At 42.0% G+C, this 47285-nt stretch carries 37 protein-coding genes and 1 riboswitch (1 of these 38 only partly in view); of the genes, 20 read left to right on the forward strand and 17 right to left on the reverse strand.

Going from position 1 to position 47285, the window contains the following annotated elements; translation table 11 throughout:
• Together H1A14_RS20225 and H1A14_RS20230 are read left to right on the forward strand one after the other, a co-directional pair.
• A protein-coding gene (locus H1A14_RS20225) for a CPBP family intramembrane glutamic endopeptidase (RefSeq protein ID WP_194778117.1) crosses the window boundary here: on the forward strand, positions 1-596 show its 3' portion. Its footprint begins 148 nt before the window's first position; only the last 596 of its 744 coding nucleotides appear in the window; its start codon lies beyond the left edge, outside the window; its stop codon occupies positions 594-596.
• 489 nt (positions 597-1085) lie between these two features.
• A complete protein-coding gene (locus H1A14_RS20230) occupies positions 1086-2168 on the forward strand; it encodes a Gfo/Idh/MocA family oxidoreductase (protein WP_194778118.1) in 1083 nt (360 codons plus the stop codon).
• Positions 2169-2728: 560 nt separating this feature from the next.
• On the opposite strand, the gene H1A14_RS20235 is transcribed toward H1A14_RS20230, so the two are convergent.
• The 5 genes from H1A14_RS20235 to H1A14_RS20255 form a co-directional block, all read right to left on the reverse strand.
• On the reverse strand, positions 2729-5713 hold the full coding sequence (locus H1A14_RS20235) for a M56 family metallopeptidase (RefSeq protein WP_194778119.1): 2985 nt from the start codon (positions 5711-5713) through the stop codon (positions 2729-2731).
• A gap of 5 nt (positions 5714-5718) precedes the next feature.
• Positions 5719-6087: a BlaI/MecI/CopY family transcriptional regulator gene (locus H1A14_RS20240; RefSeq protein WP_194778120.1), complete on the reverse strand. Its 369-nt coding sequence runs from the start codon at positions 6085-6087 to the stop codon at positions 5719-5721.
• A 338-nt stretch (positions 6088-6425) separates the two neighbouring features.
• On the reverse strand, positions 6426-7175 hold the full coding sequence (locus H1A14_RS20245) for an acyl-CoA desaturase (RefSeq protein WP_194778121.1): 750 nt from the start codon (positions 7173-7175) through the stop codon (positions 6426-6428).
• A gap of 163 nt (positions 7176-7338) precedes the next feature.
• On the reverse strand, positions 7339-8973 hold the full coding sequence (locus tag H1A14_RS20250) for an N-acyl-D-amino-acid deacylase family protein (protein WP_194778122.1): 1635 nt from the start codon (positions 8971-8973) through the stop codon (positions 7339-7341).
• Between the two features lie 115 nt (positions 8974-9088).
• Complete coding sequence (locus tag H1A14_RS20255) at positions 9089-10096, reverse strand: helix-turn-helix domain-containing protein (RefSeq protein WP_194778123.1); 1008 nt, start codon at positions 10094-10096, stop codon at positions 9089-9091.
• Positions 10097-10583: 487 nt separating this feature from the next.
• Positions 10584-10647, forward strand: a riboswitch (Fluoride riboswitch).
• A 128-nt stretch (positions 10648-10775) separates the two neighbouring features.
• On the opposite strand from H1A14_RS20255, the gene crcB reads away from it, so the two are divergent.
• Positions 10776-11147 carry a fluoride efflux transporter CrcB gene (crcB, locus tag H1A14_RS20260; protein ID WP_194778124.1) on the forward strand — a complete coding sequence of 124 codons (372 nt, stop codon included), beginning with the start codon at positions 10776-10778 and terminating at the stop codon, positions 11145-11147.
• 38 nt (positions 11148-11185) lie between these two features.
• Positions 11186-12205: a hypothetical protein gene (locus H1A14_RS20265; RefSeq protein WP_194778125.1), complete on the forward strand. Its 1020-nt coding sequence runs from the start codon at positions 11186-11188 to the stop codon at positions 12203-12205.
• A 219-nt stretch (positions 12206-12424) separates the two neighbouring features.
• On the opposite strand, the gene H1A14_RS23375 is transcribed toward H1A14_RS20265, so the two are convergent.
• The 7 genes from H1A14_RS23375 to H1A14_RS20300 form a co-directional block, all read right to left on the reverse strand.
• Positions 12425-12937 carry a YdeI/OmpD-associated family protein gene (locus H1A14_RS23375; RefSeq protein WP_194778126.1) on the reverse strand — a complete coding sequence of 171 codons (513 nt, stop codon included), beginning with the start codon at positions 12935-12937 and terminating at the stop codon, positions 12425-12427.
• A gap of 22 nt (positions 12938-12959) precedes the next feature.
• A complete protein-coding gene (locus H1A14_RS20275; protein WP_194778127.1) occupies positions 12960-14030 on the reverse strand; it encodes a glycoside hydrolase family 10 protein in 1071 nt (356 codons plus the stop codon).
• Positions 14031-14420: 390 nt separating this feature from the next.
• A complete protein-coding gene (locus H1A14_RS20280) occupies positions 14421-14879 on the reverse strand; it encodes an SRPBCC domain-containing protein (protein WP_194778128.1) in 459 nt (152 codons plus the stop codon).
• An 80-nt stretch (positions 14880-14959) separates the two neighbouring features.
• Positions 14960-15538: a Crp/Fnr family transcriptional regulator gene (locus H1A14_RS20285; protein WP_194778129.1), complete on the reverse strand. Its 579-nt coding sequence runs from the start codon at positions 15536-15538 to the stop codon at positions 14960-14962.
• 97 nt (positions 15539-15635) lie between these two features.
• A complete protein-coding gene (locus H1A14_RS20290) occupies positions 15636-16073 on the reverse strand; it encodes an Hsp20/alpha crystallin family protein (protein ID WP_194778130.1) in 438 nt (145 codons plus the stop codon).
• Positions 16074-17339: 1266 nt separating this feature from the next.
• Positions 17340-18419 carry a globin family protein gene (locus H1A14_RS20295; RefSeq protein ID WP_194778131.1) on the reverse strand — a complete coding sequence of 360 codons (1080 nt, stop codon included), beginning with the start codon at positions 18417-18419 and terminating at the stop codon, positions 17340-17342.
• Positions 18420-18447: 28 nt separating this feature from the next.
• Complete coding sequence (locus H1A14_RS20300) at positions 18448-18876, reverse strand: heavy-metal-associated domain-containing protein (protein WP_194778132.1); 429 nt, start codon at positions 18874-18876, stop codon at positions 18448-18450.
• A 277-nt stretch (positions 18877-19153) separates the two neighbouring features.
• Here H1A14_RS20300 and H1A14_RS20305 point away from each other — a divergent pair, with 277 nt between their 5' ends.
• Entirely contained in the window at positions 19154-19390 is a 237-nt protein-coding gene (locus H1A14_RS20305) for a hypothetical protein (protein ID WP_194778133.1), read from the forward strand.
• Positions 19391-19423: 33 nt separating this feature from the next.
• Here the strand turns inward: H1A14_RS20305 and H1A14_RS20310 are convergent, their stop codons facing one another.
• Complete coding sequence (locus tag H1A14_RS20310) at positions 19424-20269, reverse strand: SDR family oxidoreductase (protein WP_194778134.1); 846 nt, start codon at positions 20267-20269, stop codon at positions 19424-19426.
• 557 nt (positions 20270-20826) lie between these two features.
• Between H1A14_RS20310 and H1A14_RS20315 the strand changes: the two genes are divergently transcribed.
• Complete coding sequence (locus H1A14_RS20315) at positions 20827-21273, forward strand: PRC-barrel domain-containing protein (RefSeq protein WP_194778135.1); 447 nt, start codon at positions 20827-20829, stop codon at positions 21271-21273.
• A 258-nt stretch (positions 21274-21531) separates the two neighbouring features.
• Entirely contained in the window at positions 21532-21981 is a 450-nt protein-coding gene (locus H1A14_RS20320; RefSeq protein WP_194778136.1) for a hypothetical protein, read from the forward strand.
• Positions 21982-22490: 509 nt separating this feature from the next.
• Here the strand turns inward: H1A14_RS20320 and H1A14_RS20325 are convergent.
• The gene (locus H1A14_RS20325; protein WP_194778137.1) at positions 22491-23927 is read right to left on the reverse strand and encodes a fasciclin domain-containing protein; all 1437 of its coding nucleotides are present in this window, start codon (positions 23925-23927) and stop codon (positions 22491-22493) included.
• 282 nt (positions 23928-24209) lie between these two features.
• On the opposite strand from H1A14_RS20325, the gene H1A14_RS20330 reads away from it, so the two are divergent.
• The 7 genes from H1A14_RS20330 (at position 24210) to H1A14_RS20360 (ending at position 36556) form a co-directional block, all read left to right on the forward strand.
• Positions 24210-24770 carry an RNA polymerase sigma factor gene (locus tag H1A14_RS20330; protein WP_194778138.1) on the forward strand — a complete coding sequence of 187 codons (561 nt, stop codon included), beginning with the start codon at positions 24210-24212 and terminating at the stop codon, positions 24768-24770.
• 111 nt (positions 24771-24881) lie between these two features.
• The gene (locus H1A14_RS20335; RefSeq protein ID WP_194778139.1) at positions 24882-25856 is read left to right on the forward strand and encodes a FecR family protein; all 975 of its coding nucleotides are present in this window, start codon (positions 24882-24884) and stop codon (positions 25854-25856) included.
• Positions 25857-25946: 90 nt separating this feature from the next.
• On the forward strand, positions 25947-29411 hold the full coding sequence (locus tag H1A14_RS20340; RefSeq protein WP_228527898.1) for a SusC/RagA family TonB-linked outer membrane protein: 3465 nt from the start codon (positions 25947-25949) through the stop codon (positions 29409-29411).
• Between the two features lie 11 nt (positions 29412-29422).
• Complete coding sequence (locus tag H1A14_RS20345) at positions 29423-30895, forward strand: SusD/RagB family nutrient-binding outer membrane lipoprotein (RefSeq protein WP_194778140.1); 1473 nt, start codon at positions 29423-29425, stop codon at positions 30893-30895.
• A 17-nt stretch (positions 30896-30912) separates the two neighbouring features.
• Entirely contained in the window at positions 30913-32466 is a 1554-nt protein-coding gene (locus H1A14_RS20350) for an alkaline phosphatase family protein (protein WP_194778141.1), read from the forward strand.
• Positions 32467-32587: 121 nt separating this feature from the next.
• Entirely contained in the window at positions 32588-33550 is a 963-nt protein-coding gene (locus H1A14_RS20355; RefSeq protein WP_194778142.1) for a threonine ammonia-lyase, read from the forward strand.
• 306 nt (positions 33551-33856) lie between these two features.
• The gene (locus H1A14_RS20360) at positions 33857-36556 is read left to right on the forward strand and encodes a phosphoenolpyruvate carboxylase (RefSeq protein ID WP_194778143.1); all 2700 of its coding nucleotides are present in this window, start codon (positions 33857-33859) and stop codon (positions 36554-36556) included.
• Between the two features lie 32 nt (positions 36557-36588).
• Here the strand turns inward: H1A14_RS20360 and H1A14_RS20365 are convergent, their stop codons facing one another.
• Positions 36589-37551 carry a sodium-dependent bicarbonate transport family permease gene (locus tag H1A14_RS20365; protein ID WP_194778144.1) on the reverse strand — a complete coding sequence of 321 codons (963 nt, stop codon included), beginning with the start codon at positions 37549-37551 and terminating at the stop codon, positions 36589-36591.
• A gap of 188 nt (positions 37552-37739) precedes the next feature.
• Positions 37740-38069 carry a hypothetical protein gene (locus H1A14_RS20370; protein ID WP_194778145.1) on the reverse strand — a complete coding sequence of 110 codons (330 nt, stop codon included), beginning with the start codon at positions 38067-38069 and terminating at the stop codon, positions 37740-37742.
• Positions 38070-38162: 93 nt separating this feature from the next.
• Between H1A14_RS20370 and H1A14_RS20375 the strand changes: the two genes are divergently transcribed.
• Both H1A14_RS20375 and H1A14_RS20380 read left to right on the forward strand, forming a co-directional pair.
• Positions 38163-39071 carry a LysR family transcriptional regulator gene (locus H1A14_RS20375; protein WP_194778146.1) on the forward strand — a complete coding sequence of 303 codons (909 nt, stop codon included), beginning with the start codon at positions 38163-38165 and terminating at the stop codon, positions 39069-39071.
• 43 nt (positions 39072-39114) lie between these two features.
• Positions 39115-39414 carry a hypothetical protein gene (locus H1A14_RS20380; protein WP_194778147.1) on the forward strand — a complete coding sequence of 100 codons (300 nt, stop codon included), beginning with the start codon at positions 39115-39117 and terminating at the stop codon, positions 39412-39414.
• A gap of 400 nt (positions 39415-39814) precedes the next feature.
• On the opposite strand, the gene H1A14_RS20385 is transcribed toward H1A14_RS20380, so the two are convergent.
• Positions 39815-42568, reverse strand: coding sequence for an outer membrane beta-barrel protein (locus H1A14_RS20385; RefSeq protein ID WP_194778148.1), 2754 nt, complete (start codon positions 42566-42568; stop codon positions 39815-39817).
• A gap of 404 nt (positions 42569-42972) precedes the next feature.
• Here H1A14_RS20385 and H1A14_RS20390 point away from each other — a divergent pair, with 404 nt between their 5' ends.
• The 4 genes from H1A14_RS20390 (at position 42973) to H1A14_RS20405 (ending at position 46983) form a co-directional block, all read left to right on the forward strand.
• A complete protein-coding gene (locus tag H1A14_RS20390; protein WP_194778149.1) occupies positions 42973-44187 on the forward strand; it encodes a hypothetical protein in 1215 nt (404 codons plus the stop codon).
• A 155-nt stretch (positions 44188-44342) separates the two neighbouring features.
• Complete coding sequence (locus H1A14_RS20395) at positions 44343-44543, forward strand: apurinic/apyrimidinic endonuclease family protein (RefSeq protein ID WP_194778150.1); 201 nt, start codon at positions 44343-44345, stop codon at positions 44541-44543.
• Between the two features lie 186 nt (positions 44544-44729).
• Positions 44730-45122 (forward strand): hypothetical protein, encoded by a 393-nt coding sequence (locus tag H1A14_RS20400; RefSeq protein ID WP_194778151.1) that lies wholly within the window; start codon positions 44730-44732, stop codon positions 45120-45122.
• Positions 45103-46983, forward strand: a complete 1881-nt coding sequence (locus H1A14_RS20405; RefSeq protein ID WP_194778152.1) for a hypothetical protein — start codon at positions 45103-45105, stop codon at positions 46981-46983. Before H1A14_RS20400 ends, H1A14_RS20405 begins: the two co-directional genes overlap by 20 nt.
• The last annotated feature ends 302 nt before the right edge of the window (positions 46984-47285 follow it).

Below are 47285 nucleotides of genomic sequence, written 5' to 3' on the forward strand. Positions count from 1 at the left end.
TTGTGTTAATGGCGGTTTTGCCTTTTGTGCTATTGAATCGGACAGGTAGAAAAACCATAGGAATTGTCCGACCTAAGAATGGGTTTAGACTCATTGAAGCATTTATGGCTGGGCTAGCATTCGGCTTATTGGTTTATTGCTTAGGGCAGCTTTTGTTTGGACAAACCCTTCAAAATTGGTATTGCTACATTTCGCAATCTTATCAGTTTCCGACAGAAGAGTGGCGGGAAAACAGACTGATGTACTTCAGTATTTTTGCTTTGGTTGGAATGACCTTTAGCCCAATAGGAGAGGAATTCTTTTACAGGGGATTGGTCCACGAAAGCATAGCTGTGGACTTGGGCCAAAAAAACGCATCATTTTGGGATAGTTTGGCCTTTTCGCTGACCCATTTAGCTCATTTTGGAATTGTTTGGACAGGATTGGGTTGGACGGTGTTTTGGATCCCTGCTTTGATTTGGATGGCAATGATTTTTCTTCTGGGAAAGGTATTTTACTGGTACAGAGTCAAATCACAATCCATCTGGGGAGCTGTGCTTTCACATGCCGGATTTAACTTGGCCATGACATGGACCATCTTTTATCTTATTCTTTGAAATGGTTATCCGCTTCTTTGCCACTAACCCAATATTCTTCTTCAAACGGGTAGGAAGCAGGAAGTCCGAAGTCGGACCCTTTCGGCAGGCAGGGATCTATCAGACATTTCAGTTTACCGGCGAGAATCATAAAGAATTACTATTTTACTGGCATCATTGCGGGCATACATGTTCTTTAACAATTGGTTCTTAGGGATCAAATGCAATGGCTTAATCACCAGATCTCTGTTTCACTCTTTTTTTATATAAGTTTCTCTAATTAATTAATTTTTTTAAATATTTAAATTAGGGTTTCTCAGGTAAAACGAGCAAATCTTATTAAATTGAACCCTTCTTATAAGCGAGTAATCAGACACCCAAAAGTGTTTAAATTTAGGTAACGATTGGAATAGGTTAAGTTAATTGCCAAATATCCAGTTAATATCAACCATAAGCAGGATCCATAGTTATGGAGCGTAATGCCGTAGCGCCAGATTAAACTAACTCAAAATGAACCAAACCAAAAATGCCATCAAAGTCCTCGTAGTAGGCTGTGGGAATATGGGAGCCTCCCATGCCCAAGCTTACCATAAGATGGAGGGATTTGAAATCGTGGGAATCGTTTCCAGAGGAAAAAGCAAAGAAGTTTTAAACGATCAATTGGGTGGAGGATATCCATTGTTTGATGATTATGAAACAGCATTGGCCCACAGTAATGCGGATGCTGTCTGCATTTCCACTTACCCTGACACCCATGAAGCCTTTGCCTTGAAGGCGCTTCAGCACGGCTGTCACGTGTTTATTGAAAAACCCTTGGCAGATACCGTGGAAGGCTCCGAAAAGGTGGTGGCGGCTGCTGTAAAGGCCAATAAAAAATTGGTGGTGGGCTATATCCTAAGGCATCACCCATCTTGGGAGAAGTTTGTAGAAATTGCCCATACTTTGGGCAAACCGCTTGTCATGCGCATGAACCTCAATCAGCAAAGCCATGGTGCGATGTGGGATACCCATCGAAACCTGATGAAAAGCCTGAGTCCCATTGTGGACTGTGGGGTGCATTACATTGATGTAATGTGTCAGATGACCCGGTCAAAGCCACTGCGCGTAAGTGCGATAGGGGCAAGGCTAACCAATGACATCCCCGCAGACAATTACAATTATGGCCAGCTTCAGTTGACTTTTGAGGATGGATCGGTAGGTTGGTACGAGGCAGGATGGGGACCTATGATCAGTGAAACGGCTTTTTTCATCAAGGATGTTTTTGGTCCTAAAGGCGCTGTTTCCATTCTGGCCAAAGATGCCGGAGCCGCTGGAAAATCAGCTTCCGTGGATGACCATACCAAAACAGAATCCATCAAAGTCCACCACGCCAAAATCAACGACAAAAATGAATTTATCCATCAGGATGAATGGATTGATATGAAGGATGAACCCGGGCATCAGGAGTTATGTGATCGGGAACAAGCCTTCTTTCTCAAAGCCATACAGGAAGAAATGGATCTGACAGACCACCATCAGGATGCAGTGAACAGCCTGAGAATTGCTTTTGCCTGTGATGAGGCGGTGAGAACTGGAAAGACGGTGGAGTTGTAAAAGGTAAGAGCCAGAAGCTGAAAGTAGGGATAAAACAGAAGAACAGAGAACAGAACTATAGAGCAATGGAAGAAAAGCTGGAAGCTCAAAGCTGAAAGTGGAGAAAAAGAATAAAAGAAAACAGGATATCAGAAAAAAAGCATCGAGCTCAAAGCTAAAAGTTTAGAATCAAGCACTCACTTGCCCATAGACTCTAAATCCCTATGAATACCTGATTAAAAGTCCCCCAAGTGGGGGATTTAGGGGGAAGAAAACCTGAAAGCTGAAAGTGGAGAAACCAGAATAACAGAAAACAGGATATCAGAAAAAAGCATCGAGCTCAAAGCTCAAAGTTTAGAATCAAGCACGCTGAACATGCTACCCCATTATTTCATAATCCCGGAGGGATTAAATACCGAAGGTTTTTAGCCCCGGGTGACAACCCGGGTAGAAGGATAGGTCAGTTAGAAATAAAACCCTGATAGGGTTTAACAGATATTGATAATCGGGGAAGCGTCAATTCAGGACAAATAAAAACCGATGGTGATTGCCATCGGTTTTTATTTTTGATCAGGATGCTTTTATTTTTTTAAGGTGATTTCCACCACGCCATTACTGCCCTTTTTACCATAGGCTTTAGTTGCGTTTTCTCCCTTTAAGACATTAATCGACTCAATGGTATCGGGAGAAATGGATTTCAGCTCAGCTTCTTTGATGATCTTTCCATCGACGACATAAAGTGGTTTTACGAAGCTCCCGTCCTTGTTGCTGATTTTAACCTCACCCTTTTGCAAATCGTCCGGAGTAATACTCTTTTCCGCATCGATGATTTGCACATAATGGTCAGAAGGTTTGAATGATTTCACCGAACCATCTAAATCATACCCCTCTTTTAACTCTATAAGGATGACTCCGTCTTTTGCAGCATTTCCGTATAGGCTTAGGGCTCTACCTCCTTTGATGACCTCTATATGGTCAATATTATTTGGATCTATTTTCCCCAAATAATCCTCAGAAACCACCTGCCCGTCAATAACAAACAAAGGTTTTGGTTTCACACTATCCAATCCGGCCCAATTTCCCTCTGAAAATCCAGCATTCACTGGCTTCCCTATTTTATAGTTAGAACTTTGAAGCTCTAGATTGTTGGCAAATCCATAATACGTGGTGGCCGGTTGCACCTTTTCTTTTTGTATTTTATCTCCAAGTGTAGGGGGATCTCTATCTTTTTCAGCATTGCCATATCCAACCACCTTTACCTCATGCTGAGCCACGTTATGAATTTCCTGAAAGGCATGGCCATCAAGTTTAAAAGTAACCGCCAAAAGATCTGAAACCGGTTTGTTACCTTTTGGGGCATTCCAATTGGGCGCATTGGCCAGTTTGTCGAGCACCTCTTGATCCAAAATTTTTGAAACACCTGAAACGATTTGGTAATTTTCTATTTTACCATCTTTGCCCAAATCAAGCTGAACCAGGACCGTCCCAGTTTCTATTTTTTCTCGTGCTTCTTGAGGATACTTCAGGCTCTTTCTGAGGTGATCGAAAAACTCCGGTGTGGGTTGAATCTGACCTGATGCCCGGTCAGCGATCTGCATCCATTCCGCAAATTTTTCAGTTGTGTTTTCTTTCTGAGGCAATTGAAACCGGACAGGTAAACGAATTCTCACAGCCACATCTCTGCCTCTCTGAGAACCTGGAGTCCATTTTGGGGAGCTTTGTACCACCCGCATGGCTTCTTCATCAGCGCCTCCGCCAATGCCTCTCAAAACACCCAAATCACCGATTTCTCCTGATTTCTCTACGACAAAAGTCAAGTAAACGGTTCCTTCTATGCCCATTTCTTTGGCTTTTTCAGGATACCTGAGATTTTCTTTGATAAATGCATTCCAGCCCTCCATACCTCCGGGAGGATTGGGCATATTTTCTACCACATCATAGATTTCAACTGGCCTTCCACTTTGATCTACGGCGATCAGTTGTTTGCTGCCAGGCAATAGGGGATAGATGTTGCGGAAGGCACCCGCCATTTGGCTTTGTTCTGTAAATTCAAGTCTCATGCCAGCTAAGCCCCGTACTGCAACTCCATTTTTTTCCCCAGGTTTCCATTTAGGGGCTTCGGGATTCATGATCGCCGCTATGACTGCTTCATCCAATCCGCCTCCAAAACTTTTACGGATCATGGGGTCCAGGATATGGCCTTTCTCATCTACAATAAACTCAATTTCCACACGTCCACCGATGCCCAGCGCATTTTCAAGATCTGGCTTTTGTACATTATTCGCAAAAAAGGTAAACCAAGCTTCTTCTCCTTCAAGCGGGGTGGGAAGCACTTCTAGATTTTCTTCAAAATCCCGTTTTCTATAACTTATTTCAGTAGAGGAATCCTTTCGAAGGGTTTCTATAAGTTCCCTTAATTTGAGGTATTCCTGTTCTGAATCAATATTGCCGAATTCATATTCCAATTCCCCAAGCTGAGCGATCAGTTTCCCTTCCTTTAACGGGCCGATGTGTTCATAATGGGTTGGGTTTTTTAATTTGCGGACTTTCATGCTCACATCAATGGAATCTTGAGCCATGATCAGCCTTTCTTTGAGCTCCATGGTTTGCTTTTCGGTATGATGGCCGAAAAGGTCTATTGGATCTATTGTTTTCATAGAAACCAACACCAGCAGCATACCGGTCAGGGGGAGGACCATCAATAGTTTTCCCCAATTAATTTGGGCACGTTTTTTCATCATCATGATTCTTTTTAAAGTAGTAGATCGGATAAAATAATTGCCAATAGGAAGATCTAGTCCTTTAAATGCTATTTTGATGATCAACTTTGGGTAACTTTCTTTGTTGTCTGTATGCCTTAAGACACTTTCATCAGCCATATACTCGTGCAGGTCCACCAAAGCGGCCCGCATCAGATGGATGGCGGGATTAAACCAAAAAATGATGCTTAAACCTTGGTAATATAGGATATCCCATGAATGTCTTTGTTTGATGTGTTCCAACTCATGTTGTAGGATGTGTTTTTGTTCAATGTCGCTTAGGGGCTCCGTATCGTCCCAAAAAAGCTTATCGAAATAAGTGAAAATCGGGGCCATCCCGTAAGTGGGGATGAGAAAATAATTTCCTTCCAACTTGAATACTGCCTGGTACCAACCCTTTTGTACCAGCATCCTCAACTGAAACAGCTGCCATATAAGCTGACTTAGGAGCAACAGCACCACAATACTGTATCCAAGCAGTAGATAATCCTTAAATTCCCAAAGTGTGGGCAGCTTTGTACTGCTTACTGTAACTTCCGGCAAGCCGAAAGTACCTACAATTTCCTCTACCTCTGTAGGTTCCAGAAAATTTTGATAAAAAGCAGTGTTTTCCAAAGAGATGGTAGGCTTATCAAAGCCTACCGGAATCTCTATCAATGGAAAACACAAAGCCAACAATGGAGTGATCAATAAATAAAATCTGGTAAAGTGAAAGGCTTTTTCACCTCTCAAAAACACCCAATATATTCCAAAAAAGAATAAAAGGCAGAATGTACTCTCCCAGATATAATTTATTAATCCCCCCATCTATGCTAACTTTTTTTCACTTCCTCTTTTACCTCAGCCATTAATTTGTCCAGCTCTTTGATATTAAGGTTTTTGTCTTTCGCAAAGAAAGAGGTCAGCCTTGTAAAGGAGCCACCGAAATATCCTGTAAGGAGGTTTTTGATTGAAAAGCTTCTGTATTCGTCCTTGCTTACGATCGGATAATACTCATGGGACTTGCCATAAGCAGTATGTTTGACGAAGCCTTTCCGCTCTAGAATCCGGATGATGGTGGAGACGGTGTTATAAGCCGGTTTGGGCTCATTCATTTTCGCTAGGATATCTTTGACAAAACCTTTCTCGATATCCCACAGGATTTGCATTACTTGCTCTTCCGCACGTGTGAGTTCTCTCATAAATTAATAATTTAGATAAAATGTAAGTGTAAAATTTACCTGAACTTAACCATTTAGTTTTTTAATTTCAAGCTTTAGGCTAAATCTTTCTATTGACAAAAGTAAATTTATAAATAAAAATATAGTTGAACAAATTATTCCTTAGTTTATTTTAATTTATTAGGTGAAGGAACAGCTTAAAAATGTAGTATTAGTCTATTTTTTTTTTGAACAAAAGTTAGTTTAAATTATTTTTATTGATGGATTTGATGTTATTTTTTATTGGACCCTATTGGAGCTTAAGCAGCTGAGTGAAAAAAAGGCAAAAAAAAACCACCCGGTGGGTGGAAAAAAAAATTTCAGGCAGTCCTCAATTTTATGATGCGTGAGGCATGCAAAAGCTTTATAATGGGGTAGGTGGGATCAAACTCATACCATTTGACTGCAAAGTTCGGACGGTTAGGGAGTCTGTGGTGGTTGTTCTGAAAGAGCTCTCCGAGCATCAACACATCAAGCAGAAGACTGTTTTTAGATTTGTCATTGTTGTCAAAATTGGCATAACCATATTTATGTCCACTCCAATTGACTATGGCACCGTGGATGGGTCCCATGAGGAAATGTAAGGGCAAGAGGAAATACATCCACCAATGGGTTCCTGCCAACTCAAATACAGAGATGCTCAACACGTAGATCAACACATAAAACAAACCCCAGCCCACTCTGACCATCATGGAATCTGCAAATAGATCAAATTTTTTCCAATCGGGAATGTCTTTCGAAAATCTTTCCTCAGGTTTTAACCTGAAGCTGAAATAATCATTGTAAATGTTTTTCGTCTTCCACATCATGGTGAAAAGGTTCTCCGTATGGTGTGGACTGTGTGGATCCTTAGGTGTATCGCTGTAGGCATGGTGCATACGGTGCAGCACCGCATAAGCCCTCGGAGACAAATAGGAGCTCCCCTGACAAAGCCAAGTGAACAAATAAAAGAACTTTTCCCAGAATTTGTTCATGACAAACATCTGATGGGCCGCATAGCGGTGCAAGAAGAAACTTTGGCAAAACAGCGAGAAGTACCAATGAAGGAGAAGAATGACAATTAAAATCACTGATAATTAAATTAGATGAATAATGCTTACAAATATACCCCCAATATCCCATATTTGTAACGTAAAGGCAGTTTTTTTGAGGAAACTGACAAAAATCAGCTTGTTTGACAGTTTTATACCCAATTACATCCCGTTCCTTATTTTATAGACCCAATTGCAAGAATTATTGCGTCCCTGGACCTTTTACAAACCTGCCCGGAAAGTTTCCGGTGTGTTCTCCATTATTGAGCACCTGTTGGCCATTAACAAAAACATGAATGATGCCCTCTGCATATTGATGGGGTTGCTCAAAAGTGGCCTTATCCCTGACTTTTTCAGGATCGAAAACCACCAAATCTGCAAAGTAACCTGCTTTTAACAGCCCCCTTTTTTTGATTTTGAGGGTTTGGGCCGGAAAAGAAGATAGCCTTCTTACAGCCTCCTCAAGTGAAAGCAACTTTTTTTCCCTGCTGTACAAACCCAGAACCCTTGCAAAAGAACCGTAGGCGCGTGGATGAGTGCTTTGGTTCAAAAACACGCCTTCATTCGTGTAACTGCCCGCATCCGAGCAAAAACTCACCCATGGTTGCTGGATGATTTTCTCCACGTTTTCTTCTGACATAGAAAAATAGACTACCTGAATCCTGCTCTGATCTTCCAGCATCAAATCTATCATGGTTTGGGCTGGGGATTTAGCTTGAGTTTCAGCAACCTCCGCCAAGTTCTTCCCTATGTATTTGCGCAGGTCAGGGTTTTTGAACCCTACAAAATGAATTTTATCCGGACCATGACCGAATTTGATCTCTTCTAAAATTTTAGATTGTTCCTCGGGATCGGCAAGACGTCCTAACAAAGCTTCCACTCCTCCCTCCCTTGCCCATTCGGGCATTTGGGTATGCAAACCTGTCGAACTGGCCGGGTAGGTGTACATGTCGGCAGTGATGGGAAGTCCTGCTTCCCTTGCCGCATTGACCATGGCAATGGCGGAGTCCATCTTACCCCAGTTTTCTTCTCCCGATGCCTTAAGGTGGTAGATTTGAGCCGGAATCTTTGCTGTCTGACCAATGGTAATCAGTTCAGCAATTGATTCGAGAAGTTTGGAGCCTTCATTTCTGATATGGGAAATGTACATTCCGCCGTGTTGGGCAGCTACTTTGGACAGTTCGATCAATTCCTCCGTGTCGGCATAGCGGCTGGGTTCATAGAGAAGAGAGGAGGAGAGTCCCACTGCGCCTGCCTTCATTTCAGCTTCCAGCAGTTTTTTCATTTGTGCCATTTCTTCCGGGGTGGCCTTTCTGTTTTCCATCCCTATGACATGCCTCCTCAAGGTGCCATTTCCAACAAATGAGGCCACGTTGGTAGAGACCCCTTTATTTTCAAGATGCTGCAGGTATTCACCCAATGTGGTCCAGGTGATGTCATATTGAATGTCCCCTTGCCCCTCCAGCATTTCTTTTTTCATGTCTTCACTCAAAGGGCCCATTGAGGTACCTTCACCCAAAACTTCCAAGGTAACACCCTGTCTCAGGTCACTTTGGGATCTGCCGTCCTCCAAAAGGCTCACATTGGCCCAACTGAGCATGTTGATGAACCCTGGCGTCAAAACCAAGCCGTTCAAGTCAAGGTCGACTTTGCCTTTTTTACCTTTCAAATTTCCCACAAAAGCAATGGTATCCGCATTAACCGCCAAATCACCACGGAATGAAGGTTCTCCGGTTCCATCAATGATGGTGGCATTTCTCAAAACCAAGTCGTAAGATTCGGTAGACTGGCATCCTGCTGCCAGCAGGAGCAGAAAAACAAGCTTCAATGTTTTCATGTGGCGGTTGTTCTATTGAAAGGTAACCCTAAGATATTCAAGCAAACCCAACAAATAAAAATTTATGTCCTTTAACTTGTCGGAAAGCAGGGCTTACGTTTTTGGAGAGGCTTTTTTATGCGGGTATTAACAAGCTCATTTTCGCTTGAATTTTCGCCTTAAGTTTATTAAAAAACTGGCTGCGGTCTTTTTCGCCTACAGAACTGATCATGGTGGATTTCTTCATCAGGTTGTCCAAGCTGTTGAACATGGCATCGTTGAATCTGCTGTCGGTAGAGCCTATAAAATACATCACACTATGGTTGAGATAGGTGATCCTAATGTTATCTATTTCAGCCATGAATGTATTGTCTCCCATGATAAATTCATTGACAAATAAGCGGTAACTTTCATGATCAGGTTCAATCGGTTTATTGGGAACAAACTTCTTCCCTGTCTCAGCCTGTTTTTCCAGATGATTGACCAATTCGAGCATTTGGGAATACAGCAGCCTGACGTCCTCAGGATTACTCATCAGCCCCATTTTGTGGTAAAGGTCTATTTGTGTGATGGTGGTATTGATACTTTCCTCATTCCAAATTTCTGTAGATGGAATCCGGTTGTACAGGTAAAGGATTTTTCTCAGCAAATCGTTGAATTCGTCAAACCGGTTGATCCTCGAATCAAAACTTTGTCCTTTAAGATTTTCATAATGAAGGATGGATTTCATCCAAAAGAAAAACTTGAAACTCGTCAGTTCCTTGAAGTAGAAATGATAAAATGGAGGAATATCCTTCATCAAAAAGTAGATGTGCTTGTGTTTATGGCTGTAGACCAATTCCAATTGCTTGTGGACATCTTCCAACCATGCCCCGAACCGATTATCCGAATAGTCATTCAATTTGCCGTGAAAGACAATGGCATCGGTTTGCAGGTTCAACAACTGATCCAAAGAGATTCTAAAATGCTGACTGATTTTTTTGATCTCATCCAGGTTGATGACCTTTTCGCCTCGGATTCTTCTGTAAGCACTATCCGTACTGATTTCCAGCAAATCAGAAATCTCGTCAACCAGCGATTTATAGGATGGAAGCAAGGATTTAAGGTGTTGGAAAAAGCGATGTTGAAAGTCATGGGAATTCATAGGCCTAAGTCGAAATGGTGGATAACAATTTCTTATGATCTCCTAATGGGAATTCGTTTGCCCTTTGCTCAAAAGACTCAACCACCTTATCCCATACCTGTATCTTTATCGAATTCCATAGGTTGGATGTATCTCCATAAAATTTATAAAAGTCTTATATTTACAAATAAAACTCCGAAAATTTTCTTTGTACATAATAATATTAGGAATTTTGGCCGAATTTTCCAAATTTCTTTGATATGATTTTTCTTTTGACAGATAGTAATTTTTTACCAAGATTTGTTTGCACAAATTATGGATAAAATGCATTATGGTGGCTTTAACCAAGAAGCAAAATCCTGCCATTAAAAGCGTTAATAAATCTGTTGAGAATTGAATTTGACTGAAGAAAGAAAGACATAAAATGTTCTGGTTCGAAATCATGCAAGGCTTGTTATTCTCCTAGGTTTATTTCTTGATTATTTATGGATTAATAGTAATTTTAGGCCAATCAAGGGGAAATGGTGCCTTCCTCTCCCAACCGCTTTATTGCTGATGGCGCCTACAAATAGCCAAATGAATGAATCACTTTATGCTTTTCTATTTGTAGGATGAAAGGATTTACTGCTAATTCGACTAAAAGAACATTAAAAATTTTCCCTATGCCGGACATTGAGATTTGCACCAACTCGACCAAGCCATGAAGTCTGCTTTATTGTTGGTAGGATTAGGAGGAATGATAGGAAGTGTTTTACGGTACCTGTCTTTTTATTTTTTGACAAAATGGATTCCATCAAGTTTTCCTTGGGGAACTTTCACCGCCAATGTCCTTGGTTGTCTTCTGATTGGATTGGTGTTTGGGCTTTCAGACAGGGTTTCTTGGATTACCCCTGAGTGGCGGCTTTTCCTGGCCACAGGCATTTGTGGCGGTTATACTACTTTTTCTACCTTTTCAATGGAAAATTTAAGATTTTTGCAAACAGGTCAATACGGACTTTTTATAGGATATAGCCTAGGCAGTTTTTTATTGGGACTGTTGGCAGTACTGTCAGGCTTGTGGTTGGGTAAATAAACTCTTAAAATTCCAATTGGACTTTAAGCTTGGAAATTATGAATCCGGATTTCAAAATCAAATTCAGTCCCAATAGAAATGTATCCTTGAACGGCTTCATCGGCATTTTTCTGATTTTCATTTTTTTGATTTCATGCAAAGGTGCCAAAGAAGCAAGATTTAGGGGCAGTTTGGAAAGCAACAATTGCCAGCAGGAATTCCGGTACCTCAACGATAATTTCTTGAGTCAAGATGATTTTGATCTTGCTTATTGGAGATCCATATTTGGTGACGATTTCTCCGACAACAGCATCATGGTGGCCCATACCATAAATTTGAAAGATCTGCTGCTGGCATACAGGGATAACCTGGACAATTTCCAGAATGACCCTTCCCTCGAAAACAAAGTAGCGGTGATGGATAATCTCCAAAGTCTCAACCATAGAATTAACCTGGTCTCTTTGGAAATTTCTGCAGTCATCGCAGAATTGGATTGTGAAGAAGAAAAGGCTGTTCAGATCGGTAATTTTATGAGAAAAAAGGAAGGGGATACCAACACCAAATTGACTGTAGGATCCATTGTGGTCGGCGCACTCGGAGCAGTGATGACAAGCGTTTTGGTTCTGAACGATAGGGAGGTCAGGGGAGAACGGGTCGCCATTGGCACTGCGGTAATTGGTGCTGCTTTTGGTTTTGCCATTTTGGCCAATAAAAGAAAAGTCGATTTTTACCATGAAAGAAATCCTTTAAAGGACTTTTGGGAAGGAGGAGAAACATCAGAAATCTATCCTCCTGCAATCTGGTTTTATCTGAATTATGAAAAAAACATCCATAGAAATGCCTCTTCATCCAGGAAAGAATTAAAACAAGGCTGGATCGAGGCGGAGGAGTTCGCCGACATGATGGCGGAGAAAAGGGAAGCACTGATCAATTTGCTTTTTGGGAAAGGAGGAGAGTATAGTGCCGATATGCTTTTCCAGAGAGCGGATATGCTGGACCAAGTAGAGGCACAAATCAACTGGATGAAAGAAGACCTTAGAAACCTTTCTATGGAAATATTAAGCTTACAGACTCCCTGATTGAATGCTAAGATCTTTCTCACAAATGAAAACCAGGAATTGATCAATTGATCCAACCGTTTTTTAAATTCAACTGGTTTAACTGAAATAAAAAGTTTGATTTACCGCTAAATTATCCTGAGGAAAACTAGGAAAATGTCAACTGATACCTTAAAATATACATTTGATTTATAATTATTGACAGTTCGGTTTGATAAATAGTAAATAGAGATTTTTCTTTCAATAATTCTGGTTGAAATATTTAATGGTTGCCATCAACCTTTTGAAATCCAGTTCCCCTTGGACTTCTTTGAGGTGATGGAGGATGGCCAGAGATTTTTTAAGGCGGCTGTCGGGGTTTTTGACTTGGGTAACAAGGTAAATTAGGCTTCTCTGTTTCCCCATGGTCAGTGCCCTGAAGAAGTCATTGCCTTCTTCGTCCTGATCAAGAAGTACCTGGAATTCTTCAGGCATTTCCAAGCCAAATTCGGTATGGTCTTTTTCCAAGACTACCTTGATTTTATCCCCCTCATTAAGGCGGAGTTTTTCCTTTACTTTCTTGTTGACAAGGATAAACCAATATGGTTCAGCTTTCATCAAGGCCGCCTGAATTTTTATTTGGTCTTGGAGGGTCACATACACCCGGCGATTGTCGCCTTCAATAAATGACAGGGCAATGCTTTCCGGCACCGGCACATGGAACTGCCAAAGCCTGTTGTTGAAATTTTCTAAGGTGCTTATAAATGATTCCACTTGGCAAAATGGTTTTTGGAGCTCAATCCCGCTGGTACCAGGACTGCATGATCTCTAATTTGTGGGGAGTAGTGATCAAGGCTTCTTCAGAGAACATCATGATCCCTGTAGCGGGTTTTTGGGAACCTCGCATCAGCACCTGACGGAAAGCTTCTGCGGTAACCATTCCTGGTTGGTCATGGGCCTGCACGATGGGCCAAATCCTCGGCCCTGTCCCTGATTCATTTTGGATGTAGGGTCCAAGCCACTTGGTATATTCATCTACCCAGGTGATTTCTCTACCCATCATCAAGTGAAAAAGCATAGGCGAAAATACATCCACCTCTTCAGAAAGGGCTTTCAAATCAATCCCCAGGTTCTTGGTTAGTGCCCCACCAAATTCATCCGGGTACCAGGCACAATAAAAAATGCCTAACAAAGCATCTGGTTTGGTGGTTTTGACCACCTGCTTCAGTTCTTTTACCCAATCGGTCAGTACCTGACTGCGCCATTGTCTCCATTCTTTGTTATATTTGGAAAGGATCCATTGGGATTTCAATCTGGAATTACCCTTGGGAAGTTTGACTTGACTGGATTTTTCAAAAGAATGCACGCATCGGTCACAAAAGCAGGTTTCCGGAAGGATAGGTTCCGGTGTCTCAAATTGGCCATGCCAGTGCAGATAATCCAGCCAAATCCCATCCACCGGATACCTGCCCAATAAGGTCCTCAGTTGATCTTTGCGGTAGGCCTTGAATTCGGGATCGGTAGGGCAGATGCCCATAAACCAGTCCGCTGGTTCTGCTTTTTCACCCAACTCATTGATGGGCCATGCCTCTGGGTATTTTTCGAGGTATTCTTTTCCGTTCAATGTTGGGAATTCCACATACACTTTGACCCCTTCGGATTGGGCGGTTTGAAACAGCTGATCATTCAGGGAAATGCTTCTGGGAAAAATGGCATTGACTCCAAGCGATTTAAAGCTATGGCCTCTGTCGAGCAGGGCGCCGGGATTGCCGTAAATGCCTTTGATAAAGGGCAGGGCTTCATTCGTTTGGGCATAGGTTGGAAGAACACAAAACAGGACAAATAAACAAATCCAGGTGAATTTCATAGATGGACTTTTGAGAAAATGATTCAACGGTAATCTGGAGCTACCTCATAAAAGCAATCTGACCTAAACATGAAATAGGAAACATTCACTTTCACCCTCCAACCTCTCACTTATCCTATCTTTCCCAATGAAACTTTTAAAATCAGTCCGTTTAAATCGGTTAAACTCCAAATGCAGGTTAATTTAATAAAAGTTTGTTATTATCCACTGGTTTTATGTGTTTCGGCTCTGGAATTACGGGATTTAGGTTTGATAAATTAAGGGAGGAAAGAAAAGAGACGAAGCCGCTTTCCTTTCCTCCCCCTTCCCAACCGCCAAGAGCAGGAGACCTAGCCTGCCGAGGCCAAATTATTGCTAAGGGCAACATTCCGAATAATCAGTAGCTTCCAATCAGGATTTCTGTTTGGAAGAGGCGCTAACCTGTTTGGATTCTGCCATGACTTTTACAGCCTGGTTCATTTTTACAAAGTTTTCCCGGGTCTGCTCTCCGATTTTTTTGAGAATCATACTGCTTAGGATGCCGGAAAAATTCTCACCATGGACCAGCTTTACCTGTTCGGGCCCGAGGGGTTCAATTTTGAAGTAATGGTGACCATCAAACAATCCTTTGACCCAAAGTCTACCCATCCAATCAAAATAGTGTAAGGGTTCTACTTTTAGGATTTTAGGTTTAAAGGTGATCGTTCCTTCTCCGTTTTTCATGGTGTTGACCACAATGTTTCCCGGAGCCACCTTTCCGGAACTTTTCACAATAAAAGGGTTCCAATTTTGGTATTGTTCCAGATCGGTCAATAAGTCCCAAACTTTCTCTTTTGAGGCATTGATGATGATTTCGGTTTTGATTTTCATGATTTCTAGTTGTTTGAATCAAAATTAAATCCAAAGCCCCAAAGGGTTCATTAACAAAAGATAATAAGTGCTGGCAGACCCTACTTTTTTTCCATCAGTCTTTTTCTGATCCGGCTAAGACTGACCGGGGTGATGCCCAAAAAAGAAGCGATGTAATGCTGGGGTACCCGCTGAAGCAGGTCTCTGTTGTGGCGTTCAAATTTCTGGTATCGTTCTTCGGGACTGTCCAGAATAAAGGACGAAAGGATCCTCTGGGCATTGATAAACCGCTGTTCGGCCATTTTTCGGGTGAAAATATGCATGGAAGGCATTTTTTTATAAAGCTCGTCCAAGTCATTGTTGCTGATGACCAGAAGCTCACAATCCTCCAGACATTCCAAAGTCTGTTGACTTGGGGTTCCGGTAAGAAAACTGTCATAACTGCTGGAAAAGAGATTTTCTCTGAAAATATACCCCGTGATTTCTTCCACGTCCTTGGTGTAATAAAGCCGGATCAGTCCCTGATTGATAAAATAAATTTCAGTGGCAACCTGTCCTTCTTCCACCAACTTGAATTTTTTGGGAACCTGTCGGAACACGAAGGCTTCTTCCAACAAGGCCTTTTCTTTCTGGGAAGGCTGTAAAAACTGGGCTATGGATTGGTGGAGCTGTTGGTACATCTTGAGTAATCAAGATACAAATAAAAAGCAAATGGACTGAGGGGGAGAAAGAATAAGGTAAAAAAATAGGGCTTCCTCCTTGAAGCCCTTGGTGCATTTAGGAAATGGTAATGGTTCTGGCAGGTTTTCTTTTGGCCTCTTCTTTTTTGGGAATCAACAGGCTTAGAATTCCATCCTTGTATGTGGCTTGGATTTTATCCGCCTCCACGGTATTGGGTAGGTAAAATGAGCGCTTAAAAGATTGGAAGCTGAATTCCCTTCTTTGGTAGGCGGCATTTTCATCTTGGTTTTCATGGCTGAACTCAGATTGTATGGTCAATACATCGTGGTCAAGTTCTACCTGAAAATCTTCTTTTTTCATACCCGGGGCAGCCATTTCCACCCTAAATTCCTCGTTGGTTTCCACAATATTGACTTTTGGCAGGGAGCTTCCCTCACTGGACCAGTTGTTCCACCCAAAGAGATCTCTCGGCATCCATTCATCAAACAAAGCGTTGGAAGGTAAGAATCCGTTTCTTTTCATGATCGTTGTCATAGCTTTTAAATTTTAATAGTGAAACATGTTAACATTGCTGTCAATGACCTTGCAGGGCAAGTCTATCAAATTTATCATTCCAGAGATTCGAATCGCGATCCGGTAACATCCGAGCAAGTAAAATGCCAATGGGTTCAAATGAAATTTTGACAGTTTTGGGACTGAAAAAATGTCTTTGCGTCCCATTTTTTCTGTCATTTTTTAGGATGATTTCAATGGATTTGCGATTTGGGATTTACGATTTACTGATCTCTTAAAAATGACCGCACAATTGCGTCATGTTGAGCCTGCCGAAACATCTCTTAGAGAATACGGAGACCTTTCGCTCCGAAATAACGAAGACACCCTCCTTTGGCGGGCAGGCTTTGCTCCGCTCAGAGTGACGGAAAAGTAAAGGGTCGTATTGCTTATAAATGGCCGCACAATTGCGTCATGTTGAGCCTGCCGAAACATCTCTCCGGGAATACGGAGACCTTTCGCTCCGAAATAACGAAGACACCCTCCTTTGGCGGGCAGGCTTTGCTCCGCTCAGAGTGACGGAAAAGTAAAGGGTCGTATTGCTTATAAATGGCCGCACAATTGCGTCATGTTGAGCCTGCCGAAACATCTCTCCGGGAATACGGAGACCTTTCGCTCCGAAATAACGAAGACACCCTCCTTTGGCGGGCAGGCTTTGCTCCGCTCAGAGTGACGGTAAAGTAAAGGGTCGTTTTGCTTATAAATGACCGCACAATTGCGTCATGTTGAGCCTGCCGAAACATCTCTCCGGGAATACGGAGACCTTTCGCTCCGAAATAACGAAGACACCCTCCATTGGCGGGCAGGCTTCACTCCGCTCAGAGTGACGTTAAAGGAAGGGTCGTATTGCTTATAAATGACCGCACAATTGCGTCATGTTGAGCCTGCCGAAACATCTCTCCGGGAATACGGAGACCTTTCGCTCCGAAATAACGAAGACACCCTCCTTTGGCAGGCAGGCTTTGCTCCGCTCAGAGTGACGTTAAAGGAAGGGTCGTATTGCTTATAAATGACCGCACAATTGCGTCATGTTGAGCCTGCCGAAACATCTCTCCGAGAATACGGAGACCTTTCGCTCCGAACAAAGTGACGGAAAAATATTTCGACGTAGGCATATTTCAGCAGTTAAGCTTATTTAGTTAAAAACGATTCCACACTCACTAAAAACCTCATTTACAAACAAAAAACCCGAAAACAGAAGTCTCCGGGTTTTTCCACTTTTTCCGAACCACAATAAACTATATTTTTCTAGGCCTGAATAATGGCGTTTCTTAAGCCCTCGCTATTTAAAATGGCCCCAAATTCCTCTATGATGGACATGGGCACCTCATTTTCCAAAGCGCCTTCTACTACCGCTTCTATAAAAAGGTCATAATCCTCAGCCGTAATCAAACCGGTCATACGGGAATTTATGTCCGGATTATGTGCATCTGCCATATTGAGGCCATCATACTGTATATTTACCGAACCGATATTGGCAGCCAGGAAATCACTGAAGGAAGCCACCAAAGTGGTAAAGCCTGAGGTATTGCCTGCACCAACTTCGTTCAACAATACCGTGAAATAAGGTTGCAAATCATCGTATTTTCCACCCTCATTGGTTGCAATGACCAAAACGGTACTTGTTACCACACTTCTCAAGGGCAAATACCCAGCTTCTACCAAGTTGCCCTCACTGTCAGGATCATCAACCAATCCTGATCCTCCCAGGCGGGTGTACAAACTCAAGGCCGTATTGTTATCCCGCTGTACGATCGGGTTTCTGACGGATTCCAAAAGATCAGCAACAGGACCCAGAATTTCGTTGTCTGTGATACCTGCTTCTGCTGCACCTGCCACTACGGCTTGAACAAAAAGATCATAATCCGCATTGTTGATCAGACCATTCATTCTACCGTTTCTGACAGGATCATGGGCAGCAGCCATGTCAAGTCCTTCGTAGGTGAAATTTTTGGCCCCAGTGGCCTCTGCCAGGAAATCGGTAAAATCACTGACCAACATGGTAAATCCAGAGGTGACCCCTCTACCTACTTCGTTCAGTAAAACACTAAAATAGGGTTGCAAGTCGTCATAAGTCCCGCCATCATTTTCTGCAATTTCCAACACCGTATTGGTGACTACTGTTCTGAGGTTAAGGTAACCCTGCTCGATCATTTGATTGGGATTATTGGGGTCAGTGACCATGGTTTCGCCTCCCAGTTGAGTGGCATAAAAGGATTCATCCATTTCTGGAGGCATCATCCCCGGACTGTCGTCGGAATTACAGGCTGAGAAACTGAACACAGCGCCAATCAGCAACAAACAGCACAATCGATTTAGATTTTTCATTTTTGTAAAGATTTAAGTTTGAAGTAAATTATAATTTGGTAAAAAGTTTTTCGAAGAAACTGCCGAGTTTGTAGGTCATGGAATTTTTATCTATTGCAGGACAGCTTGCGGCCAATTCCTCTTGGGAAGGTTGATAAAGTGAGCTGTTTAAGGTAAAGGCTTTGTTGGTTTCATCGACCAATTCCTGAGGAGCCCAGACATTGCGGTCATACAAACAAATGATATGGCCTGAGCGCACATTGATGCGGGTATCTTTCACCCCCTCTTTTCCCAAAATAAATTGTTTGATTTCAATGGCCTCCAGAGAATCCAACTCCTGGTTTAGCATGATTTTGCTCATGGCAAAGGCGGGTCCCTGATTTCTTTTTTCACTGGTCACCTGGTAGATGTGGATGGCCAACACCATTACTAAAGCCATAAAAACCCCGATAACGCCTATAATAAGTTTTTTGATCATGATTGTTTTTTTTAATACACATCTGATATACGAAATGGCTGGAGATATTGGATTTCAGGGATTTTGAATAAAGACAGAAAAATATCCTAGCCAAACAGGTGCTTGTGGTAGGAAAAAAAAATTTCTATTTGATTCTCATAGAAAGAGGATCGAGTTTACCCGACTTTTCAGAAGCTTACCTGCAGATTTACCCCGACCTAAACAAATACAGAAAGCATTCAGTCTTAATAGTTATGTTAAATTTTTTATTGGTATATTTATAAAAAAATAAATCATTATGCGAACAATTGCTTATCAAAACCTCAATATAGAGGCACCTTTCCTGTTTAGAAATGGGAAAGATGGTGTAGACAAAGGCACAACCAGAAAAACCCCGGGAACAGGAGAAGGGGCGAGGCCACCCAGGGAAGATGAATATCCTGATGATGATGAGGAAGAAAATAAGGAAGTAGATAATCAGGAAAAAAGCAGAAACAAAGAAAGGGCAAGACAAGAAAGAAAAAAGAAAGACTAAAAACTGTTCATTCAATGTATTTTCTCTATTTCCTTAGTCAAATCGCTTTTCAAAAGTGTTTTTGACCTTAGAACCTGACCCTTTAGAAATTGAGGGGCAGAAAAATTCTCCCGTCATGGGTGAAGGATGGTCTGATGTTAAATACACGTAAGCCGTAGCCATGATTTGGTTGTTGTCGGACGCATTGCCGGGTTGTTCAATGGAGTCACTATCATGTTCAAAAGGAGAGGAAAATGAAAAATGTTGCCAATTTTGTCCTACGCCGTAAACCCGAATGCCTTTGTTTTCCAGTAACTTGGCCTGTGAATGGGTAAATGCGACCAAGCAACCTTGGAATCCCGCATAGTCCAATAACCTAGCAGGCAAATGAGGTGGATCAATAGAACAGGAGTGGATGATAGTGGCCCCCTCTTTTAGGTGTGGTAAGGCAGCCCTGGTCAAGAAATATTGCGTGTTGAGGGCCTGTCCAAAGTTTACATTTTTTGAAGAATCAGGTTGTCCACTGAGACTCATTGCGGCACCATTTTGAAATACATGGTTGGTAATGATGTCAATTTTCCCATGCTCCTGAAGGGTGAAATCCACCATTTTTTCGCAGTCTGATGGAAGATTAAGGTTACCTTGAAACAGTTTTGGTTTCAATCCTGATATTTTTTGGGCAATTTCTTGCGTTTCTAAGGCCTTTTCATGATCATGGCTGAAAGCAATCACCAACTTTATTCCTTCTTTTGCAAGTGCCAAAACAATTGATCGTCCAACCATACTCTCACCCGGCGCAACCATTGCCACTTTTTCATTTGGTTTATTTCCTAAGTCTTTCCTTTTGATGGAACCGCTTATCCTTTTGGTTGTTTTTTGGATATTTTCTGTGAAAATCATTTTGGTAAGGTTTAGTTGGTTGGTTAACCTGCATTTCAACAGAAATCCTAGGCTAGTATGATAAAATTTAAATCTGAAGAATAGCGCAACAAGCACTAAGGATAGGTCAGATTTAAATCAGGTTGGCTTTTGACTTGTTTCAATCACCAAAATTGATTGGAAGCAAAGAATGTTTTATCCTTTATGGTTTTGGTTTAATCGAGGAAACCGTACTTCCTACCAATATTTATTTACTAAGGCTCAATGGATTAAATTCGGATCAAAAGAAGAAATGTTAATACTTTAAACTGTCAAAGGTATTGTGATTTTTATATATTAAATTATACAATAAATATAAATATTTGCAAAATTATTATAAGGCAATCCAAGATTTAACAACTATCCGAAGTAAAATCTAGCCGGACAAACGCAAAGACTTAGGTAAAAGTATTTAAAATTAAAGTTATAAAAAATATACTAAATATTATAAAAAATATTTTTTGAGTATTTTTATTACAAAAAATAACTACTAAATTGCAGATGTAAATTTTAATTCTAACACTATAAAAAACAAACCCATGAAAACTAGAGATCATGATTCAATTGTGTCAGCCTCCACCATTGAGGGAAACACAGTAAGAACGCTAGCAGATGAAAAAATAGGTTCCATCAAAGATGTGATGTTGGATGCTGAGTCCGGAAAGGTCGCATATGTTGTCCTGTCTGTAGACACAGGATTTCTTAATTTAAGTAGCAAATATTTTGCTATTCCCTGGTCTGCTTTTTCTTTCCATACTGAGATCGACGACGTATTCATCCTAGATGTCGATAGGGAAAGATTGGAAAACTCGCCTGGATTTGATAAGGACAATTGGCCTTCTGGTCCCCAAAGAGATTTTGTCAATGAGGTAAATACCTATTATGGCATTGAGGAAGATTTCGGAATCAGTGAAAGAGAAAGTTCAGGAATGCATAGAAGTCAAAGTTCCGATATGGACAGAGGCCATCGAAAAGACCTCCTATAAGACCAAGTAAAAATTCTCATATGCTTCAATTTTGAATTTCCCCAAGGAAGGTTTCCTTGGGGAATTTTTTTTAAACTCTTGCCCAATTTTAGGTACCGTACCATTCATAAGAAAATCCATCTCTACATTATGTGTGGCGGAAATTCTGGTATGCCTAAGGGTTGTTTAAATTTCTGTTCCTTGAAAACGGGACTTTTTATGAAAATGTAATAGCTTTGAAACTAGCATCTCAGGAATTTAAGTCGGCTCAATACAGATATGGATTCTGAAAATTTTAAATTTTGGCAAAAGTGGCTTACCTGGGCCAATGTACTCACCTTAACAGTAGGCTTATTGGTGGCCTTTGCCGGTAATTCGCTGATTTTTGGGTTGCACAATTCCTTTTCACAAGAAGTGTTTTTTGATGGAGAGCCTTTTACGGAACAAACTTTAAAATTTAAAAACTGGCTTTTTGGTATCATAGGTGGTACCATTGTAGGTTTTCATGTATTGATGATCTTTATTTCCGAAAATGCCTTTAAAAATAAAGAAAAATGGGCCTATTGGGCGATGTGGTTGGGTTTGTGTTCTTGGTTTTTGATCGATAGTCTGCTCTCTATCTACCATGGTGCCCTTTACAATGTCCTAATGATCAACCTGGTTGCTCTTTTTTTGATTGGTTTGCCGTTGACATTTACTTTCAAGGCATTTCATAAAGAAAAACAGTAAAACCATTTTCAGGTCTAGCTTGTTGAATACCTGCAATCGCAGTTTAAAATTTTGTAAATGTCTTCTGGAAACAAAAAAGAATGCCCTTCCTGTGCCATGATGGTGTCCAAATCGGAATCCTTTTGTCCGATATGCAACTATCATTTCCCAAAGCAAAACCCATTGTATCCATGGATTGCCATCGTTTTAGCGGTGTTTCTATTGTTGATGATGATGCTTTGAAGGTGTGTCGCACAGCGCAATACATGAGTTTTTTTCTCGCATATGCACAGAGAGGAAAGGTTTCTGAGGTTGATTTTTTCACGTAAACCTGCCTTTGCCGGCCAGGGAAGGGCGCAGGTACACAAAGGTTTTAAAAAACTGTGTTGAAATAAAAACCGAAAAATTGAATTGGGAAGAACAACATATCTTAGGGCGCCTAGGCATGCAAATTACTTTCTCGCAAATAGCCATTCAAACAAAAAAAAAAGAGGAGAATAAATCTCCTCTTCTCTTGAATGTATTTTACCTTATTCTAAATCAGGCAACAATACCCCTTCGATTACATGAACCACACCATTTTCTATAGCAACATCTGCAGCCACTACGTTATAAGTGTTTCCGGCAAAATCTGTTACAGTAACCTCGCTACCAGTTCTTGTAACGGTCAGTTCTTCCCCTGCTAAAGTAGGTACCATCTGAGATCCTTCGGCCAAATCAAAGGAAAAGGCAACAGCAGGAACCACATGGAATTGCAATACTTTAGTCACAGCATCAGCTCCCAAAGTTGCTATCAATTCTTCCAATGAACCAAGTTCCAAGGCTGTCAATAAATCGGCAAAGGCCTCATCTGTAGGTCCAAAAACCGTAATCGCTTCAGCGCCTAAAAGTGCTTCCCCAAGTCCAGCGGCGGTCACTGCATCCAATAATAAATTCAATTCAGCAGCGGTGGCTGCCTCCACCAAGTCTGGCAGGGTAAGCTCTGGCAGCAAAACGCCATCTATGACATGCACCACTCCGTTTTCTATGGCAACATCCGCTGTGACCACATTATAAGTATTACCAGCAGCATCAGTAACAGTGACCCCTTCAGCAGAACTATTGACAGTGATTTCCTGGCCACTTAGAGTAGGAAAAGTATTGGTTGATTCCAAATCAGCAGCAAAAGCAACCGCAGGAACCACGTGAAACCCTAAGACTGTTTCCAAATTATTGATTCCTCCAATCCGTGCAACCAATTGATCAAGATTGGCTGCATTGAATTCTTCCAAGGCAGCTTCAAATGCTTCATTGGTAGGGGCGAACACAGTTATGGCTTCGGCTCCGAGTAACTCGTCAGCCAGTCCGTCTACCGCTGTCACGGCAGCCAAAAGGGTAGTCAGGCCAGCATTGGTCGCTGCAGTGACCAAATCAGGGTCCGGGATGACCAATTCAGGTATCAATACCCTGTTGATGACATGAACAACACCATTATCTATGGCCACATCAGCTGTAACTACGTTTGCGGTATTGCCGAGTGCATCCGTGACAGTCACATTTCCTCCTGAAACATTTACATCGATGGTTTGTCCAGATAGCGTGGTGAAGGTGTTGGCAGGGTTGAGGTCAGCAGCAAAGGCTACTGCAGGAACCACGTGAAAACCAAGGACGGTTTCTAAATTTTCCACACCGCCAATCGCGGCAACCAACTCATCTAAGTTGCCAGCATTAAAAGTTGCCAATGCATTAACAAAGGCTTCATTGGTAGGTGCAAAGACAGTAATCGCATCCGCCCCCAATAGTTCTTGGGCAAGTCCTGGAACAGCCTGAACCGCCGCGACCAATGTCGTCAATCCGGCATCATTGGCCGCTTGAATCAAGGTCGGATCCGAGGGATCTGGTGTCACGGTTGGGGTGTCATCATCACTACATGACAGCAAAACGATAAATGCGGCGCAAAATAACAACGCCTTGTAAATTCTTTCCATAATTATATTTAATTAGTTTAGTTCAATTTGTAAACTCTCAAAAAATCATTTTATCTTCCAATTTTATACGAGAAGATGATTTTAACTGGTAAAGGGAATTTTGGGGATATAGATGGTTTGAAATTTTCCGAGTAGTTGCCAATCATCTCAATAACTTATCTTTTGATCGGTGTTTTCCAGAATAGAACTAATATTTTTTGATTAAATGATAATAATTTGATAAAAACCAAATTATCGATTTCCAGGATGTTGGGAGTAATTTTGATTAAATCACCGAATGAAATGGAAACCGCTGACAAGGACGCTGCTTTGCTAAAAAGGATTCAAAAGGGAGATTTGAGTGCTTTTGATCAATTGTATGAAGGCTATTGGGAATTGATGTATGCCTCAGCTTATGCTAGGCTTAAAACGACGGATCTAGCACAAGATGCCGTACAAGATGTGTTTGTAGATCTTTGGAGAAGAAGAAAAACTTTGAAAGTGAAAGGCGAGGTCAAGGTTTACCTGTTGACGGCTGTCAAATATGCCGTGTTTAAATCGCTCGATAGAATGAACATGGAATCAGTAGAGCTAAAAGAATCCCATTTTAAGGAGGAAATGGATACTATTTTGGATTTCGAAGAAATTTATCATCAAATTGAAATTGCCTTATCCAAATTACCCGAAAACACACAGTTGATTTTTAAAATGGTGAAAATTGAAGGCTTAACAGCAGAGGAAGTGGCTTTAAATATGGACATTGCCCCTCAATCTGTTCATAATTCAGTGCATAAAACCATGAAAATCCTCCGCAAAGAACTGAGGGATCATGCGGAGGTTTTGTTGGTTATTTTTTGCATTTAAAACGCATAGAAACCTAAAGATTAAGCAAAGGTTAATCCCGGACATTTTTTATTAACGGTTTGATAATCTCAAGAAAGAGTAAGTTAAGGCACTTTCCGATACTTACTCTTGATGAAGAGAGACAACAAAACCCAGCCTTCCCAGATCTCCCTGATAAGTGATTTGCTGAGAGGAAAAAGTATTTCAGATGATGAAATAAGAAATCTGAATGATTGGTATGATGCTGAGCACAAGCCCAAAATTGAGGTATACCATGAACTGACCAAACCCGAGATTGGTGCCTTGATGCAAAAAAAAATACACCAGCAAATAGCAAAGGAAAGGGATACGCAAAGCAGAAGGAATTTCTATCTCGCTGCCGCCGTGCTAATACCGCTGATCGTTTTTGGATTTTTATTTTATATCCTTCCACCTTTCCAGAAACACCAAAACAATACGACAAATCAGGCTTGGGTAACTGTACAGTCTTTGCCCGGGGAAAGAAAGACGTTGGATTTACCGGATGGTTCCAAAGTAACCCTTAACAGTAATTCCGCAATTACCTATGCGGAAAATTTTTTAGACAACAGGGCAGTCCAGTTGGATGGGGAAGGCTTTTTTGAAGTAGTCCCACAGAAGGGACAACCATTTACGGTCAGTTCGGGAGATTTAGAGACCAAAGTGCTCGGAACTTCCTTTAATGTTTCATCCCTCAGAGATGCAGAAGGCACAATTGCCGTGAAAACCGGCAAGGTCAGTGTAAAATCAATGAAAACCGGCACAAAAGTAATCCTTCAAAAGGGCCAATTGGTCAACCAACTATCAGGTGATTTATATGCTCGGGAGATCACCGCTGAAGAAAGCATCTTTGATTGGGTCGATGGCAATTTGGTCATGGTCAACCTTGAATTGAATCAAGTTGTGGAAAAATTGTCGGATTGGTATGGGATAGAAATACAAAGTGCCAAAGTCTTACCGCCTTGTCGAATTACCGGTACCTACAAAAACTTAAAAATAGAAGAAGTCCTTGAAATCATTAATTATTCAATCAACCTCAAATATAGCTGGCATGGAAAAAAACTGATCATTGAAGAAGCAAACTGCTAACTAAAACCTGCAAAGGAGGTAAGGCTGCTGCTACAGCCTTACCGAAATGATGCATCAAAGCGCGAACACTTAAACACAACATTCAAAATTATGAAAAAAAATCTACTGATCCGCAAACATTCCTTTTGGATCATTCATCTCTTACTGATTTGGGCATTGAATTCATTCCATGCCAGTACAGCCTCAGCCTACATCAATAATCACAATCTCTTGGAAACCTCCATAAAAATGGGATTTGGTGAAAAAAATGTCATTGAAGTCTTCAGAGAAATTGAAAAGCAGACTGATTTTCATTTCTCTTTCTCCCACAACAGCATCAAAGGAAAAAAAGTCTATTTAAAGCAAAACAATCCCAGCGTAGAAGAATTGCTGGATGCGATGAAGGTCCAAAACAACTTGGCATTTAAAATCATCCAGCAAACCATTGCCGTGACGGTTAATAAATTCGGATCATCGCTAACATCCAACAACGAAACCTTTCCGGTCAAAGGCAGTGTAGTGGATAAAATAACCGGTGAAACCCTCCCCGGAGTCAATATCTTGGTTAAAGGAACCAACAAAGGAACAGCAACGGATATTGATGGCAATTTTATTTTGGAAGCCAGTACGAGTGACATTTTAGTGGTGTCCTATGTAGGCTATGAAACCAAGGAAATCATCATTTCCAATCAATCAGAAATAAAAATCCTTCTTGGCATGGATGACAGCACCATGGATGAGGTCATTGTTACGGCTTTAGGAATCAAAAGGGAAGAGGCTTCTTTGGGCTACGCCACACAAACCATTTCTACCGAGAAACTGACCGATGCGAGGAGTAATAACTGGACTGCCGCTCTTGCGGGAAAAGTTGCCGGGCTGAGTGTGGTAGGCGGTGGGGCTGGACCCATGGGCTCGCAGAGAATCACACTAAGAGGAGAGACTTCCCTGAATTTGAGTAACAACGAAGCCTTGGTGGTGGTGGACGGTGTCCCGATCAATGGTCAAATTGCCGGAACCGGCTACGGAGGACACCTCAACCAGGACAGCCCTGTCGATTTTGGTTCAGCCGTATCTGACCTCAATCAGGATGATATCGAAAGTGTTACGGTGCTTAAGGGCCCTGCTGCAGCTGCATTGTATGGCTCAAGGGCGGCCAATGGCGCCATGATCATTACCACCAAAGGTGGCCGTAAGCAACAAAAAGGTATCGGGGTGTCCTTCAACTCCAACATCAGTACAGAAAGGACAGGGCTTAGATGGCCTGAATACCAATATGAATATGGTGAGGGCAGGACAGATGCTTACTACTCCTACTTAGACTCGGAAGATGGGCCCAACACCAGTACCAATGTCGCTGCCGGGAGAGCTTGGGGCCCAAGATTCGACGGTCAGATGTATTATCAGTACAATCCGGACCACCCCTTGGGCATTCCTTCAGAAAGAACCCCATGGAGAGCTTATCCGGATTACATCAAGGGCTTTTTTAATCCAGGATATACGTTGATCAATAACATTTCTCTGGAGGGGGCCACAGATAAAAGTTCAGCAAGGATTTCCATCACCCACCTGAACAATGATTGGATCGTGCCCAATACAGGGTTCGAAAGGCTTTCTGTGTCCACGGCCCTGGATCATCAGATCTCAGACCGATTGAAGATCAATTCCCGAGTCAATTATGTAAACAAAAAAAGTGATAACCTGCCCATGGCGGGGTACAATAACCAAACCATCATGTATTTTATGATCATTGGTGCGGCACCTAATCAAAACATCAATTGGTATAGGGATTATTGGATGCCGGGTTTGGAGCAGATAGAGCAAAAAAACCCATTCAACCCTGGTCCCGACAATGTTTACCTTCAGGCGTATGAGATGATCAATACCATCGACAAGCATGGGGTGATCGGCAGTGTTTCGGCTACATATGACTTTTCGGATAAGGTTCAGTTGATGCTACGTTCCGGATTGGATCTTGCCAACGAGGACAGGATGCAAAGACGGCCTTTCAGCATGTCAAAGTTTCCCAGAGGCATAATGAGACAGCAAGCCATATTCAATTATGAAATCAATTCGGATTTCTTGTTGACTTACAAGGAGCGTTTTGGCAGTGATTTCAATTTTATCGTAGCTGCGGGGGCCAACCGCATGTACAATTACAATAATTTTAATGGAGTATATGCAGATCAATTGGCCATGCCGGGCCTTTATATGATCAGCAACAGTTTGGATCAGCCCGTAGCTGATCCGAGGATTTTGAGGAGATCCATCAACTCAGTGTATGCCACCAGTCAGTTGGATTACAAAGGCATGATTTACCTGGATCTTACTGGAAGGAATGATTGGTCCAGTACGCTTCCCGCTAGCAACAATTCCTTTTTCTACCCTTCAGTCAGCACCAGTTTGATTTTAAATGAGCTCATGACGCTTCCACAAGCCTTCTCATTTTCTAAACTCAGGCTTTCTTATGCACAGGTGGGAAATGACACCAGGCCTTATCAGACCGCTCGGTATTATGACCAAATCTATGCCACCAGCTTCACCAATCCCAATACCCTTTTCAATGCTGATTTGAAGCCCGAAATCACTACAGCCTACGAAGCAGGTTTGGACGTGAGGCTTTGGAACAACCGGGCCGGTATTGATTTCACAGCGTATTACAGCGAAAGCAGAAACCAAATCCTAGCGATACCCCTGGACATTTCCACGGGATTTGACAGAATCCTCACCAATGCCGGTCTGATCAGAAGCAGTGGCCTCGAAGTGGTTTTGAATGCAAAACCCATTGTAAAGAACAATTTCAGTTGGGATGTCACTTTGAACTGGGCATACAACAGATCTTATGTGATTGAACTTGCTGAAGGACTGACCAATCAGATCATTGGTCAACACAGTGTGGTCAGCTTGGAGGCAAGAGTAGGGGGCAGGATGGGTGACTTGTATGGACTTGGGTTTCAAAGATCCCCTGATGGAGACATCATCTATACCAACAGCGGGATACCTGCCCAATTGGACCCGGAACGCAAAAACTGGGGCAATGCTTTTCCTGATTGGAAAGGGGGTATTTTAAATCAATTTTCCTTTGGCAAATTCAGGGCAACCATGCTTTGGGACGGTCAGGTAGGAGGCAAAGCCTTTTCCATGACCAACCACAAGCTCAACACCTTAGGCAAAACCAAGGTCACCTTGCCTGGTAGGGAAGAGGGAATCATAGGTGAAGGTGTGGTGGCCAATGGAGACGGAACTTTCTCTCCCAATACCACAGTCACCACGGCCCAAAGGTATTATGATGAGTACTATAAGCACTCCAATGTGGAAACGAATATTTTTGATACTTCCTTTTTGAAGCTCAGGGAATTGCGCTTTGAATACAACATCCCTCCAGCTTGGCTGAGTAAAATAGGATTGAATCAAGCTTCAGTGGCCCTTTATGGCAGGGACCTTATACTCATCACCAATTTTCCTGCCTTTGATCCGGAAATTGCCATGCTGAATAGCGGCACACTGCTGCCAGGGGTGGAAATGACCCAATTCCCCTCTACCCGGACCATGGGTATGAATATTTCACTCAAATTTTAACTCTCGAAAAAATGAAAAAATATTGTAAACGAATATTGGTTTTGCTGGGATTCGCCATGTTGATCCAAGGCTGTGACCAAAATTTAGAAGAAATAAACCTGGATCCAAATCGACCTTCTGAAGTGTTTCCGGGCGTTATTTTGGACCAATTGCAGTACAGATTGGTCAATTCCAGCATAGGCAGAGCGAGGGGATTTACCCACGAACTCATGCAAATGATGGCTCCTAGGGTAAGTGTGAACAATGGTTTACACCGCTATGTAATCGAACCCAATAATTCAGAGGGATTTTGGAACAATCATTATCGGTTGATGACCGACCTGATGGACATGTATACAATTGCCGAAAATCTGGAATCGCCAGCGTATATGGGAGTGGCCTTGGTACTCAGAAGCTGGAGTTATTCCATCATGACCGATGCTTTTGGGGATATTCCCTTTACAGAAGCGAGTCGGATTCAGGAAGGTGTAGTGCAACCTGCTTTTGACAGCCAAAAGGACATTTATGTCCAATTGCTCTTGGACCTGGAAGAAGCCAATGTCCTGCTCAGTAATGCCAGCACGTTTATTTTCGGTGGAGATTTGATCTATGAAACCAATGGGCCTGAAGGAATTTTAAAATGGAGGAAATTCTGCAATTCTTTAAGATTAAGGCTTTTATTGAGAATTCTTCAAAAAGACGGTGAAGTCAATGTATCCCAACAGATCAGTAGCATACTGGGTAATCCAGGAAGGTATCCCTTGATGAATTCTAACGAAGATGATGCCATATTGACTTACCCAGGCACTTTTCCCTTTTACAATCCCTATTTCAATTTGAGAGACCTCAGCTGGAATGAAGGAGTGTATTACACGGAATACTTTATCGATCAAATGAACCGAACTGAAGACCCAAGAAGGGCAGTTTGGGCCCATACAGTAACGGAAAATGGTGTGGAGGTCTATAAAGGAATCCAAAGTGGCTATGTGAGTGAGGTTGAATATCCAGTTGGTTCGCACTCCAGTTTTCCCGGTGAGTTTAGGAATTTTGCTAACATGGGTGTATTGATGCCTTATGCCGAACTGGAATTTATATTGGCCGAACTTAACATCAGAAGTTTCCAAACTCCTAAATCTGCCAAAGCACATTACGAGGATGGTATCTTGGCGTCCATGATCCAATGGGGAACCACTTTACCCATCGGATATCTGGACCATGAGGACATTAGCTATGATGAGGATGCTGGATTTGACCAAAAGCTGGAAACCATCATACAACAAAAGTATTTTGCCTCCTTTTTTACAGATTACCAAGCTTGGTTTGATAAGAGAAGAACTGGATATCCACTATTGCCGCGAGGGGAGGGTATTCCTGCCGAAAATCAATTTCCCTCAAGAATTACTTATCCCAACTACCTGCAAGCCTTGAATCCGGATAACCTGGAAGCTGCCATAGCCAGGATGGGGGGAGATACACAAGACACCAAAGTCTGGTGGGAAAAATAATTTAAAACATGAAAGAAATGAAAAAAACATTGAGGCGCCTCCTGATCATGCTTACCGCCATTCCTATGGTGATGCTTCAGTCCTGCACGCAGGGTGAAGGGAAAACGAATGAGGATTTGATTACCCTAGTCATCATCATCGACGGACTCCGAAAAGACTATATTTCAGAAACCAATACCCCAAATCTTTATAAAATCACTCAAAAAGGGGTGGTAGGGGACAAAAACCGAAGCGTATTTCCTACAGTTACTCGGGTAAATTCCACCTCTTACGCCACAGGTTCCTACCCCAAAACCCATGGTATTTTGGGTAATTCCATCTATCTCCCAAGTGTCAACGCTTTAAAAGGGATCAACACGGGAGATGCAGATGCACTTATGGAAGCGGATCAAGTAGAAAACGGCAAATTGCTTCACACATCCACTTTTGGGGAGGCGGTTGAAAAATCAGGCAATACCACATTTACGGTGTTCAGTACAGGATCCACGGGCCAATCTTACCTGCTCAACCAAAAGATCAGCGGAAAAGGAATAATCAATCCAGACCTGTTGCTTCCAAATGGCCTGGAAGAAGAAGTGGTGGGTCAGATCGGAAACTATCCGGCCAAAACCAAACCCAACAAACCCAGGCACATTTGGGTGACGGATGCATTTATCGAATACGCCCTCAAAAAGTCTGGAAGCTCCATCAATACGATCTGGTACTCCGACCCGGATGGCACAGCGCATGGAGAAGGCATCGGGTCAGAGATCACCATGGAAGCCATCAAAGGAGTGGACGAACAAGTGGGGAGGATTTTGGCCTATGTAGCCGAAAACGATATGGAAGACCAGTTTAACCTACTTATCTCAGCAGACCATGGCTTTGCCACCCACAAAGGCAATCCCGGATTGGTGGATTTTTTAGTGGAAAAAGGGCTGAAAGAAAGTAAGGAATCTGAAGATGTTGTGGTAGTGGGAGGGGCCATCTACCTGAAGTCTTCTGACCAGGAAAAGGTGCAGAAAATAGTCTCCGCCCTGCAGCAAGAGACTTGGGTTGGAGCCATATTTACCGAAAGTGCTGAAGAAAATAAAGACATGGGGGTGATTCCTGGAACCCTTTCCTTTTCCCTGATCAATTGGGACCATCCGGAAAGAGCTGCCGATATATTGGTGGATGTCAACTGGACCTCGGAAATCAATGAATTTGGCTATGAAGGATTTACTTACAATCGGGGAGTGGCTGGGCATGGTTCTTCCAGTCCTTATGAGGTACCCACGCCGTTTTTGGCTTTAGGTCCTAGTTTTAAAACCAATTATGCCAACCAGTTTCCTACATCCATGATTGATATCATGCCCACCGTCTTACACATTCACGGCATCCAGCCCATTGATAGACCCGATGGTCGGGTGATGCATGAAATTTTAAAGGAATCAGATAAACTTAATGATTTGGGGAAGGTAAATCAAGAGGAAGTAAAAACTTCAGTCATTAATGGAGCATCCCATTACGAACTCTCGCTTTTTCGAACCCACTATGGTTCCTACCAATATTTGGATTTTACGCAGACTACCAGAAAATCTGAAAACTGAAGAAATTTGTAGGGGTTGATTCGCATTAGGTATGAATTTGAAAAAGCCGCTTTGATTGCAAAGTGGCTTTTTTTTTGTGAACTTGAATCAAGTAGTTTATTTACCTTCATCAGTCAACCCTATGGAAAATAATTCCCATCGCCTCTCTATAGAAAATATCCTGGCAGCTCCTGCAAAAATTGACCCCTGCTTTCTCCATACACCTCAGTTTGTTTCGGATAGCCTAAGTGAATTTTCGGGTGTTCAGCTGATTTTAAAGGTGGAAACGGTCAATCCTATCCGCTGCTTTAAGGGCAGAGGGACAGAAGTTTTGTTGTCGAATGCCACTCCAAATACCCATTTTGTTTGTGCCAGCGCAGGGAATTTTGGTCAGGCCATGGCCTATTCCTGTAACAAAAAGGGGGTGGACCTCACCGTTTATGCGAGTACAGAGGCCAATCCCTTCAAAATTGCCCGCATGAAATCCCTTGGTGCCAATGTCGTATTGTATGGAAGTGACTTTGACGCTGCCAAGGAAGAAGCCAGGCGAAAGGCCAAAGAAGTAGGGGCATACTTTATAGAAGACGGTTTACAGATAGAATCCTTGGAAGGGGCCGCAACGATCGGTCTTGAACTGATTCAAATGAATCCAAAACCCCAGGTGGTTTTGATTGCTTTGGGAAATGGTGCTTTGTTCAATGGTATCGCCAGGGTCTTTAGGCATTATGCCCCTGAAACCCAATTGGTGGCTGTTCAATCCAAAGGGGCCCCTGCCATGGTGGAGTCGTGGCTGAGCAAAAAAGTAGTCACCCATAACCATATTCATACCATTGCAGATGGGATTGGGGTGAGGTTGCCCATACCCCAAGCGCTGCAAGATATGGAAGGCCAAACGGATAATGCCTTGCTCGTGGATGATGCCAGCATGATGCAAGCCATGAAACTGATCCATCAATATACCGGATTGGTGGCTGAACCTTCCGGAGTGGTGGGCGTGGCGGCTATTTTGGAAAACAGGAAGCGTTTCGAAGGACAAACTGTTGCAACCATAATCTGTGGAGGAAACCTTACCGAAGAACAAACCAAAAAGTGGCTGCTAATATGACACATACAAATCGGTCGAAAGCTTGCTAGGCCTAAAGTGTTAAATCCCATAGCTCATCAAATGCACTTCAATTGAATTAAAAAAATCATACTTAATAATATATTCAGTCAATTTAAGAAGGATTAGGCCCAAATATTTGGTGTTTTTGATTAAATTTTGCATCTTCTCCATCCTTCGATTTTGGTTTAATTCAAGGTAAATTTCACACCCAAATCGAGACCAATTTAACCTCCCTAATGGGTTTCACCACCTGTCTTTCCAAACATCATTTTCTGTTCTTTAACACCATCAATTGATTTTACTGTAATGAAAAACACTGATTTGAATTCCCTCTTCAAAAAAATAGAAAAGGACATGACCTTTTTAAAACAATGCTTGTCAGAAGTATTGTGGGACCTGGGTGAAAAGGATTTGGTCAACCTTGCTTTTTCTGAAGAAGTCGATCAAATTGACCATATTGACAGGCCTGAAACTGAAGAAAAACACATTCAGGTAATGAGCATTTACCTGCAATTGCTGAATCTGGTAGAGGAAAATGCAGCGGTACAGTTCAGAAGATTGCTGACTGATGCCTCAGGCCCCAGTGCGGTGAGGGGGTCTTGGGGAGAGACATTTACGAGATGGGAAAAAAGGGGGTTGACTCCCGAGCAAATGGTGGAAATCATCAGCCAAGTGCAGGTCATGCCTGTGCTGACGGCCCATCCCACCGAAGCCAAAAGGATTTCGGTGTTGGACATGCACAGGGAGATGTACCTCAACCTGGTCAAATTGGAAAATCCTTCTTTTTCGAACAGAGAGAGAAAAGTCATAGAACAGGACATCAAAGCCTTGCTGGAGCGGTGGTGGAGAACAGGAGAGGTCTATTTAGAAAAGCCCACCGTGGCGGCAGAACGCAATAATGTCATGCACTATTTTTCCAAGGTATTTCCTTTGGCCCTGAAAAAAAGTGATGATCAGCTCAGGCAAAGTTGGATAGAGATGGGTTTTGAGGAGGATTTGCTGTGCTTTCCGGAGCATTTTCCGCTTTTGCAGTTTGGAAGTTGGGTAGGGGGAGACCGGGACGGGCATCCTCATGTTTCTGCACAGCTGACCGGGGAAACCCTATCTGCCCACAGAAATGCTGCTTTGGAGATTGTAAGCGATCAGATTCAAAAGCTCGCAGCCAACCTGAGTTTTTCCGAGATCAGAAACGAAGTGCCTACGGAATTGGTCAAGGCCATTGCCTCCAAAGAAAAAGAGTTTGGAGAAAAGGGTAAACATGCGGTAGAAAGAAATACCTATGAGCCCTGGCGTCAATACCTGAACCTTTTGATGTTAAAATTGGACAATGCCCTAGAAAGAAATTTAGCCTCACCTGCGTACAGGGATTCCGGCGAATTGTTGGATGACCTGAAGCTATTGAGAAACAGCCTTCTCACCATAGGAGCCAAGCGGATTGCCATCGACCTGGTCTTTCCGGTAGAAAGGCAGGTACAGAGTTTTGGCTTTCACCTGGCCAAATTGGACATCCGACAAAACAGCGAATTCCATGACAAAGCCATGGAGCAGATCCTTCAGTCCGTATTTCCGGATCTCCCCGCTTACGGGACCTGGGAAGAGGAAAAGAGGGTAGCTTTTCTCACCAAGGAACTGCAAAGTGAAAGGCCTTTTGGCACGGTGGACAAGTCCTTTGGTACAGAGGCGGACAAGGTGTTGGACGTGTACCGGGTGATCAAAGGACACGTGGAGGGGTATGGCGCTGAAGGCATAGGTTCTTTTATCATCAGCATGACCCGTCAGCTTTCTGATATGTTGTTGCCATTTGTCTTTCTCAGGGAAGCGGGTTTGAGTCGTCATCATTTTCCCGTGGTGCCCTTGTTTGAAACCATCGGGGACTTGAAAGCCTCTTCACGGGTGATGGAAGATTTTTTATCCCATCCTTTTGTCAAAAACCAAAAGATCAAAGTGCAGGAAATCATGTTGGGTTATAGCGACAGCAATAAAGACGGAGGAATCCTAGCCAGCCGATGGAACATTTATAGGACCGAGCAGGAATTGACTGAGGTGGCCAACCGGCACGACATACGGTTTAAATTTTTTCATGGAATAGGAGGCACCATCAGTCGGGGAGGAGGCAAGTACCACCGCTTTCTGGAAAGCATGCCCTTCGGAAGTCTCAGTGGACAGATGAAACTTACGGTGCAGGGGGAGACCATTGCCCAACAATTTGCCAACTTGCTCAATGCCACCTACAACCTGGAAATGTTGCTTTCGGGTACCGCTTACCAAAGCAGTTTTTATTGGCACCCACAAGAAACCAAGAAATTTCCGGTTGAGGAATTGAAACAACTTGCGGAGTATGCCCAGGCCCATTACCAAGCACTGATCAAACACCCGTCGTTTTTGGCATTTTATGGAGAAGCCACGCCAATAGATGTACTGGAAATGAGCAAAATAGGCTCAAGACCCGCCCGTAGAACGGGCAGCAGGACTTTGGATGATTTGAGGGCCATCCCATGGGTGTTCAGCTGGAGCCAATCCAGGTTTAACCTGACAGGTTGGTTTGGGATTGGCCATGCCTTGGACAAAATGAAAAATGAAAATCCCAAAGCATACCAAGCCTTACGGGAACAGGCCGATACCTGGCCTTTACTGAGGTATTTCCTGATCCAGATCGAAACCAACCTGATGGGTGCGGACCCGGAAATGATGGAAGTATATGCAGATTTGGTACAGGATGAAAAGGTGAAAAGCGAGTTGATGGACCTTATCCGTAGCGAATATGAATTAAGTTTAAATACGATTGCTGAGATGTTTAATGACGACCGTGAACACCGAAGGGAAAGCCAGATCGACAGCATGAAAAGAAGAACAAGAGAACTGAAATCCCTGCATCAAATGCAGCTCCATAACCTGAAAAAATGGCGGAGCCAAAAGAAATCAAGCTCCGAAGAGGCTGATTTTTTAATCAACCGCATCTTGGAAATCACCACGGCCTTGGCAAGCGGATTGAAGCATACGGGGTGAGGAATTTTCAAGGCATAATTTTAATCCATCCCTCAAGAAACCAGATAAAAAAACAAAGGCATCCCAATCGTGATATTGATCGGAAAGGTGACGGCCAAGGCCATGGGCAGGTAGAGACCCGGGTTGGATTTTGGCACGGTCATTTTCATGGCAGCAGGAACGGCGATGTAAGAGGCACTTGCGGAGAGAATGGCCAGGATAAAGCGGTTGGATACATCATCTGTAACCGATGAGCTCAAAAAAGCGACCACACAACCATTGATAAGGGGAATGACGATGGCAAATATCATCGGAAACCAGCCATAAGAGAAAAAGGATTGGAGTTTTTTGCCACTTGTGATGCCCATGTCCAAAAGAAAGATGGCTAGGAAACCCTTGAAGATGTCATTGGTGAAAGGCTTGATTCCCTCTGCCTGCGCATCTGATGCCAGAAATCCAATCAATAAACTTCCCAAAATCAGCAACACACTGCCATTGGTAAAGGAATGTTGGACCACCTTTCGTTTTTTTACCTTTTCTGTCCCTGCATTTCTTTTATCGTAGGTAGATATCAGGATCAGTCCGACAATGATGGCAGGGGCTTCCATCAATGCCATGATGGCTACCATATGGCCATGAAGCTCCAATTGTTGCATTTCCAGGTAGGAGACGGCAGTCACGAAAGTCACCGCAGAGATGGAGCCATAAGCCGCGGCTACTGCACCTGCGTCATAAATATTTAGCTTTTTCTTCAGGATGAAAAAGGTGTATAAAGGAATAAGCAGCGAAATACCAAGGCCAAATAGTATGGTCCAAACGATTTCCCAGGAGAAAACCTCATGGGCAAGTTCCTGTCCTCCTTTGAAACCAATGGCAAACAACAGATAAAGGGAAATGAATTTCGATGAATTGGGAGGGATTTCTAAATCACTTTTAAAACAAACGGCTATCAAGCCCAAAACAAAAAACAATAAAGCGGGATTGGTTAAGTTCTCCAGCAATAAGTCTATGTTCATATGTTAATTTGGTGGATTTTCATTCAGCGGATGGTTTGCAAGACTTGACTGTTGCTTTTTGGCGTAATGAAATTGGTGTTTAAGAGGGGTGGGATGTCGGCAGACTTCAGCCGACCATCCACCCTCAACTCCAGGGAGGAGCATTTGCATTTGGGCTTCAAACCTCTTGAATGGTTTGAACTAGCAACTCAATCTGTGATTTCAATGTGTACTGTAGCCTGTAATTTGATCTTGGCACCTGAAAAATCCGCGTTTTGGAAGAGTTCATTGATCTTTTGTACTTGTAATCTGAGTTCGGGGAGCCTTTTGGCGGAAACCTCATTTGCTTTGCCAAACCTTTCCATACTGCTCAGGATGTTTATTTGATGGTATTTTATTTTATCCCCAAACAATTGGAGAAGAAGGTCTCTGGCATCTTCCGAAGCAAACTCCCCCTTGATCAGTTCAATTTGCTCGTGCTTTTTTGCGAAATGACTGCTTTTTTCAGCTTCACCTAATCCTGCTTTTGTGTCTATCATGGTTCTGTTGTTTAAAATACGGCGATACAAAAATGCCTTTTCTGATTCATAAATTTTTATTTAACTTTATAATGCCATAGATAAAATTAATTTATGAATTACACGCTGAATCAACTTCAGGTTTTCCTCAAAATCGTGCAGACTGGAAGTGTGACCAAAGCTGCGGAAGAGCTTCATCTGACCCAACCCGCGGTTTCTATCCAATTGAAAAACTTTCAGGACCAATTTGACATACCCCTGACTGAGGTGGTCGGTAGGAAGATCCATATCACCGATTTCGGTTATGAAGTGGCGGTTTCGGCGGAAAACATCATCAATCAGGTATATGCGATCAATTACAAAACGATGGCCTATAAAGGGCTTTTGACGGGGCGTCTGAAAATCTCCGTGGTCTCCACCGGCAAGTATGTGATGCCCTATTTTTTAGCTGATTTTATGAAAGCCCATTCCGCTGTGGAGCTGTTGATGGATGTCACCAATAAAAGCAGGGTTTTGAAAAGTCTGGAAAACAATGAAGTGGATTTTGCACTCGTTTCCCTTTTGCCGACCACGCTCCATATTGAAAAACTGGATCTGCTGGAAAATGAGCTTTTTTTGGTTGGCAATACGGAATCGGATTTCAATGCCACCGATTTTGATAAAGGATTTTTTAGAGACATGCCCTTGATATTTAGGGAAAAAGGTTCCGGAACACGCCAAACCATGGAGCGTTTTATACAGCGGAGTAATTTACAATACGGTAAAAAAATGGAACTCACCTCCAACGAAGCGGTGAAACAGGCGGTCATGGCGGGCTTGGGGTATTCCATCATGCCCCTGATCGGAATCAAAAATGAACTGGAAAACAAAAAACTGAAAGTAATCCCCATGAAAGGACTTCCCATCACCACCATGTGGAGTCTGATTTGGCTGAAGGACAAGAAGCATTTGCCTGTTCCTTTGGCATTCCTTCATCACTTAAAGGAAGAAAAGGCCAATATCGTCAAAAGGATTCTGCATTAGGTTGACAGATGTCAGGTGTCAGATGTCAGATGTCAGGTGACTCATGACGTACCATCCTAAAGTTGACGGTTATCTTTTTGACAAGACCATTTTTAATCCAAAATATGATTTCGTTCAAAGGTATGAGTACTTTGGAAGTGGTGGAAGTGCAGGAAGGTTTCAAATGGTTTCAAAGAGAATGGTTATCTGCTTCTTTGCCACTAACCCAAAATTTTTCTTCGAACGGGATGGAAGTGGGAAGTTGGGAAGTCCGAAGTTGGAAGTGGGAAGTGGGAAGTTGGGAGTAGGAAGTAGGAAGTCCGAAGTTGGAAGTCCGAAGTTGGGAGTTGGGGGTTGGAAGTAGGAAGTCCGAAGTTGGAAGTGGGAAGTGGGAAGTGGGAAGTTGGAAGTGGGAAGTTGGGGGTTGGGCATTTTTCAGTTTGCTGGCGAGAATTATATTGAATTACCATTTTCCTGGCATCATTCCGTACATACATGTCAAAGGGAATCAAAAACCAATTTGAAAAGCAGAAATTAAGAGGACTTTCGTTTTGTCCCAGTGGTTCATGATAGCATTAGCAGATAAAATATAGAGTACCTTTTTTTCAAAGGCTTTACAATGGTCATTCCTGATTATAAAGCGATCAAAACAACTAAGAACCCTATCTTCATCAATAGCAAATTCGTCAGGCTATAACCTTACTTTTATATTCTATTTGTCATGCTATAACCTGACAAAATTTTTCTTTCATTGGCGTAAAAACTCAATCCGATTCACCATACATATCCGAATATTCCTTTTCGCCCATGCCCTTGGAGAACCTGCGGAGGTTGTAGGTGAAACTTAGCATCACGTACTGCTGAAGCACATTGGACTGTATGTCCTCGATAAAGGTTTCGGTGATGTTTCTTCTCACATTGGCATTTTGTCCCAATAGGTCATACATCATCAGGCTGACTTCACCCCGCTGGTTTTGGAAGACTTTTTTGCCCACACTCATGTTGACCAGGGTGAAATTGGTGTCAAAACCCGAAGCCAGTCCGTTGTTGATCTGATGGTTGAGGTCCAGCCTGTAGACAATCCCTTCCCACACGATCCAGTTGAAATTCACACGGAACCGCTGTTGGAAGAAGTCATTGCTGAGGTGGGGGCTCAGGGTATTGTTGACCTGATTGAAGGAGGACCTGGACCAAATGTTGAAATCCACCTGATCGCTGATGTTGCTGCTCAGGGAAAATCCGGTGGTCAGCCGCGTGGAATTGTTGAAGCCGATATTTTCATTGATCTGTCCCGGCCGCTGTGTATAACCAAGCCCTGCATTGACATTGAAGTTGGATTTGATAAAGGACATGGGTAGCCCATAACTGAACCAGGACCGGAAATCCCGGAAGCCATCCAGGTTGACAGGCTTGTTCAGCTGCGAACCTCTTTCCAAAATGATCCCGTCCTGGATCTCTATGGGTTCATCGGCGATAAGCACCGAGTTGGAAATGAAATCATCCACAAACCTGGACTGGGCAAAGACAAACCAGTTTTTGTCCGCATTTGCATTGTTGCCCCGGAACCGCAGCCTGAATTGATTGGTGTAGGCCTGATCCAGTTCCGGATTGCCTGTCCTCAACTGAATGGGATTGGTGTTGTCCACCACCCTTTGCAGCTGCCCCACACCGGGTTCATTGGTATAGGTGTCGTAATCCAACTGGATATTGGTGTTTTCAGAGAATTTATATTCCAGCCGCACCGTAGGCAGGAGGTTGGTGAAATTCCTGTTCAACAATTCCGTTGAAGGAAATTCCTGCAAATTGTCCAGTTTGGCATCCTGGTATTCCAGTTCGGTCTGCACCCTCAATTTCTCTGAGGTGTATTGATAGCCCAGTTCAGTGCTCTGGGTCAGGTATTTACTGACAAACACATTGCTCAAGGCCGTATCCAACGAAAGGATTCCGTTGTCAAAATCCCCGTTTTCCACATTGAAAAGCAATCTGTCCGAATCATTTTTCCGGTTGCCGATCTGGTATTCCGCTTCCATCTGACCCCTTTGGCCGAGGGGTTCGGTATAAGAAACCCTGGTCTGCCAGGATGTTCCAGTTCTTTCCCGGGTGATCCTTTGGTCCAGGTTTTCTGTCCTTTGGCCATTTTCTTCAAAAAAGGTGTTTTTGGCAATCCGGTCTGATGCATCCAAATTCCAACCATTGCCCAAGGTCGCTCTGAGTGTGACCGATCTTCCCGGTTTGTTGAACCGGTGGCTGTACAGGAACCTGTTGAACAGATCGAAGTCTTCATATTTGCCTGTTTTGAGGTTTTCCACCGTGTTTATGGTATTGATGCCATCATCGGTTTGCCCTGAAAACCCTGAATTTTCGGTTTCAAATCTCGCCGAAAATCTGGGGATGTATAGGAAACGGTTGCTTTCATTGGGATTGTATTCCAACCTCAAATTGGCCTGATGCTGCCTGTTGACCCGGACGTCGGTGCTCCTTTCGCTGTAAAACTGATCGGTGTCATCCGCGGTGACAAATTCCCTGAAGCGGTCCACCACCCCGATGTTTTCCCGGTTGGTATAGACATAGCTGCCCGCAATTTTGACTTTATCCCCATAGGTATCCGAGTAATTCAGGCCCAGAATATGGGTGGTGATGATGCCTTCCTGTGGATTTTCATTGTCCTGCGCATTGGGATCACTGGTATAATTCAGCACATTGACATTGTTGGTCAGTCCCGTGATGGTGATTCTCCGGTCTTCGTCAAACACATTGACACTGGCTCCGGAAAGGTACCGTTCATCCGTGCCATAGCCTACCGTTCCCTTGCCAAACTGTCCTTTCCGTCTGTTGGCTTTGGTGATGATGTTGATTGTTTTCAGCCTTTCCCCATCATCGAATCCGCTCATTTGGGCTTTTTCGCTTTTTTGGTCAAACACCTCAATGCTCTGGATCATTTCTGCCGGGATGTTCTGCAGGGCAGTTCTCACATCCGTACCGAAGAAAGGCTTGCCATCCACCAAGATCTGCGCAATGTTTTCACCCTGTGCCTGCAGGACGCCATTTTCGACACTGACCCCGGGGAGTTTTTCGATCAGCACCTGGGCAGAGGCATCTTTCATGGTTTTGAACGCATCTGCATTGAAGGCTGTGGTATCGCCTTTTTGGAAACCCGTGGACCTGCTGCTTTCCACGACCACCTCATGGAGGTCCGTCGCCGCCTCCTGCACCGCGAGGGTGCCCAGGTCCAGATTGGCAGTTAGGTCAAAGGCTTTGTACAGTTCCTTGTAGCCCATAAACTGCACCCTCAGCAGGTAGTTCCCCTTCTTGAGGGAAGCCAACTCAAACCGCCCATCGATGTCCGAAACCGTTCCCCCCACCTGAGTGGAATCAAGGGCATTGAGCAGCAGGATATTGACAAAAGGCAGGGGTTCCTCCCGCTCCGCTTCCCTGACCGACCCTTTGAGGACCAAATCCTGGGCAACAGTGACATAAACCAGAGAAACCAAAAAAACAACAGACAGCAGGTACTTCATTTGACAGCGACGGGAAAGAGCATTGGAAACTTAAATTTCTATAATTACCGGGGGTAAAACCTACTGAAAGTACTTCCCAAATCCTGATTTTGCGGTCTTTATGTGTTGAGTGGTTTTATAATTAAAAGAAGATGGGGAAATGGGAGATGGGGTTTTTTGGGGGGGGATAAAAGGCGATCGTGGCAATTCCAAAAAAGGTAGCGGATTTCTGGTATATTTCAATATTCAAGCATCCTCCATACCCAAATAGGTAAAAATACCTTGAATATGGTATTTTTTGGTAAGGGTAAATAGTTATGTTTAGAAAATATTAGGAATAAAACCAAGCTGATTTTACTTTAATCAACTAATTAGCGGGGTTTTTTCCAGACTCATTAGAGAGTTGCCAGTAATTAGAGTAGACTATGAAATCATTTGGAGAAATATCTTGGTTAGACTTTCCTAAAATCTATTGCCAAACAATTAAGGAAGAAATCTCCTCGAAAGGAAAAGAGTTTATTCTCAAGGTAGATGAAAACGAATTCATAAATTATTTAATCGAAAAATATCGAATCGAACCTCTGAAGATTTTAATTGAATCTAAACAAATATCTGAACCAAGAAAATTTAAAGAAAGACGAATTGATATGTTTGGTCGGGAATATATGAGTGATGCATATCATTTTACTGTTACATATTATTTTGAAGGTTACGGTGGTTTATTTAAAGTTCAATCCAATCCTTACACTTGGTCATCATATGAAATTAATGTTAACCTAAGTAATCAAACAGTCTCATATTCATTTAAAATCTATAAACAAGACGCAACAGAATTCAACCAGACTGACTCAAGGTGCTATTCTGATGCTTTTGCCAATTTGAATAACGTAAACAAAAATGTAGCCGAATTCAATACGTCGTATGAACAGAAAGTCAGTTCTATGTTTTTACACGAAAAAGCCAGTTACCAAAAAGAAAATGAGTTCTTCGCAGCGATTAATGTAAAAGTTGACCCGTCTACTGAATCAGTTTTTTCTCCACCAACTATAAAGAAAAAAGTCATTACTCAACCTAAGATTGAAAAAAATAAAGAATTCAACTCTGTGCCTACAATGAGTCAAGAAATGTATGATGATGTATTAAAAGTCATCTATGACTCTGGGAAAAGTATGGAAAAAAAGCCAGCCTTATACAAAGGAAAAGATGAAGAAGGTTTAGGAGACCAATTTTTATTCATTACAGAAACAAGATATATTGGAACTACAGCAACAGGAGAAACTTTTAATAGAGGTGGTAAAGCTGACATTATATTAAAATATGCAAACGATGGGACAAATTTATTTATAGCAGAATGCAAGTTTTGGCACGGGCCATCAGAATACTTAAAAGCAATCTCTCAATTATTTGACAGGTATTTAACATGGAGAGATTCAAAAGTAGCAGTTATGATTTTCGTTGAAAACAAAGATTTCTCTAATGTTCTAAAAACTATCAAGGAAGAAACTCTTAATCACGATTATTTCGTAAAATATAAAGGGGATAGAGGTGAATCGTCATTTAGTTATGATTTTCATCTAAAACAAGACAAGGATAAAATTGCTCAAGTTGAAATAATGGCATTTCACTTCGATAAAAAATAAAAATAAACAGCACGTATAAAAAAAAGAGGGTTTAGATTAAATATTAGGTCAGTTCTTTTAATTGTCATTCCCAAACTGAAACTTAAGTGCGTTTAAATGTGCTACTCCGAATAAACGCAAAATGATGCTATGCCAAGTTTCCCCCTGAAACCCAAGTGGAGGGCAAGCGGGAACTCCCCATGGCCACCGGAGTGATACCCATCAAGGAATTTATGCAGGGCATAGTGGACATCGGATATGACGGACCCCTCCGGACAGAACCCTTTAATCAGGCGCTGAATGATTTGGAAAATGAGGCGGCTTTGAGAGTGAATATGGAGGCGATTAGGAAGGTTTTGGGGACGGTGGGGGTTTGATATTTGATTTGGGGAAGTGAAAATACCCTGTTTACGGTATTTTTTGATAAGGAGTAAATGATTAGGTTTAGAAATTAAAAGGATAAAAACAAGGATAATTTACCTTTAATTCAAAAATCAGTCTTTTTTTCTAGACAGATAGGAGAGGAAGGGGCAAGGCTGAAGAACATTAACTATAAATTAATAATGGCAAATTTAGACCCTTATATTAATACAGTAATTGCCCTACTTGGAGTGGCATATCCATTGTTGCTTCAAGTAATTTCTAGACTTGATGAGAAATATTCGTCTGACAAGATTGTAGAACTTTTTGACCAAGAGTGGGAAAGCAAAGCATTTCCATACACTTTATACTCCTCATTGATTTTTATATTCCTTTGGTCATTAAAACTTCCACCCTTCATAAGAATTGACAGCTTAAATTTCTTTATAGAGAATTCAGCATCATTACTTGTTGCTGCAAATGCAATTCTCCTGGTAATTTTCTTTTTCTTTTTTGTTAGAAAAATCCTCATTTATTACACTCTGACTAAGTTCATTCCATATTTAATACAGAAGCATGAAGAAAACGGAACTTGATTTAAAATATTTTTCAGCGTTGTCTGATTTACTTCTGCAATCTATTAAAACTCAACAGACCACGTACTCAAGAACGCTTTCCGACTTTTTCTACACAGCGTTTCGAAAAGTTCGTGATAAATTTACCAATGAACCTGTAGTTTATCCCGAATTATATTATGAAACTGTTTACAGAGCAATTGAGGAGTTAGCAATTCAAAAGGATAAGAGAAATTATTTATTAGAACACCGCACATCAGGGGCAATTTGGCTGCTTGGAGAAATGCAAGGTAATGAAATTTCTGAAACCACCTATTCTTGGCTTTGGAGAAATCTACTTCTTGCCGTAAGGTATCAGCAAGACGATTTAATTATGAATCATTGGGAAACGTGTCATCAATACTACTCCATAAGCATACCTCATATTTATCAAGAATATAACAACACGGCAAACAATTTTCAAGTGAGTAACCAATTGGCAGTTGATAAGCGTAATTCTGAACGCCAAAAATTCATTGAATTTCATTATGCTTTAGGAGGCTTGCTTACATATAAAAAAAGATATTCCTGTATTAGTCGGATATTCAATCATACTCAAAACGATCCTCCGAAATATGAATTGCTACCTGAATCAATGCTAGAAATTTTCAAGTTTTATTTTAATTTAAATAATCCATACGAAAGGAAATATACTTGGATTTCTACTATATATCCTTTCCCTGAGCTAAGTGGACTGAATGCAGATTATGTGATTAAGAAATGGATAAAGTCATATATGGCTATTTTGTTTTTAAGACAATGGGCCATTAACCCTTATCTTATAACCATGCGCCCTCTTGACTTTCCACCTATACCAACGACGCAAGGTGAAATTAAGCAATGGATTGATGGGTTTGACTTCTTTAAAAAGCTAGTAGGCGAACATTTGGAGAATCAAGAATTACTTAAAACATTAAACCTTGACTTCATTACTTTTGAATGGTGCGAGGAAAATGAGAAACCATACCCAACAATCTTTATAGAAAAATTCAAAACCGTCCTTGAAGATGCTTATAGTTCAAATGCATTGAATTTGCCGATTTCAGATGAAAAAGTCTCGCAGTTTGAAAACTCAACCACTTCAATTATTGAAACAACTGTTGATAGTTTAATGCTAGTTAATAATGAGACTGAAATAGAAGATGGCAATACCGATAAATGGTATGTGAACGGGCAAAGAATGTTTCAAAGTAAGGACGCTTTTTCCGATAATCCAGAAGTTCATCATATCGATTATGATTCCATTTTAGCTTCAGTGGTTTCGCAAAGCTTGAAAGAAGGATTAAGTGAAACTTTCTTTTATAAAAGAACAGAATCATACTTGCTGAAACCAGAAGAGATTTTTAAAGCAATCGACAACCTTACAATTGATGATAGTTATGTTATTGTCAATTTTGGTTTATCATTAAATTATTTCATCAATCAATTAAAAGTTGATGAACTCTCAATTAATAAATATAAAAACATCAATATTTATTCATTTAAAGGTTCTCATTTAGTAAGGAATTCGCTCTTTATTTTAAAAAAATCTGATTTGCCCAATATTTCGACAAGGCCGATTGATGAAGACGTAATAGCGAAGTATACCTTGAAGAAAATTAGCGATAAAATAAATTTGTATTCGTCAGTAATTGATTTAAATAACACATCAGGAGAAGTTCTCAACGAAAACAAACAAGATATGTCAGACGAAGAATTGAGAAAATCAGTTTTATTGAGCATCATAATTTCAACAGAAATTAAATGGAAGAAAGAAATAAAAGTAATCCAGTTGAATCAACATTCAGAATATCTCCAACAGGGGATAACAAATAAATTAGATGATGTTAAACCTATTGACTAAGATAAGCCCATTAAATAAAAGTACCTAACCAAAAGTGGCGGTTCAGTGATTAAATCAAGCTTTGTGCTCCTATCAAAGTACCTGCTTGTGACAGTGAGATGCATCTAAATCCCCGCCTTCGCCAAGCTCCAAACCGAGTGTACTTTAATCAGCCCTTTGGGGCTGAAAGTATTAAAATGGATGGAAGACTTTTGAGACTTGAATTTCGCTCGACAAAAACATATAGAGACAGAAAATGAATAATGAAGCTCATGCAAGAATTAAAATCAACCAACTGCTGACAGAGGCGGGATGGAGATTCT

Source organism: Pararhodonellum marinum, assembly GCF_015354735.1.
Taxonomy (GTDB): Bacteria; Bacteroidota; Bacteroidia; order Cytophagales; family Cyclobacteriaceae; genus Pararhodonellum; species Pararhodonellum marinum.

Excerpts from the sequence above, each read along its gene's own strand:
- H1A14_RS20230 (WP_194778118.1), top strand. The coding sequence starts at position 1,086 with ATGAACCAAACCAAAAATGCCATCAAAGTCCTCGTAGTAGGCTGTGGG.
- H1A14_RS20235 (WP_194778119.1), bottom strand. The coding sequence starts at position 5,713 with ATGGGGGGATTAATAAATTATATCTGGGAGAGTACATTCTGCCTTTTA.
- H1A14_RS20240 (WP_194778120.1), bottom strand. The coding sequence starts at position 6,087 with ATGAGAGAACTCACACGTGCGGAAGAGCAAGTAATGCAAATCCTGTGG.
- H1A14_RS20250 (WP_194778122.1), bottom strand. The coding sequence starts at position 8,973 with ATGAAAACATTGAAGCTTGTTTTTCTGCTCCTGCTGGCAGCAGGATGC.
- H1A14_RS20255 (WP_194778123.1), bottom strand. The coding sequence starts at position 10,096 with ATGAATTCCCATGACTTTCAACATCGCTTTTTCCAACACCTTAAATCC.
- crcB (WP_194778124.1), top strand. The coding sequence starts at position 10,776 with ATGAAGTCTGCTTTATTGTTGGTAGGATTAGGAGGAATGATAGGAAGT.
- H1A14_RS20265 (WP_194778125.1), top strand. The coding sequence starts at position 11,186 with ATGAATCCGGATTTCAAAATCAAATTCAGTCCCAATAGAAATGTATCC.
- H1A14_RS20275 (WP_194778127.1), bottom strand. The coding sequence starts at position 14,030 with ATGAAATTCACCTGGATTTGTTTATTTGTCCTGTTTTGTGTTCTTCCA.
- H1A14_RS20280 (WP_194778128.1), bottom strand. The coding sequence starts at position 14,879 with ATGAAAATCAAAACCGAAATCATCATCAATGCCTCAAAAGAGAAAGTT.
- H1A14_RS20285 (WP_194778129.1), bottom strand. The coding sequence starts at position 15,538 with ATGTACCAACAGCTCCACCAATCCATAGCCCAGTTTTTACAGCCTTCC.
- H1A14_RS20290 (WP_194778130.1), bottom strand. The coding sequence starts at position 16,073 with ATGACAACGATCATGAAAAGAAACGGATTCTTACCTTCCAACGCTTTG.
- H1A14_RS20295 (WP_194778131.1), bottom strand. The coding sequence starts at position 18,419 with ATGAAAAATCTAAATCGATTGTGCTGTTTGTTGCTGATTGGCGCTGTG.
- H1A14_RS20300 (WP_194778132.1), bottom strand. The coding sequence starts at position 18,876 with ATGATCAAAAAACTTATTATAGGCGTTATCGGGGTTTTTATGGCTTTA.
- H1A14_RS20305 (WP_194778133.1), top strand. The coding sequence starts at position 19,154 with ATGCGAACAATTGCTTATCAAAACCTCAATATAGAGGCACCTTTCCTG.
- H1A14_RS20310 (WP_194778134.1), bottom strand. The coding sequence starts at position 20,269 with ATGATTTTCACAGAAAATATCCAAAAAACAACCAAAAGGATAAGCGGT.
- H1A14_RS20315 (WP_194778135.1), top strand. The coding sequence starts at position 20,827 with ATGAAAACTAGAGATCATGATTCAATTGTGTCAGCCTCCACCATTGAG.
- H1A14_RS20320 (WP_194778136.1), top strand. The coding sequence starts at position 21,532 with ATGGATTCTGAAAATTTTAAATTTTGGCAAAAGTGGCTTACCTGGGCC.
- H1A14_RS20325 (WP_194778137.1), bottom strand. The coding sequence starts at position 23,927 with ATGGAAAGAATTTACAAGGCGTTGTTATTTTGCGCCGCATTTATCGTT.
- H1A14_RS20330 (WP_194778138.1), top strand. The coding sequence starts at position 24,210 with ATGGAAACCGCTGACAAGGACGCTGCTTTGCTAAAAAGGATTCAAAAG.
- H1A14_RS20335 (WP_194778139.1), top strand. The coding sequence starts at position 24,882 with ATGAAGAGAGACAACAAAACCCAGCCTTCCCAGATCTCCCTGATAAGT.
- H1A14_RS20340 (WP_228527898.1), top strand. The coding sequence starts at position 25,947 with ATGAAAAAAAATCTACTGATCCGCAAACATTCCTTTTGGATCATTCAT.
- H1A14_RS20345 (WP_194778140.1), top strand. The coding sequence starts at position 29,423 with ATGAAAAAATATTGTAAACGAATATTGGTTTTGCTGGGATTCGCCATG.
- H1A14_RS20350 (WP_194778141.1), top strand. The coding sequence starts at position 30,913 with ATGAAAAAAACATTGAGGCGCCTCCTGATCATGCTTACCGCCATTCCT.
- H1A14_RS20355 (WP_194778142.1), top strand. The coding sequence starts at position 32,588 with ATGGAAAATAATTCCCATCGCCTCTCTATAGAAAATATCCTGGCAGCT.
- H1A14_RS20360 (WP_194778143.1), top strand. The coding sequence starts at position 33,857 with ATGAAAAACACTGATTTGAATTCCCTCTTCAAAAAAATAGAAAAGGAC.
- H1A14_RS20365 (WP_194778144.1), bottom strand. The coding sequence starts at position 37,551 with ATGAACATAGACTTATTGCTGGAGAACTTAACCAATCCCGCTTTATTG.
- H1A14_RS20370 (WP_194778145.1), bottom strand. The coding sequence starts at position 38,069 with ATGATAGACACAAAAGCAGGATTAGGTGAAGCTGAAAAAAGCAGTCAT.
- H1A14_RS20375 (WP_194778146.1), top strand. The coding sequence starts at position 38,163 with ATGAATTACACGCTGAATCAACTTCAGGTTTTCCTCAAAATCGTGCAG.
- H1A14_RS20380 (WP_194778147.1), top strand. The coding sequence starts at position 39,115 with ATGACGTACCATCCTAAAGTTGACGGTTATCTTTTTGACAAGACCATT.
- H1A14_RS20385 (WP_194778148.1), bottom strand. The coding sequence starts at position 42,568 with ATGAAGTACCTGCTGTCTGTTGTTTTTTTGGTTTCTCTGGTTTATGTC.
- H1A14_RS20390 (WP_194778149.1), top strand. The coding sequence starts at position 42,973 with ATGAAATCATTTGGAGAAATATCTTGGTTAGACTTTCCTAAAATCTAT.
- H1A14_RS20400 (WP_194778151.1), top strand. The coding sequence starts at position 44,730 with ATGGCAAATTTAGACCCTTATATTAATACAGTAATTGCCCTACTTGGA.
- H1A14_RS20405 (WP_194778152.1), top strand. The coding sequence starts at position 45,103 with ATGAAGAAAACGGAACTTGATTTAAAATATTTTTCAGCGTTGTCTGAT.